The organism is Streptomyces sp. NPDC085524 (genome assembly GCF_044541755.1).
GTDB lineage: Bacteria > Actinomycetota > Actinomycetes > Streptomycetales > Streptomycetaceae > Streptomyces.
In genome coordinates this window covers 57,672-111,762 of record NZ_JBITTH010000012.1, presented here as the reverse complement: position 1 = coordinate 111,762, position 54,091 = coordinate 57,672, and the positions used below count along the sequence as shown (strand labels likewise).

The window sequence follows — 54,091 nt, the reverse complement described above, 5'->3', positions numbered from 1 at the left end:
CTCGTCCTCGACCAGTTCGACACGGCCGAGGCACCCGCCATCACCGAGGGCGTGGACTTCGTACTGCGGCACGCCGCCGAAGGCCTGCGCATCGTCCTCACCAGCCGCACGGACCCCCTGCTGCCGCTGCACCGCTACCGCGCGGCCGGCGAGATCACGGAGATCCGGTACGAGGACCTGCGGTTCACCGACGAGGACGCCGAGGCGCTGCTGCGCGAACACCGGCTGGAGATCTCGGAGGCGGGGATCCGGCTGCTGATGGAGCGGACCGAGGGCTGGGCGGCCGGAGTGCGCCTGTGCGCCCTCGCGATGCAGAGCAGCGCCGACCCCGAGGCGTTCCTGCGCCAGTTCGCCGCCGACCGCACCACCATCGCCGACTACCTCCTCAGAGAGGTGCTCGACGCGCAGCCGGGGCCCGCACAGGACCTGCTGCTGCGCGCCTGCGTCACGGACCGGATCCACCCCGACCTCGCGGACACGCTGACCGGCCGGGACGACGCCGCCCGCACCCTCGCCGGGCTGGCCCGCGACAACGCGTTCCTCGAACAGGTCGAGACCTCGGCCTGGTACCGGCTGCACCCCCTGTTCGCCGAAGTCCTCCGCGCCCACCTGCGGGAGCGCCGGCCGGGCCTCGAGCCCCGGCTGCGCGGGCGGGCGGCGCGCTGGTTCGCCCGGACCGGGCGCCTCCCGGAGGCCGTGGCCCAGGCCGCCGCCTGCGGGGACTGGCAGTTCGCGTCGGGGCAGCTCATCGACAGCCTCGCCGTCGGACGGCTCTTCACCGGCCTGGAGGCCGACCAGCTGGGCCGGGCCTTCGCCGGAATGCCGGCCGGTACGCCGGGCGCGGCGCCCGCACTGGTCGCGGCGGCCTGCCGCCTCCCCGACCAGGACCTTTCCGGCTGCGAGGCCGGGCTGCGGCGCGCGGACTCGTACCTCACCGAGGAGTCCGGTACGCAGGCCAGGCTCAGCCGCGCCTTCGTCGGTGTGCTCGCGGGCCGGCTGGCCGACGACCCGGCGGCCACCGAACGGGCGGCGGCCGACGCCGACCGCCTGCTCCGCGAACTGCCCGGGCCGCTGCTCGCGGAGCACCCCGAGATCCGGGCCCTGATGCTCGCGGGTCTGGGCGCGGCCGAGCTCGGTGCGGGGCGCCTCGACCGGGCCGAGACCGCCCTCACCGCCGCCGTCGAGGCCTGCGGGGCGCCGGGGACGGAGTACCCGCTCTGCGACGCGCTCGGTTCGCTGGCCCTGACCGAGCTGATGGGCGGCCGGCTGCGGCAGGCGGCCGCGCACGCGCACGCGGCGCTCGCCGTCGCCGAGCAGTCCGCACTCCCGCCCGAGCGGCGCCCCGGGGTCGCCCACCTCGTCCTGGCCGGAGTCGCGGCCGAGCACGACGACCTCGCGGCCGCCCGCGGCCACCTCGACCTGGCGACCGCCGCCGGCGGCCCCCGTCCGGAGCGTGCGGCCGCGGTGGAAGCCGCCGTCATCGGCGCCCGGATCGCCGTGTCCGAGGGCGACGGGCAGGCCGCGATCGGCACCCTCCACGCGGTGGGGACGGCCGGGGCCCCGCTGCCGCCGCAGGACTGGGCGCTGGCGGAGCTGGCCGCTGCCGAGGCGGGCGTACACCTGGCCCACGGTGACGCGGCCGCCGCGCTCGAGGCCCTGGACGGCGTGGACGGCGCGGCCGCCGGCCGGCCCGAGCACGCGGTGGCCCGCGCCCGGGCGCTGCTCGCAGCCGGGCGCGGCGACCGCGCCTCGGAAGCGCTGGCGGCCCTCCCGGCGGACGACGGGCTCAGCACACCGGTACGGGCGAGGGCCTGTCTGCTCCGTGCGGAGGTTGCCGCCGCGGCCGGAGCGCACGAGGAGGCGCGGCGGCGACTGGGCGAGGCCCTGGGGCTGGCCCGCCCGGAGGAGCTGCGGCGGATCTTCGCCGAGGGCGGGCCCTGGGTGCGCCGGGCCCTGCACCAGGACCCGGAGCTGGCGCGGCGCCACGGCTGGCTGCTCGCCGGGAGCCCGGCGCACGCGGGCACGTCCCCGGCCGGCGGGCAGCCGGCCCTGCTGGAGCCGCTGAGCCCGCGGGAGATCGAGGTGCTGCGGCAGGCCTCCCGGATGCTGTCGACGGTGGAGATCGCGGCCGAGCTGTACGTGTCGGCGAACACCGTCAAGACCCACCTGAAGAGCATCTACCGCAAGCTCTCCGTCACCCGGCGCAGCGAGGCCGTCCACCGCGCCCAGGACCTCGGGGTGCTGTGAGCGCTTCTCGCCCGTGGCGGGCGATGCCATGCCGCCCGGCGGAGGCAGAGGATGGCAGGTGAGGCCGTTGTGGAGCCGGGCGTCAGCCGTTCGAGAGAAGTGGGTGTGCCCCATGCGCTACGAATTCCGCATCTCGGGCGTGGTGCCGGAGACACTCGCCGCGAACTTCCCCGAACTCGACAGGATTCCCGTCCGGGAACAGACGCTGTTCCTCGGCACCGTTGCGGACGAGGCCCACCTGTACGGGCTCCTCACCCGCTTCCAGGCACTGGGTCTGCGGGTGCTCGAAATGCGCCAGCTGCCTGTCTGAACCGAAGACCACCCGCTCCGGGTGATCACCCGGAGCGGTCCGTCGGGCGATCGTTTGGCAGGAGAAAACGGTCCGGCGCACTACCGCCAACTGTGAGGTGAGTTCCATGGGTCAGCCCACTCCGACCGGGGGGAACTGGAACACCGGCCCTGCGCCGGGCAGCATGCCGTACACCGGAGATCCGGTGGACGGCGCCGGGAGGGGAGGCACGGTATTCGCCGCGGTGCTCCTCCTGGTCACCGGATGCCTCGCGATCCTGCAGGGCATCGGCGCCATCGCCAACGACGACGTGTACGCCCGCATCGGCAACTACGTCTTCGAATTCGACCTGACGGCATGGGGATGGATCCACCTGATCATCGGAATCCTCCTCGTCCTCACCGGTCTGGGCCTGTTCGCCGGCTCGAACGTGGCCAGGGGCGCGGGCATCGGCCTCGCGGGCCTGAGCGTGATCGCCAACTTCATGTGGCTGCCGTACCAGCCCTGGTGGTCCCTCATCATCATCGCGGTCGACGTGTTCATCATCTGGGCCCTGTGCACGAGCTGGACGCACGCGACCGAGTGAGCACCCGTCCCCGTACGTCGGCGGTCCGGCCCGCAGCGGCCGGACCGCCGGCGTATCCGCTCGCGGTGTTCAGCGCGTGTCGAGCACGTCGGCCACGGGGCGCCTCGGCGTCGTGGGGCCGACGGGGCCGTAGCCGAGCCGGATCACCATCTGGACGTGGCTCATCCCCGCCAGGGGGTCGCGCATCGTCGGACGGAGCTCCGGCCACTCCAGGGGCTGCGAGGTCATGGAGGTGACCAGCCCGTCCGCCGTGGCCTGGAGCAGGACCCGCTGCATGGCCTGGCCCGCCAGCAGCCAGTCCCGGGGGGTGTCGCCCGCCGTCCCCAGCAGCGCGATCTGGGGCCGGCGCTCGAAGACCGCCCACCCCCGGCGCGGCACGGGCCGCGCGCGGCCGAAGTCGCGCACGGTGGCCCCCGGGCCGGACCGCACGGGACCGAAGGCCTCCGCCGGGATGCCGTCCGGCCGGGCCTCCTCGCCGGGTGCGCCCGTACCCGTCCACGCGGTGGTCTCCGCCCGCAGTGCGGGATCCGCGTCCTCGCGGTGCTCCGCATCGTGGACGAGGCCCAGCAGCGTCTCGGTGTGCCAGGCGTCGGGCACGGCCAGGCGGCACCCCTCCAGGAGCGCGGCGGCCCGCAGGGCGTCCAGCAGCGGACCCGGGACCTCCTCCTCCGTGAAGGGGAAGCGGCTGGTGTGACGGCGCCGCAGAGCGGGGTGCAGGGGGGAGAGGTCGGCGTCGGCGGACGTGGGCGTCCGGAGGGCCACCGACGCCAGGAACCAGGGATCGCCGCTGTCCGGCAGCAGGTCCACGACGGGCCCCCAGCCCGCGTGGACGGCGGACACGCGCAGGTTGAACAGCGCGGCGGCGCAGCTCAGGTGGAGGGCCCGGCGATCGGGGTCGGCCTGCGGCATGGTCCGCTCCGGATCCCCGTGCACCTCGACGATGCCCGTGTCCGGCCGGAAGACGAATCTCCACGGCTGGGCGTTGTGCATGGAGGGCGCCGTGATCGCGTCCTCGACGAGGGCGACGACGGCGGGGGCGTCCAGGAGCGGAGCGGTCATGGAATTCACCTTTCACCTGCTTGCGAGGCCGTCCTCGGCCGTGGGCGGTCACGGCGGCCCGTGCCGCGGCGCCGGAGCGGGACCGGCAGCACGGCGTCGGCCCGTGCCCCCGCCGGGACGGCGCGGAGCCCCGGCCCCGGCGCCCGCCCGGGCACCCCGTACGGCCTCGTGGCCTCCTGCTGCGCCGGACCTGCGGGTCCTCGCGATCGGTTCACGTTCACCACTTCTCGTGCCAATTGTCTCAGGCGGGGACCATTCGGCCCCGGAGACCGGCCCGTCCGATCGCCGGAGGAGACGGAGGAGGACACGCCGCTGCCCGCCGCTGCCCGAGGGGCCGGACCGGGGTGACGTACGGTGACCGGGCCGGCTCCGCCTGTGGCAGCGGGCCCTGGACGAGGAGTGGCCATGGGACGGACCGAGGACTCCGGACCTGCGGCTCCCCGGCACCGCGAGGGTCCCGCCCGCCGCCGGGTGCTCGGGCTCGCGGCCGGTCTCGTCGCATCGGCGCCGCTGCCCGCGGCCGCCGCGCCCGCACACCTCCCGTCAGCCGCAGGGCAGGGGCCCGCGGCCGTGGCGCCCGCGGCCGCGCCGTCCGGCCTCGACGTGGCGGCCGAGAACCGCCGCCCCGGCGATCCGGACTGGAGGATCACCCGCGCAGGCCGGGCCCGCGCGATCGAGGGCTTCGCCGAGGCCGCCTCCGTGCTCCCGGGCGAGCCCCTCGGCCTGAGGGTGTCGACGACCGCGCCCTCCTACACCGTCTCCGCCTACCGCATGGGCTGGTACGGCGGTGCCCGCGCCCGCCTGGTGTGGCGCTCGCCCGCGCTGCCCGGGGTCCTCCAGCCCGCGCGGCAGGTCGATCCGGCCACGAGGACCGCCCGCGCCGAGTGGCGGCGGACCGCCGAGGCAGACACCACCGGCTGGCCGGAGGGCAACTACCTGCTGCGACTGGACACCGTGGGCGGTGAACGGGCGCAGCGGTACGTCCCCGTGACCGTGCGCTCCGCCTCGGCGGCCGGCCGGATGGTCTTCGCCAACGCGGTCGGCACCTGGCAGGCGTACAACCGCTGGGGCGGTGCGGACCTGTACCAGGGCGCCACCGGCAAGCGGGGCTCGCGCTCCCTCGCCGTCACCTTCGACCGGCCCTACACGAACGCCCGCGGCGCGGGCCAGTTCCTCACGTACGAGGCGCCGCTCCTCGCCCTCGCGGAGCGCATCGGGGCGCCGCTGGCCTACGCCACCGGAATCGACGTGGCCCGCGACCCGGCCCTGCTGCGCGGGGCCGCGGCCCTCCTTTCGCCCGGCCACGACGAGTACTGGAGCCCCGAGCAGCGCCGCAACGTGACCGCGGCCCGCGACGAGGGCATGAACCTGGCCGTGTTCGGGGCGAACTGCTGCTACCGGCGCGTCCGCTTCCAGGAGACCGCGGTCGGGGCCGACCGGACCCTCGTCTGCTACAAGGACGACTACGCGGCGGACCCCGGATTCCGGCGCGGCCTGCCGCCCACGAACGACTACCGGGGCCGGCCGTCCCCCGACCCCGAGAGCAGCCTGCTGGGCGTCATCTACAGCGGCTACCCGGTCGATGCGCCCCTCGTCGTGACCCGGCCCGGGCACTGGCTGCTGGCGGGCACCGGGGCCGGTGCGGGGGAGTCCTTCCCCCACCTCGTGGGAGTCGAGTACGACCGGATCGACCTCAGGTACCCCACGCCCCGGCCGGTCGAGATCCTCGCCCACTCGCCGGTCGTGCTGAAGGGCCGGCACACGTACGCGGACGCCGTGTACGCCTCGCTGCCGTCCGGCGCGGGCCTCTTCGCGACCGGCACGATGCGCTGGGTGGAAGCCCTGGAGGCGGGCACGGCGGGCGTCAAGGTGAAGCACGGACTGGACGCCCGGACCGGGAGGTTCACGCGCACCGTCACCGAGAACGTGCTGCGCGCCTTCGCCGCCGGTCCCGCGGGACGTGCGCGGCCCGCACGGGACGACGTGTCCCTCCACTACCGCCCGGACGGTGCCCCGACAGGACCAGCCTCCGGCGTGTAACCGGAGCGCAGTGTTCCGGAGTCGCTACCGTCGGCCTCCGACCATCCGGCCGGCGACACGTCGACGCGTCGGCCCCGGCTGCCTTGGAGTGTCCGATGCTCCGTCTTGCCACCGCCCTGACCCTCCTCACCACACTGGTCTCCGGTGCTGCCTGGGCCGGCCCGCCGGCCGCTGGCCCCGCCGCCGGCCGGGGGACGAACATCCTCGTCGTCGGCATCGACAGCCGGGAGGGGCTGTCCAAGGCGGAGAAGGACCGGCTGCACGTCGGCGGCGCCGGGTGCAACTGCACCGACGTCATGATGCTCGTGCACCTGTCGCAGGACGGCCGCCGGGCGAGCGTGGTGTCCATCCCCCGTGACTCGTACGTCGAGTACGCGGACGGATCCGGAGTCCGCGGCAAGATCAACGGTGCGTACAAACGAGGCGGCGGGCCCCTCACGGTCAAGACCGTCGAGCAGGTCACCGGCCTGCACGTCGACCACTACCTCGAGACCGGCTTCTCCGGCTTCGAACAGGCGATCAACGGCCTGGGCGGAGCGACCCTGTGCACCGACAAGCACCTCCAGGACGAGAACTCCGGACTCGACCTGACCCCGGGCATCCACAACGCCAACGGCCGGATCGCCCTGCGCTACGTCCGGGCCCGGCACACCGAGCACCCCGGCGACCTCGGCCGGGTCCGGCGCCAGCAGCGCGCGGTCTCCGACCTGCTGAGCCGCCTCACCGTCGAAGGAGCGCTTGCCGACCCGGTGGCGGCGGCCGACACCGCACGGACCCTGCTCAGGTCCGTGCGCACCGACGCGGGCACGGACGTCGCGGACCTGGTCCGCATCGGTATGGCGCTCGGCAGGCTGAGCCCGGAACGGACCGAGTTCGCCACGGTCCCGATCAGGCTCTTCGACAACCGGGTTCCCGGCGTGGGATCCACCCTCGTCTGGGACGAGGAGCGCTCCCGCGCCCTGTGGGACGCGCTGGCGGCGGACCGGCGGATCAAGGGCGACACCCGGATCCAGCCCGCCCCCGAGACCCCGGCGCGCACCAACCCGGCCGGCATCAAGGTCCGTGTGGACGAGGCCGGTGTGGCCGCGGCGCTGGCCGCCGCCGGATTCGCCGTCACCGACACCTCGGCGACGGCCCCCGCGCGCCGCCCGGCCGGCCCCCCGGTGATCCGCTACGCCCCCGGGCGGGAGGACGACGCGGCGACCCTGGCGGCGGCCATGCCCGGAGCCCGGCGCCAGGTCGTCCCCGGCCAGGACGGGTACTTCGACGTGGCCGTCGGCACCCGGACCGTGGGCGTCAAGAAGGTGACGTACGACCGGAACACCCTCGACGGCGCCCCGATCACGGGCGACCACCTCGGCTGCCTGGGCTCCCGCGCCCGGCGGGCCGGGACGAGCCCGGCCGGCGACTGAGCCGGAGCGGCGTCCGAGCCCTGCCGTCGTCCGAGCCCTGCCGTCGTCCGAGCCCTGCCGGCGACAGGGCCCCGCCGTCGACCGGGCCGGGCCGTCGACCGGGCCCGGGCGGCGTCGATTCCCGGCCCGATACACCCGATCGGACGCCATACTCGGGCCGGCCCTCGCCTTCCCCGCCGCCGGGCCGACAGCATGGGGGCGGCGGATCCGGCATCCGCCGGGCCGTGCAGGGTCCGGCGGCGCGGGACGGGACGAAGGAGCGGGCATGCGGGGCGGAACGGTGGCAGTGGTCGGCGGGAGCATCGCGGGCTGCGCGTTCGCCTCGGCGGCCGCGCGGGCCGGTGCGGAGCGGGTGGTGGTCTTCGAGCGCACCGGCGGGCGGATGGCCGACCGGGGAGTGGGACTGTGCGTCCACGACGAACGGGCCGCCGAACTCGCCGCCATGGGCACACTGCCCCCCGGGATCGCCACCCACCGGCTGACCCGCCGCCGGTGGGTGGTGCGGGACGGGGCGGCGCCCGCCGGGAAGCTGTTCTGGGAGCAGCCGTTCCCCTTCCACTCGTACCACTGGGGCCTGCTGTGGCGCGGACTGCGCGAGGCGACGCCCGCCTCCGTGGTCTACCGGCAGGGCGTCACGGTGACCGGCGTCGCCGGGGGCGGCGCCGGGAACGGCGGGCAGGCGGAGGTGGTGCTCGCGGACGCCGGCGCCGCCGCAGGGGCTCCCGAACGCCACGACCTGGTCGTCGGCGCCGACGGCTACCGCTCGGTGGTCCGCGACGCGGTCTGCCCCGGATCCCGGCCGCACTACGCCGGATACGTCTGCTGGCGCGGGAACTTCGACGCCCGGCTGCTGGACGGACTCGGCGCCGGCGTCTGGCCCTCCGACGCCGTGACCACCGTGTGTTTCCCCGGCGGGAGCTGCGTCGTCTACCGCATCCCCGGCCCGGACGGCACCCGCGTGAACTGGGTCCTCTACGCGAAGCCCCCGCAGTCCGGGAACCTGCGCCTCGACGACCCGACGAGCTTCCCGCCGGGCCGCCTGACGGCGGAACTCGCCGACGGTCTGGCCGAGTTGCTCGACCGCGAGTTCCCTCCGTACTGGGCCCGCCTGCTCGCGCTCACCCCGCCCGAGGACACCTTCGTCCAGCCGATCTACGACCTGGAGACCGCCCGGACCACCTCGGGGCGCCTCCTCCTCGCCGGTGACGCCGCCACCGTGGTGCGGCCGCACAACACCAGCGGAGCGGCCAAGGCCCTCCAGGACGCGGCCGTCTTCGAATCCGCCTGGCGCACCGCCGCCTCGTGGGACGAACTGCTGCACGCCTACCAGGAGGCGCGGGGCGCGGCCGGGCGCGAGCTGGTGGCCCTGGCCCGCCGCCTCGGCCGCGCCCAGGTGGAGCAGACCCCCGACTGGGCCGCGCTGAGCGGGCGGGAGGCCGAATCCTGGTGGCAGGGCCAGCTCGCGGGCGCCGCGGGCATCGGCGGTCAGGCCATGCCGCCGGCCCCGTAGGGCTGTCGGCCGCACGAGCCCGGCCCGGCTCCGTCCGGTCCCGCCGTGTTCTGCCATGTCCTGTCCGCCGGTTCAGGCCGGGTCCCTCCCGACCGGCCCGCCGTACGGCAGGACTGGTGCGGTGAGCATCCACGTCCTCGCCGACTGGGCGGCTTTCCCGGACTCCGTACCCGCCGCGGACGGCGCCGCCCCGCGACGGGCCCTGCCCGCGGCGGCCGTCAGGGACGCCGACCCGGCCGCGAGCCCGCCGGAGCTGGGCACCGTCGCGGGCGACACGGTCTTCGTGTCCGCCCGCGACGGAGCCGCGCTCGAACGGTTCTGCGCCGAGAAGCGGATACCGGTGCGCCGCCGCCCCGACACCCGGGGCGACCTGCTCGAACCCTTCCTCGACACCCGGTTCGACGCCCGGCACCGGGCGCAGACCCTGGACCGGCTGGCGCGCAACGGGGTCGGGCACGCCGAAGCGGTCCGGATCCGCGAGCGGGTCGGCCCCCTGATGTCCGCCTACAACGGCGTGCACCGGGACTGGTGCCACCTCGGCCTCGCCGACCTCCTCGACGCGGCCGCCTCCGCTCTCGTGCCCGCCGAACTGCGCATCCCGCCGCAGGACCGGGAAGCCTTCCGCGCCCGGGCCATGGAGATCGCCGACCGGCCGCGTCCACAGGACGCAGGTCAGTGCTGAGGGAGATGGGCCTTGGCGTCCTCGTACGTGCCGTGGCCGGCGGCCGCGGCGGGTGCGTAGAACAGGTTCAGCACACCGGTGCGGAAGGTCTCGCACGAGAGCAGCGTCAGCGGGACGGCGGCGTCGCCGTCCTCGAAGAGCCGCAGGCCCTTGCGGACGGCGATCGGGTGCACCAGCAGGTTGAGCTCGTCCAGCTGCCCCGCGGCCATCAGCTGACGGACGACGGAGACCGAGCCGCTGGTCCAGATGCGACCCGTGCCCGGTCCGTTCTTCAGGGCCGCCACGGTCCCGGCGAGGTCGCCCTCGACGCGCTCGGTGTTGCGCCAGGCCGGTTCGAGAGGCCGGTTCGACACCACGATCTTCCTCGCGTCGCCGAGGACCTTGGCGAAGGGGGCGTCCTCGCCCCCGGCGGCCTCCCGCCCGGGCCAGGCCCCGGCGAAGCTGTCATAGGTCCTGCGGCCGAGGAGCAGGGTGTCGGCCGAGCCGAGGGTGGCGTCCACGGCCGCCCCCATCTCCTCGTTGAAGTACGGGAAGTGCCACTCGTCGGGCGCCTCCACGACGCCGTCGAGCGAGATGAAAAACTGCGCCGCGATCTTCCGCATGCCGGCCCGTCCTCCACAGAAGCCGTCGTGTTCCCTGACGCTCCCAGTAGACGCCGCCGCCGCCCGAAGCGGTCGGCGGCGCGTCCGGACGGCCGTCGGCGGGTCCGCGCGGCGGCGCCCCGTCAGCCGATCGGCTGACGGGCCTCCGCGCGCACCTTGGCGGTGGTCTCGGCCATCTTGGCGAGGTCGACCTTCCCGGGAGCCTGCTGCGAGGTCTCCGGCGTGACGACCGCGACCGAGGCCCCCGTGTTCCCGTCCGCCCAGGCGCACATCGGCAGGGTGACGGTGGCGCCGTTCTGCTTCGAGGTCAGCACCTCGCAGGACACGGTGATGTCGGAGCCGGGAGGAGTGATGTCCCGGGCGGGGACGGCGACGGTCGCGCCGTCGGCGTCCGCGGCACCGGCCAGCATCTTCCGGCGGGCCCCCGCGGGATCCTTGAACTGGCCGTACATCCCCGAGAGGACGAGGACGCCCGCGCCGTTCGCCGAACTCGCGGTGTACTGGCCGACCACCGGCTGAGGATTGCGGATCTTCGGGTCGTAGGAGTTCTTGATCGCCTTCCCGCCCTCGCTCTCCGACAGGTCCTGGGCCAGCTCGAACTCGCCCGCCAGCAGGGTCTTCGGCACCGTCAGCCGGTACTCGGCCGCGGGGAAACCGGATCCGCCCGCCAGCACTCCCGCCTGCGAGAGCCGGTTCACCGCGAACCCGAGGACGCCGAGCCCGACCAGTGAGCCCACGACGATCCAGACCACCGTGCCGGTCCGGTTCCTGCGCGGCGGCGGCCCCACCGGCGGCTGCCCCCAGGCGCCTTGGCCGGCGTAGGGCTGCTGCGGGAACGGCTGCGGCGGCTGGTGCCCGGGGTACTGCTGGGGGAACGGCTGCTGCGGGTACTGCCCTCCGCCGTACGGATTCGGCTGCTGCGGGGGCCCGTACGGGCCGGGGGACTGCGGGGGCGGCGGGGGCATGCTCATGACCGAACGCTACTTCAGCCCGGAGCGGGGCCGCCGCCCCGGCCCCGTCACCGCCCCGGTCGGACGGCCCGGATCACCGCCCGGACAGCACCACGTTGCCCGTGATCGCGCCGTCCGTGCCGGACACCGTGACGGCGTGCCGGACGCCGTCCGGACCGAGCACCACGGCCCGCCACGCGCTGCCGCCGCCCTCCTGGCCGACCACCCGGATGCCCTCGACCTTGCCGCCGGTCACCGCCGCAGCGGCCTTCTCCGCCGCCTCGCCGACGGCCAGGGACGGCAGCGGTGCGGGGGCCGCCTTCTCGAAGCCCCCGGGGCCGCCCGGCAGCGCCTCGCGGTGCTTGCCCATGCCCTCGGGCCGCCCGGGCTTGCCCATCCCCTCGGGACCGGCCTTGTGCAGGCCCTCCGGACCGCCCTCACGGACCGCGACCCGGACCGGGTGGCCCTCCCGGTGGTGGCCGGACACGGCCAGCGCCGTCACCGCGGCCGCACCGCCGCCGACGAGCACCACGGCCGCGCCGAGCGCCGCCCAGCGGGCACCACGGCCCTGCGGCACGAGGCGTGCGGGACCGGCGGGCTTCGCGGGGTCCGCGGCCGGCTGCTCGGACTGCGCAGTCTGCTCGGGCTGCGGCTGCTGCTCCGGCGGCGGGGGGAAAGACTCAGACATACGGGTGCTCCTCATGACCCCGGGCACTCCGCCCGGCTGCTCGCCCAGAGCATGCGCAGGGAAACCTGAAGCCCACCTGAAGCCGCCTGAAGACCCCTTCAGCCTCGTGCCCGCGCGGCCTGAGACCCTGGGCGCCATGCGCGTACTGGTGGTGGAAGACGAACGGCGGCTCGCCGTGGCCCTGCAGCGGGGGCTGCAGGCCGAGGGATTCACGGTGGACCTGGCCCACGACGGCCCGCAGGGACTGTGGATGGCCACCGAGCACGACTACGACGTCATCGTGCTCGACATCATGCTGCCCGGACTCAACGGCTACCGGGTCTGCGCCCGGCTGCGCGCCGCCGGAAACGAGTCGGGCATCCTCATGCTCACCGCCAAGGACGGGGAGTACGACGAAGCGGAGGCCCTGGACACGGGCGCCGACGACTTCCTCTCGAAGCCGTTCTCCTACCTCGTCCTCGTCGCCCGCCTCCGCGCGCTCGGCCGCCGCACCGGCCGCCGCAGCCCGCAGACCATGCGCTTCGGCGACCTGCTGCTCGACCCCGCCCGCCACCTCTGATCCCGCGGCGACACCCGGATCCGGCTGACGGCGCGGGAGTTCGCCGTGCTCGAATACCTCGCCCGGCGCCCCGGCGAGGTGGTACCGAAGCGGGAGATACTCGAACAGGTCTGGGACAGCGCCTTCGACGGCGATCCCAACGTCGTCGAGGTCCACATCAGCGCCGTACGCCGCAAGATAGACGCCCCGTTCGGCCGGGCCGCCCTGGAGACCGTACGGGGCGCGGGCTACCGGCTGGCGGCCGACGGTGGCTGAGCCCGCGGCCCCGCGCCGCCGCTTCCCCCGCCTCCGCGCCCTCCCCGGGCTGCGCCGCCTGTGGCCCACGACCGTCCGGGCCCGGGCCACCGCGGGCGCCGTCGCCGTCGTCGCCCTCGCCCTCGGCCTGGCCTCGTACGTACTCCTCGGGCTGCTCGAGGCCAACCTGGTCCGGGGCGCCGAGGAGGACGCGCTCCGGCAGGCCCAGACCGTGGCCCGGCTCGCGGCCGCCGGGAACCTCGACCGGGTGCGGCCGCTCGTCCACGGCGTCGACTTCGTCCAGGTCGTCGGGGCCGACGGCCGCGTCGTCCTGGCCACCCCGAACCTGGCCGGAGTACCGCCGATCGGTCCCGCCGGACCCCCGGTGTCCGGCCGCCGCATCCGCGCCTGGAAGGGCCGCCCGCTCGGCGTCGAGCACCGCCAGCAGGTCGTCCAGGTCACCACGGACACCCCCGACGGCATCCTCACCGTCTACGCGGGCGCCTCCCTGCGCGATGTGGACGCCGCCGACGACACCACCACGGCCGCGCTCGCCTTCGGCGTACCGCTGCTCCTGCTCACCGTCGGCCTCGTCACCTGGCGGGTCACCGGCCGCGCCCTCGGCCCGGTCGAGGCGATCCGCGCCGAAGTGGCCGCGATCACCGACCGCGACCTGCACCGCCGGGTGCCGGTGCCGGACACCCGCGACGAGGTCGCCCGCCTCGCGCAGACCATGAACACCACCCTGGACCGGCTGGAGGCCTCGGGCGTCCGCCAGCGCCAGTTCATCGCCGACGCCTCCCACGAACTGCGCAGCCCCATCACCGTGCTGCGCACCCAGCTGGAAGTGGCCCTCGCCGTCCGGGACCCGGAGCTGTGGCCCGAGCTGATCGGCGGCGCGCTCGAGGACACCGAGCGCCTCCAGCAACTCGCCGCCGACCTGCTCCTGCTCGCCCGGATCGACGCGGCCCAGCCCGTGGCGGCCGTCCCGCTCGACCTGACCGAACTGGTCCGGGCCGCCGTCGACGCACGGCTGGGCGACCGCGTCCCCGTGCGGACGGAGCCGGCGCCCCCGCTCGTGGTGACCGGCAGCGAACTGTGGCTCACCCGGGTGGTCACCAACCTCCTCGACAACGCCCAGCGCTTCGCGGACCGCGAGGTCCGGCTCGCCCTGCGCACCGAGGGCCGCACCGCCGTCCTGGAGGTCACCGACGACGGCCCCGGCATCCCGCCGGAGGACCGGGAACGGGTCTTCGAACGGTTCACCCGCCTCGACGACGCCCGCAGCCGCGACCACGGCGGCGCCGGCCTGGGCCTCGCCATCGCCCGCGACCTGACCGCCCATCACGGCGGCACGCTCACCGCCGGGGACTCCCCGCGCGGGGCCCGTTTCGTCGTCCGCCTGCCGTCGGCACCGGCGGCGCTCAGCGCTGCGAGAGCTCCGAAGGGGCCTCCTGCACGATCCAGCCGTTCCCGTCCGGATCCGCGAAGGTGATGAACGAGTTCCAGGTGTCGCCCTTCCCGTCCTCCCATCCGGTCTCACCGATGTGCCGGACGGGCGAGACGTCCACGCCGCGGGCCACCAGCTCGTCGCGCGCCGCCTCGATGTCCGTGACGCAGAGCTGGAGGCCCCGCAAGGTCCCCGGTGCCATCGGCTGCGTTCCGGGAATCGGCGGCATGCCCCGTTCCAGCGTGATGGAGCACCGGGAGCCGGGCGGGGTCAGCTGGAGGATGCGCACCCCGGGGGCGACCTCGTCGTCCAGGTCGACCGTGAAGCCCACCTTGTCGGCGTAGAACTCCTTCGCCCGGTCCAGGTCGGTGACGGGCACCATGACGACTTCGAGAGTCCAGTCCACGCAGAGCCTCCTCAGATGCACCGGCCGGTCCGGCTGGTCCCACCGTCGCCCACGGGACCGCCCCCGCGCACGCCGAAATCGCGACTGCGCCCTAACGGACGACGAACACCGCGCCCGGCGCCGCGTACTCCACGGGCCCCCGGTACCGCGCGGCGGCGCGCGACACCGCCTGCTCCGGGGTGAGGGAGGGCCCGACGTGCGTGACGACCAGCCGTCCGGCCCGGGCCGCGCGCGCCGTCTCCCCGGCGTCCTCGGGCGTGTGGTGCACCTGCTCGCCGGAGGCCGGTGCCCCGGGGCTGTCGGCCTCGCACAGCAGTACGTCGCACCCCTCGGCCAGCGCCGTCAGCGCGGCGCACGGGGCGGTGTCCCCCGAGTACACCAGGGACGCGCCCGCACCTTCGATCCGTACGGCGAAGGCGGGCAGACCGTGCGCCACCGACCGGCTGGTCAGCGTGAGCGCGCCGACCTGCGCGCGGTGGCCGTCGTACAGCTCGTGGACGGCGAAGGCGGACTCGACGGGGCTGCGGGTCGCGGTGTTGGTGAGGAAGTCCGCCAGCCGGCCGGCGATGCCCGGCGGCCCGTACAGCGGGACCGGGGCGGGGAGCCGCACGTCCGCGTAGAGCGCGCCGTAGTAGGCGGTGAGCAGGTCCGCGGTGTGGTCCGCGTGCAAGTGCGAGATCCATATCGCGTCGAGCTCGTCCAGGCCCACGTACCTCCGCAGCTGCGCCAGGGTCCCCGTGCCCGCGTCCACCCATACGCGCGTGCCGCCGGCGGACACCAGGTAGCCGGAGCAGGGGTTGTCCACGTCGGGATAGGGCGTCGCGGAACCGAGAACCGTCAGACGAAGAAGATCGCTGGTCATCCCGGGAGTCTAGGAGGGCCGCCCGACGGGACGCGCGCGGTGGGCCGACCGGAAATACGATGAGTGGCGGGCCCTTCGTACACCGGAAGCAGAGGCGAATGGATTCACCTGCACCTCGGAGCGGTCCATGAGCCCGCGGCGGACACCGCGGGCGACCAGCGCCGAGCTGCTGAGCACCCTGCGGCGGCTCGCGGCCCAGACCCGGGAAGGGGTCGAGCTCCAGCAGGCCCGCGTGGAGCTGGCCGAGGCGCTCCAGCGCGAGCTGCTGCCTGCCTCGCTGCCCGTCGTGCCGGGTCTGCGTGCCGCGGCCCGGTACGCGCCCGCCCGGCACGGCCTGGACATCGGCGGCGACTGGTACGACGGCTTCCGGCTCTCCGAGGGCTCCCTCGCCTTCTCCATCGGCGACGTACAGGGCCACGACGTGGAGGCGGCGGCCTTCATGGGGCAGGTCCGGATCGGCCTGCGCGCCGTGGCCTCGGTGGTCGACGATCCCGGCGAAGTGCTGACCAGGGCGAACGAGGTGCTGCTCGCCATGGGCCGGGAACTGTTCGCCACCTGCACCCTGCTCCGCTTCGACCCGGAGACCTGGGAGATCGAAAGCGCCCGGGCCGGTCACGTACCCGCCGTCTGGGCCACCGTCGACGGCCGGTGCGGGATAGCCGAGGACGCCGGAGGTCCGCCGCTGGGCATGCTGCCCGGCGGCGGATACGCGGTCACCAGGCGCCGGATCGCCACCGCCGGGTCGATCGTCCTGCTCACCGACGGCGTGGTCGAAGGACCGGCGTTCCCGATCGACGAGGGGCTGCAGCGCGTGGTGCGCGTGGTCAGGGAGGGGGCGGGCTCCGATCCCGAGGAGCTGGCGGCCGAGGTGATGAAGGTGGCCGACTCCACCGGCCACGCCGACGACGCAGCGGTGCTCGTCCTCAGCCATGACGGGCCCGGAAGTGCAACGACGGGCGAGGACGGGGCCTGAACGGGCGAGGACGGGGGCCTACGGGCCGCACGCGCCGCCCGGCCGGGACGGGCCGTGGACCCCGATCGCGCGTGTCACGGGCCGCCGGACCCGGCGGCTGTTGTCTGATGCTGTGGTGCGCACCGAGCGATGGCGACATTTCCCCGCAGTCATCCTTCCGATCCTCGCCGTCGCCGTCGCCTACTACGCCGGCGGCCGTCTGGGCCTGCGTCACCGCGTGGTCGTCGAGGGAGCGATGGTCACGCCGCTGTGGCCGCCCACCGGCATCGCCGTGGCCTGCCTGCTCTGGATGGGCCTGCGGATCTGGCCGGGGATCGCGCTCGGCACGTACCTCGCGATCGAGCAGATCACCACGTTCGACCCGGCCGGCCTGGTCATCGTCGCCGGGAACACCCTCGCCCCGGTGTGCGCGTACATGCTGCTCCGCATGGCCGGCTTCCGCATCGAGCTGGACCGGCTGCGCGACGGGCTGGCGCTGGTCTTCCTGGGCGGCCTCGTCCCCATGCTGATCAGCGCGAGCACCGGGACCTGGACCCTGGTGCTCAGCGGGGACCTGCCGTTCGCCGAGTTCTGGCCGACGTGGTGGGCCTGGTGGGCGGGGGACGCGATGGGGGTGCTGATCGTGACCCCGGTGCTGCTCGTCCTGCCCACCATCAGGTGGCCGGCCGACGCCTACCGGGTGGCCGAGGCGGTGGCGCTGCTGGCCGCGGCGGTGGGCGTCACCCTCGCGGCCACCCTGACTTCTCTGTCCATGCTGTTCCTGGTGTTCCCGCTGCTCATCTGGGCGGCGGTGCGTTTCCAGCTGGCCGGGGCCGCGCCGTGCGCCCTGATCATCTCGGTCCTGGCGATCTCGGCCGCCATCGACCGCGAGGGCCCGTTCGCCGGCCGCACCCTCTTCGAGATCATGGTCAACCTGCAGGCCCTCAACGGAGCCGCGGCCCTGACGGGCCTGCTGCTGTCGGCGCTCGTCACCGAGCAGAACAACATCCGCCTCAAGATCGAACAGGTCTGTGAGGACCTCGCCGAACTCGTGGACCAGCTCAGCCGCGGCAAACCCGACCGGTGATACTTGCGCTTGCCGCCCGCCCCCGGAGGAGTGATGAGCACACCGAAGCGCCCGTCGCCGAGCCCTGTGGTGCGCGCCGAGCGCGTCCTGACGTACGCCATGGGGCTGGTGATCGAACGCGATCGAGCGGAGGCGGCCGCCACGGTCGCCGAAGGCGAGGAGGTCATGGCCGCCGTCGGCCGCGCCCCCGTGGGAAGGATCGGCCACAAGACCGAGCAGGTGTGGAGCCAGGCGGTCGCTCTGCTGGGATTCCGGGCCTCCGCCTGGTTCCTGATCGCCGCGGCCGTGCTCGTCGCAGGCCTGCTCCTGCCCCGTTCCGCGCCGGCCGGCCACCTCGTGGCCGCCGTGGCGGCGCTGCCCGCCGCCCTGTTCGCCTCCCGTGAGGCCGGCCACGAGATCGCCAGGTCGGCCCTGCGCCGGCGGCGGCTGACCGGGCGGGCCCACCGCTGGCTGACCCGGGTCCAGAGCGACGCCTTCGTGGTCCTGCTGGCCGTCCCCATGTACGGGATCTGGGTGCTGGTGATCCAGCCCTGGGCCCTGGCCCCGGGGGTCACCCGGTGAAGACCCCCGCGCGGGCCGCCGCGACGGCCGCCCGGGCCGCCCGCTCCGCCGTGTCCTCGTCCAGCGGGGCTCCCGAGGTCAGGAAGCGGTAGTAGAGGGGGGCCGATACGGCGCGGACCACCTCGGCGGCGTCGGTGCCCTCCGGCAGTTCGCCCCTGGCGACGGCCTCCACGACGCACGGCGCCCACTCGGCGACGCGGACCTCGTAGAAGCGGTGCAGCGCCTGCGCGGTCTTCGCGTCGCTCGTGGCGGCGGCGATCACGGCCTTGAAGAGCGCCCCCTGACGGGGGTCGGCCAGGGTGCGGCGGACGAGGGCGGCGTTGGCCCGCATGTCCTCCAGCAGCGAGCCGGTCTCGGCGCGCGGCAGGGACTGTTCGGCCATGTCCGCCAGCAGATCCGCGACGAGGCCGGTGACGGTTCCCCAGCGGCGGTACACGGTCGTCTTCCCCACCTCGGCGCGGCGGGCGATCTCCGCCAGGTCCAGCCCGTGGAAGCCCTGCTCGGCGAGGGTGTCCCCGGCCGCCTCCAGCACCGCGGCCCGGACCCGGGCCGTACGGCCCCCGGGGCGCACGCTTCCCGGCTCGGCTCCCTCACTGGATGGCATAACGGGTCTCCGGTTTCATTAGTGGCGATCTCCTGTTAGGTTGAAGCCACCTTAACGGGTCCAAGGTTCCATTACTGCTCGCTGGAGGGATCCACCATGGAATACAGGCAGCTCGGCACGTCCGGCCTCAAGGTCCCCGCCCTCAGCTTCGGCGCCGGCACCTTCGGCGGTCGGGGGCCGCTGTTCGGAGCCTGGGGCACGACGGACGCGCAGGAGGCGCGGCGGCTGGTGGACATCTGCCTGGAGGCGGGCATCACGATGTTCGACACCGCCGACGTGTACTCGGCGGGCGCCTCCGAGGAGGTCCTGGGGCAGGCGGTCAAGGGCCGCCGGGACGAGGTGCTGCTCTCCACCAAGGCCGGCCTGCCGACCGGTGACGGACCGGGCGACGCCGGAACCTCCCGCTCGCGCCTGATCAGGGCGACGGAGGACGCGCTGCGCCGGCTCGGCACCGACCACATCGACCTCTTCCAGCTGCACGCCTTCGACGCCGCCACCCCCGTCGAGGAGGTGCTGTCCACGCTCGACCAGCTGGTGCGGGCCGGCAAGATCCGCTACGTCGGCGTCTCCAACTTCGCGGGCTGGCAGCTGATGAAGTCCCTGGCCGCCTCCGAGAAGCACGGTTTCCCGCGCTACGCGGCCCACCAGGTCCACTACTCCCTCGTCGGCCGGGACTACGAGTGGGAGCTGATGCCGCTCGGCAACGACCAGGGCGTCGGCGCCGTGGTCTGGAGCCCGCTCGGCTGGGGCCGCCTGACCGGCAAGCTGCGCCGCGGCCGGCCGCTGCCCCCGCAGAGCCGCCTGCACGAGACGGCCGACTACGGCCCGCCGGTCGAGGACGGATACCTCTACGACGTGGTCGACGCCCTCGACGAGGTCGCGCGGGAGACGGGCCGGAGCATCCCCCAGGTGGCCATCAACTGGCTGCTGGGGCGCCCCACCGTGTCCTCCGTCATCGTCGGCGCCCGCAACGAGGCCCAGCTGCGGCAGAACATCGGCGCGATCGGCTGGACGCTGTCGCCCGAGCAGACGGCCCGCCTCGACGCGGCGAGCCACAGGCCGGCCCCGTACCCCTACTTCCCGTACGAACGCCAGGAGGGCTTCGCCCGCGTCAACCCGCCGCTGGTCCGCCCGGCGCCGGACGTGCCCTAAGCATCGGGACGGCGGGGTCGGCGGACCCCGTCCACGTTCCACTCCTCGGGCAGTCCCGCGCCGCAGAAGACGCAGAAGTAGTCCCCGTCCCGCACGATGCCGAGCTCGCCGCATCCGGGGCAGCGCCGGAAGACCACCTCGTGCGTGAAGCCGCCCGGATGCGCGATGCCCGCCGCGTCCAGGGCCTCCGCGACGGCCGCCCACGAGGTGGTGTCCGGGCAGTATCCGGTCGACTGGTTGCTGACCTCGGCGACCACCCACCGGCCGGACTCCCTCCGGAAGCCCATCTCCCCGGCCGCGAGGACGGTTCCGCCGCCGGCGCACACCACGTGCTCGCTCCGACGCGCCGCGAGCCGCAGCACTCCCGCCGGGTCCACGACGAAGGTGAAGGGCTCGGCCGTCTCCTCCCGCGGCAGGGCGCACAGCCGGCCCTCGAGGTCCGCGGCCGAGCGGATGCCCGTCCCCACGGCCTCCGGCCGGACCAGGCTCCGCAGCTCGGCCGGCCCCACGTAGCGGTACTCCAGCCCCCTCGCCGCATCCGACACGCGGGACCTCCTCGCTCCTCACCCGGTCTTGTCTTCCAGGCAACTTATCCGGGGGCGACGTGTCTGACACCGGAAGGGAAATCCGAGGCGGCACCGCTCCCCGGGCCGCGACGTACGCAACGTCCAGGCGGTCGGCCGTCGAGGGGGACGGCTCAGCCGAGCGTGTACGTGAACGTGTACGCGACGGACTGCTCGCCGTGCAGGTAGCTGAACCCGCCGGATCCCGAAAGGCCGTCCAGTTCGCCGGTGCCGGAGCCGGGGACCACCTCGAAGCGGCAGCGCGTGCCCGAGGAGTCGAAGTCGCCCCGCTCCTCCAGGACGAAGGTCCCCTTGCGCCCGTCGACGGTGCCGGACAGGAGCTCCATGCCGGTGTACGTGCCGGTCGTCTCCCCGGTGTAACCGATCGTGTAGGCGCACCGGGTGCCGGGAGCCTCGATCGTGCCGGAGAAGGAGTTGGTCACCGTCGCGCGGGCGAGCCGCGGTGCGGTGTCGGCCGGGCCGACGGGCTGCTCCTCCCAGTCGGCGAAGGTGAAGCTGCCGCCGGTCTGCGCGGGGGTGGGCGTGGGCATGGTGGTCCTCCAGGCGCTGTGCGTCGTCGGCCGGCGGGCGTTCGTGCCCCCGGCGTGGGAACAGCCTGTCCGGGATACCTGACACCTTCTGTCAGGTATCCCGGACAATGGCCTCCATGCGCGCAGACCGGCTCCTCTCCCTGCTCCTGCTGCTCCAGAACCGCGGCCGGATGACGGCCCCCGAACTCGCCGCCGAACTGGAGGTGTCGGTCCGTACGGTCTACCGGGACGTCGAGGCCCTCGGCGCCTCCGGGGTCCCCGTGCACGCCGACCGGGGCCCGGCGGGCGGGTTCCGGCTGATGGACGGCTACCGCACCCGCCTCACCGGCCTGACCGACGCCCAGGCCGGCTCGCTGTTCCTCGCCGGAGTGCCCGGCCCCGCGCGGGAACTCGGCCTCGGCTCCGACCTGGCCGCCGCGCAGCTCAAGCTCCAGGCGTCCCTGCCCGCCGAACTCGCCTCCCGGGCCCGGCAGATCCAGGCCCGCTTCCACCTCGACGCCCCGGCCTGGTTCCGCGACGCCGACCCCGTACCGCACCTCGCGCAGATCGCGCAGGCGGTGTGGGACCAGCGGATCCTGCGCACGCACTACCGGCGCTGGGGCGGGGAGGTCCGCCGCGAGCTGAGCCCGCTCGGCCTCGTGGTCAAGGGCGGCATCTGGTACCTGGTGGCCAGGGCGGACGAGGAGGCGGTGCGGACCTACCGCGTGGGGCGGTTCCTGTCCGTGGAGACCCTGGACGAGGGATTCGAGCGGCCCGCCGGCTTCGACCTCGCCGCGTACTGGCAGGAGAGCTCCCGCCGCCTGGAGAACTCGCTGCTGCGGCAGACCGCCGTCCTGCGGCTCTCCCCGCGCGCCCGCAGACTGCTGCCCATGCACTTCGGCGCGGCCGGCGTACGCGCCCTCGCGGACGCGGAGGAGGCAGGCCCGGACGCCGTCGACGCGGAGGGCTGGCTCCACGTCCGCCTGCCCGTGGAGACGCACGCCGTCGCGGTCGGCGACCTGCTGCGCCTCGGCCCCGAAGCGGAGGTCCTCGGCCCGCCCGAACTCCGCCGGGCGGTCGCCGAAGCGGTGGCGGCACTGGCCGAACGGTACGCCGCGGGGTAGGCCTTGCCGGAATTCGCTTCGTGCCGTGCGGCCGGCGTCCTACGGTGGCCGGGTGACGACTCGGATGATCATTCTCAACGGTGGTTCCAGCTCGGGGAAGTCCGGCATCGTGCGCTGCCTGCAGGCCGTGCTGCCCGATCCGTGGCCGGCGTTCGGCTGCGACTCCTTCGTCGACGCGCTGCCCGCGCGGATGCGGGCGTCGGACGGGGGGATCACCTTCGCCGCCGACGGCGGGGTGAGCGTCGGCGCGGAGTTCCGGGCGCTGGAGCAGGCCTGGACGGAAGGCATCGTGGCGATGGCCCGGGCCGGAGCCAGGGTCATCGTCGACGAGGTCTTCCTCGGCGGGGCGGCCTCCCAGCAGCGTTGGCTGAAGGCGCTCGGGGGGCTGGACGCGCTGTGGGTCGGCGTCAGGTGCGAGAGCGCGGTCGCCGAGGGCCGTGAGACCGCCCGGGGCGACCGGGTCCGGGGGATGGCCGCGGCGCAGGCGGACCTGGTCCACGAGGGCGTGTCGTACGACCTGGAGGTGGACACGACGCACACCGAGTCGCTCGCCTGCGCGCGGGCCATCGCCGCCCGAGTCCGCTGACCGTTCCGACGCGCCGGGAGGCGCCGCCCGGCGGATGGACGGCGGATGGCCTGGGGTGACCCGCGGAATCCCTTGAGTCCTGTGGGAGTTCGGCGCCCCGCGGGGCCACCGCCACGCCGGCCACCCGCCCCTGCCTGGTGGCCGATGGCGGGTCCGCGCGCTAACGTCCCTCCATGGTTGACATGAGCATGCTCTACAGGATCCTGCGGAGAATCCGCCGGCTCTCCGTCGTGTGCCTCCTCCCGCTGGCCCTCCTGGCCGCGCCGGGCGCCGCCACCGCGTCCGCCGCCACCGCGCCGGGCGCCGCCACCGCGTCCACCGCCGCCACCACGGCGGCGCACGCCGCACCGGCGTCCGCAGCCGCCGACGCCCGCTGGGGCGACCGCCGCCTCGACGAGGTCGCCTTCCTGACCACCCACAACGCCTTCACCAACTACGAGTACTCGCGCTGGAGTTCGGTGAACCAGTCCGAGTCGGTGCGCGCCCAGCTCGACAACGGCGTCCGGGGCCTGAGCCTGGACACGCACTGGTACGAGCGCAGCACCTGGCTCTGCGTGATCAGCTTCGGCAGCGACTGCTACCCCAGCGACGTGTACCTGTGCCACGGCGACTGCAAGACCTTCGCCGGTGCCACCTACGCCCTGCCGAGGCAGTCCTTCCAGGGCACCATGCAGACCGTGGTGGACTTCCTCGACACCCATCCCCAGGAGGTCGTGACCGTCTTCCTGGAGGACTACGTCAGCGCCGACCAGCTGGGGCAGTCCCTCGGCCGGGTCAGGGGGCTGCCGGAGCTGCTGTTCCGGCCCGACGACTGGAGCGTGCGGCAGCACGGCTGGCCGAAGGTGGCCGACCTCGTCACGGCCGGGAAGCGCCTGCTCGTCTTCTCCGACCGGTCCGACCGCGAGCACCTGGGCGTCATGTACGACAGGTCCTGGACGGTGAGCAACTACTGGAGCCTCGGCGACATGGGCAACGACCTCGCGTGCGTCACCCGCTGGCCCGACGTGCCGCTGGACCGCCAGGAGCCGGGATTCCGGCGGCTGTTCACGATGAGCCACCACCGCAACGTGCCCACCGTCCTGACGGCCTCCCTCGACAACGGCGCCAAGCTCCGCAACCGCATCGCCGAGCAGTGCCGCACCGCCACCGGGGGGCGCGACCCGAACTACGTCTCCGTCGACTTCCACCGGCTGTCGGACGGCAGCGGCCACACCCCCGCATCGATCGTCGCGGAGCTCAACGCGAGGCGCTGAGAGCGCCCGTCCGGCATCCGGTCACCCGGCCGCCTTCAGGCGGCGGCCGATCTCCTCGCTCACACGGCGCTGGAGGTCGGCCAGCTGCCCGTTGTCGTACCCCGCGAGGTCGCCCGGATCACCCGGGCCCTTCGAGGCCGCCTCCTGCTGTTTCTGCTGCTCCCGGCGCTTGAGCTCCTGCTCCTCGGGCGAGCCCGGCGCCGCGTACGCGCACCGGATGAGCGCTCCGTCGGCGGCCTTCAGACAGGTCGCCTCCCGGCCGCCGACCTGCCCCTTCCCCTCCACCCGGTAGCGGATGTTCTGCTCGCTGCCCACGGTGGCCGTCCACGTGCTGCCGCCGGTGGGCACGACCTCGAACACCTGGTCGTCGTTGTAGCAGCAGACGTCCCGGTACTCGGCCTTGATCAGGGCCACGAGCGCCTTCGGGGACGACCACGCCGGATCGAGGCGGTGCACGGTCATCGGCGCGAGCCCTCCGCCCGAGTGGCGGGTGGGTATCGTCGACACGGCCACGACCGAACTGGCCTCCCCCTGCGGTGTGAGCGGGGTGACGTACGCGCTGCGCCCGGCCTCGTCGCGGTACCGCAGGGTGAACTCGGACTCGTTCCCCTCGTTGGCGCCGTCCTCCGAGGCGTCCCAGCCGCTGCGCTCGAACCACCAGTCTCCGAAGCCGCCCACGGCGGCCGTCGCCTCGCGCTGGCGGGCCGCGATGCTGATCGGATACGAGGGACCCGGAACGGCGGAGGTGTCGGTGGTGATCGTGAGCTTCCCGGTCCGCCCGTCGTAGAGCGCGACACCCGCGGGGCGTTCGGTCACGACGAAGAACCCGGTCTGGCGCTTGAGCGGGACGACCACGGTCGGCGTGCCGCCCGAACAGGTCACGTAGGCGTCGTCGGCCTCGAAGCGGACCCAGCGCTTCTGGGCCGAGATCTTCCTGCCGAGGTTGTGCGAGAACCAGCCGCCGATCCGGGCGTCCGCCACGGACACGTCGAAGGGGCAGCGGTCCTGGCTGCGGCTCTCGCCGCCGAGGGGCACGTCCTGCACGAGGCCCACCTCGTACCCGGACAGCCAGCCGCGTCGCTCCACCAGGGTGCCGAACCGGTCCGAGTCGGGCAGGTAGGTGATGTCGGCGATGTCACCCGTGACATCGCCCAGATGCGGGGCGGCCTGCGCCTTGCCGACGACATAGGGTGCCCGGGCCGTCAGGCCGGGCACGGGATCGGTCACGATCTGCGCCGTGGCCATGTACGCACGGTCCTGGAGGTACGCCCCGTACACCAGCCAGCCGACGGCGAGGGCCAGCCCCACGAGGGCCCCCAGGCATCCGAAGGCGGCCGCCGAGTCCCCGGCGCCCACGAGGTGCCCGGCACGCCGTCGCCGCCACCGCACGACCAGCCACACCGCCACGGTCCCCGCCGCGGCGAGCAGGGGCAGGGCGAACCAGGCGAAGAGCTTCCGCAGCTCCCAGACGGCGATCGTCGTGTAGTACGACGCCCACCAGAACACGAACCCCGCCACCACGACGGCGATCCCCACACGCAGTACCCGGCCCATCAGCGCCCCCGCCCCTCGGCCCCACCCCGGCTCACCGATTCTGTACCCCGGGATCATGCCGTGTCACGAGGTGGCGCGGTCCGGCGCGGGCGAGCGGGCGGGCGAGGGGTCCGTCCGGCCCGCCCCTACGGGGTGGTGCGGGCCGGGAAGGCGAACGCGTAGCCCTGCGCCCTGAGCCAGGGCAGGTACTCCTTGAGCGCGGCGACGGTTTCGCTGCGGTCCCCGCCCCCGTCGTGGAAGAGCACGGTCGGCCGCAGCGGAAGCTGCTCCTCCACGGCTGCGACGATGGCCGGCAGGCCCGGCCGGCTCCAGTCCTTGGGGTCCACGCTCCAGCCCAGGGGCCGCATGCCGCTCGCCGCGGCGATCGCGCGGCTCGCGGGGGTGAAGGCACCGCCCGGCGCGCGGTAGTAGGTGACGGGGACACCCGGCACGGCCTTCTCGATCATGGCCTTGCCGTCGAGTATCTGCTGCTTCTGGTACGCGACGGGCTTGTGGTCCATCGTGACGTCATGGTCGACGGAGTGGTCGCACAGCCGGTGCCCGTCGGCGGCGACCGAGCGGACCAGGTCCGGGTACTTCTGCGCCTTGGTGCCGATCATGCAGAAGGTGGCCTTGACGTGGTTCTCCCGCAGCACCTGGAGGACCTGAGGGGTCCAGCGGGGGTCCGGACCGTCGTCGATGGTGATGGCCACGCCGCGGCCAGGTCCCTGCGCCAGTCGCGAGATCGCGGGCGGGATCGCGGCGGCCTCCCGGGCGGAGCCGGGGGAGTGCGCGGCGGAGCTGCCGCCCGACGGGCCGCCGGTGGCGGCGAGGGCCGGTGCGGCGGCTGCTGCCACGAGGCCGAGGACGGCGGCCGCCACGGCGGAGCCGGCCCGCCGACGGCGTGCGGAAATGCTGGTGATGCCCATGGAGGCGGTCTTCCTTTGCGCTCGCCCCCCGGCCTGCGTTGCCGGTCCAGAGTAGGCCAGGTGACGGGGGTGCCTCTTCATCCGATCGGCCCATGGGGCGGGCGCGGGGGAGGAGACGGCCCGGCGCCGCGCCGGCCGCGTCCCGGAGCCGGCCGGCGCGCGGGCCGGCTCCGGGCCTGCCGAGATGGCCTAGCGGGTCGGGTAGTCCGTGTAACCGCGGGCGTCTCCCCCGAAGAAGGTGGACGGGTCCGGTGTGTTGTACGGGCCTTCGGTGCGCAGCCGCTCGGGCAGGTCGGGGTTGGCCAGGAAGAGGGCGCCGAAGGCGAGGACGTCGGCGGTGCCGTCCTCGACCAGCGTGAGGGCGCGGTGGTCGGTGGGGCCTTCGGTCGCCGGATTGAGCACGAGCGGGCCGGAGAACTGCTTGCGCAGGGCGAGCGTGGCCTCCCGTGCCGCGGGTCCGTACTCCAGGACGTGGAGGTAGGCGAGGCCGAGTCCGTCGATCTCCTTGACCAGCGCCTCGTACGCGGGCTGCGGGTCGGGCTCCGAGATGCCGTTGTACGGGTTCCCGGGCGAGACGCGCAGAGCGGTGCGCTCGGCGCCGATCGCGGCGGCCACCGCCTTGACCGCCTCCACCGCGAAGCGGATCCGGTTCTCCACCGGGCCGCCCCACTCGTCGGTGCGCAGGTTCGAGCCGGGGGCGAGGAACTGGTGGATCAGATAGCCGTTGGCCCCGTGCAGCTCCACCCCGTCGAATCCGGCCTCCACCGCGTTGCGGGCCGCCTCCGCGAAGTCGGCGATGGTCTGCCGTACCTCGGCTCCGGTCAGCTCGTGAGGGGTCACGAAGTCCTTCATCCCGTCCCCGGTGAAGAGCTGTCCCTCGGCGGCCACCGCCGACGGGGCCACGGGGACGAGGCCGTCGGGAAGCAGCGAAGGGTGGCCGATGCGCCCGGAGTGCATCAGCTGGGCGAAGATCCTGCCGCCCGCCGCGTGCACGGAGTCGGTCACCTCGCGCCAGGACGCGACCTGCTCGGCGCTGTGCAGGCCGGGGGTGAAGGGGTAGCCCTGTCCGACGACGGAGGGCTGGATCCCCTCGCTGATGATCAGACCGGCGGACGCGCGCTGGGTGTAGTACTCGGCGACGAGGCCGGTTGCGACGCCGCCCTCACCCGCGCGGCTGCGGGTCATGGGTGCGAGGGCGATCCGGTTGGCGAGGGTGGCGCCGGCGAGGTGGACCGAGTCGAAGGCGGTGGTCATTTCTGCCTCACAAAGAGATCGTGGGTCGTGATCATTGGTCGGCCAAGTATTGGCTGCGAGAGGCAGCGTACCCCATTACTTGGCCGACCAAGGTAAAATGTGGGCGACGGGTAGAATCCGCCCCGGGAACTGCCGATCGACCAGGAGGAGCGCGCCGTGACCGCGGAATCAGCGCAGGAATCGCGCCCCGCCTCGACGTGCGCGGTGCCCGGCGCCGTACTGGACGGGCCGGTGAGCCACGCGATCAGCAGGGTGGCCCGGCTCCACCGGATCGCGGCGGGGCGACTCCTGCGGGACCTGGGTCTGCACCCGGGGCAGGAGTTCCTGATGATGCACCTCTGGGACAGCGGGGCCGTGCGCCAGTCCGAGCTGATCAAGGCGCTCGGCCTCGACCCTTCGACGGTGACCAAGATGCTCCAGCGCCTGGAGCAGGCCGGCCACGTGCGGCGCAGTCCCGACCCCCTGGACCGGCGGGCCTCTCTGGTCGAGGCGACGGAGGCCAGCTGCGGACTGCTGATCGAGGTGCGCCGGGCCTGGGGCGAGCTGGAGCGCCAGACCCTGGACGGCCTGGACACCGCCGAACGCGCCGAACTGGCCCGACTCCTGGGCAAGGTCGAAACCGGCCTGTGCGCGGAGGTCACCCGCGGCGGCACGGAGTGCGACGCCGGGGCCGGGTACAAGGGGCCGGTCGACGCTTGCGGTTGACGGCCTGATCGGCAGGCCTCCCGGGCCCGTTCGTCTCCGTGTGCGGCCGGGCGGCCTGGAGGGCGGACCTCCAGCTCGACGGTGAACGGCTGACCGCTGCCCTGCGCAGTGCCTCCTGGGCGGACCGGCCGGTCATCGCATCCCGGGACCGGCGCCGGGCCTGGACCGGCACGGCAGCATGATCCGCCGCTGACGGCGGGGACTCCTCGTCGGACCCTTCTTGCGCGAACGGGGCCGCACCCATGGTGGGTGCGGCCCCTCGGCGTATGGTGCCGCGCCCCGATTCCCTGGCTCCCTCCAGCGACTCGGCGAACAGGTGGCCATCGCTCCGGTTCGCGATTGCACCCGTAAGTGATGTGTATGTGTGGGTGGTTCGAAGAGTGTGGTCATTCCGAGGGGCTGGCGGGGAGGACTCTTTGAGAAAGCTTGTCGAACAACTCCCGGCGCATGGGGCGCCCTTGAATCAACTCCCGTAATCGGTCAGGGTTTCGAGTGCCCCTCCGGAGATCTTCCGGATCCCGGCGGGCTGCGCAGGATTGCTTTGACGCCCCACACGTCAACACGAGGAGCACTCTCTCCATGTCAACTCACAGGCACGCACGCACCCGTTCGCGCGGCTTCCAGGTCCTTGCAGTGGCCACCGGAGTCGCCACTGCAACCGGTGTCTGCATGCTGTTGTCCCCCCTCGCGGGCGCGAACACCCCGCCCGAGGGAACGGTGTACGGGCTGGGCGCACCCGGAGCGCTCAGCGGCAGCTACATCGTCATACTCGACAAGACCGCGGACAAACCGGCGCTGGCCAAGAAGTACGGCGGCGAACTGAAGCGCACCTACGCGTCCGCCGTCGACGGCTTCTCCGTGGCAGGGCTTTCGGAGACCGGGGCCAAGCGCCTCGCCGCGGACCCGGCCGTGGGCAAGGTCGTCCAGAACAAGAAGTTCTCCATCAGCACCACCCAGGACAACCCCCCGTCGTGGGGCCTCGACCGCATCGACCAGACGCAGACCGCGGCGGACAAGAAGTACACGTACCCCGACTCGGGCGGCGAGGGCGTCACCGCCTACGTCATCGACACCGGGGTACGGATCAGCCACAAGGACTTCGGCGGCCGGGCCGCGTACGGCTTCGACGCCGTGGACAACGACCAGAGCGCCGACGACGGAAACGGGCACGGCACGCACGTCGCCGGGACCATAGCCGGCACCTCCCACGGGGTGGCCAAGAAGTCCGAGATCGTCGCCGTCCGCGTCCTCGACGACAACGGCTCGGGTACCACCGAGCAGGTCGTGGCGGGCATCGACTGGGTGACGCAGCATCACACCGGGCCCTCCGTGGCCAACATGAGCCTCGGCGGCGGCGCCGACGAGGCTCTCGACGAAGCGGTCCGCCGGTCGATAGCCGCCGGTGTCACCTTCGCCGTGGCGGCGGGCAACGAGTCCGCCGACGCCGGGCAGGGCTCTCCCTCGCGGGTCCCCGAGGCCATCACCGTGGCCTCCAGTACGGCCGACGACGCCCAGTCCTCGTTCTCGAACTTCGGCCCGGTCGTGGACCTCTACGCACCCGGTTCCGACATCACCTCCGACTGGAACGACAGCGACACCGGTACGAAGACCATCTCCGGCACCTCGATGGCGACCCCGCACGTGGTGGGTGCGGCCGCCCTCTACCTCGCCGGACACAAGGACGCGTCCCCCTCGCAGGTCGCGCAGGCACTGACCGCAGGGGCGACCCCGGGGAAGATCACCAACCCGAGCGGCGGAACCCCGAACAAGCTGCTGAAGGTGTCCGCACAGTAGGTGCGGCAGCCCGTGAACGCGCCGGGGCCGGCACATCCGAGGGGGGATGCGCCGGCCCCGGCGTCATGCTCACGAGACGGCGTACCACTGGCTGGCCCAGCCCGTGTTGATGGTGCTGGTGGACTGTTCCGCGAGGTTGACCGTGCGCGGCAGCGAGGTCTGACCGGTCAGCACGGTGCTGTAGCGCAGCAGCGGCGGGGCCAGGCCCGCGTTGACCGAGATGCCTGCGCCCGTGGCCTTGAGGGTGAGCCCGTTGGTGGCCCAGTTGCCGTTGAGCAGCAGGGCGATGAAGTACGTGCCGGGGGCGGCCGTGAACGGCTTGGTGAGGGCGAACGGCTTGGCGATCGCGTCGGTCATCAGCTGGGGCGAGACGTCCTCGGTGGTCCCGACCAGAGCGCCGTTGGCGTCGTACACCCCGAGGTAGCAGTTCGCGAGCTGGGCGTTCGGGTCGATGCCGGCCAGGCCCAGCCAGATGTTCGACCAGGTGATCTGCTCGCGCAGGACGATCCGTACCAGGGTGACCCGCCCGCCGACGCCCGCGGCCGACTGGGCGGTGACGTGCCCCGCGTCGTTGGGGTCGCCCGTCCACGCCAGCAGGTTCTGGTCCTGGGGCCTGGGCCCGTCGAAACCGGCCCCGCCGCCCGGGGCGGGCGCGGACGCGGGAGCCGAGGAGGCCGCCGCCCCGCGCTGTGCCCCGCCGGGAGCGGTGCACCCGCCCAGGATCAGCATCGTTGCGAGCGCGGCAACGAGGCCGGTCGTGGCAGTGGTGGTGCGGGTGCGCATGGTCCCCCCATGAGGTGCGGATGTGCCGACGGGACATCGTCACACGAACGGCCGGTGTGATCGTCGCCGGGCGGATCCCGAAGATCTTCGAGCGGGACCGATGAGTTCCGGTGGCGGCGTCGGTCCATCCCTGTGACGAGCGACGAACGACGTTCGCGGACCCACCGAGGAGACCGACATGGCCGACATCACCGACATCGAGACCGAGACCCGGACCCTGGACGCCGTCGGGGCCGGGATCACCTACGACGTCCGCAGCCCCGCGGGCGCCGCCGGACCGGCCGGCGTCCCCGCGCTGCTGCTGGTCGGCTCGCCGATGGACGCGACCGGGTTCGCCACCCTGGCCTCCTACTTCACCGACCGCACGGTGGTCACCTACGACCCGCGGGGAGTGGGCCGCAGCCCCCGCACCGACGGCGCGCCGGAGAACACGCCCGAGGAGCACGCCGACGACCTGCGACGCGTGATCGAGGCCCTCGGCACCGGGCCGGTGGACGTCTTCGCGAGCAGCGGCGGCGCCGTCAACGCGCTCGCCCTCGTCGAGCGGCACGGGCCCCTGGTGCGCACGCTCGTCGCGCACGAACCGCCCCTGGCGCAGGTGCTCCCGGACCGCGAGGTGGTGCTGGAGGTCTGCGCGGACATCCACGCGACCTACCTGCGCGAGGGCACGGGGCCCGCGATGGTCAAGTTCTTCTCCGTGGTGGCCCGCAAGGGGCCCTTCCCTGCGGACTGGGCCGACGAGCCGCTCCCGTCGCCCGCCCAGTTCGGGCTGCCGACCGAGGACGACGGCACGCGGGACGACGCCCTCCTGGGACAGAACATGCGGACCTGCACCGGCCACCGGCCCGACTTCGGCGCGCTGCGCGCCGCGCCGACACGCATCGTCATCGCGGCCGGCAAGGAATCCGAGGGGGAGTTCCCCGCCCGCGCCGCGGCGGAGACCGCCGCCTCGCTCGGCACCGTGCTGAGCGTGTTCCCCAGCCACCACGGTGGATTCCTGGGCGGCGAGTACGGCCGGGAGGGCGCCCCCGAGGAGTTCGCGCAGGCCCTGCGGGAGGCACTCCGTACCGGCGAATGATCCGTCCGCCGGGCGTCGGCCGTGCCTCCGGCGGAACCGATCAGGATTGGAGAAGCCCCGGTCACGGGGGCGCGGCTAGCGTGAGGGACATGGACAACACAGACATCACCGTTCACTGGACCTTCCTCCCGCACACCGACCCCGATGCCTCCCTGGCCTTCTACCGAGACATCCTGGGCTTCGAGGTCCGCAATGACGTCGGGCAGGGTGCGATGCGCTGGATCACGGTCGGCCCCGCCGGCCGGCCCGGCACCTCGATCGTGCTGGAGCCGCCGGCCGCCGACCCCGGGATCACCGAGGACGAGCGCCGTACCGTCGCCGAGATGATGGCCAAGGGGACCTACGCCCGCATCGTCCTCGGCACCACCGACCTCGACGGCACCTTCGAGCGGCTGAAGGCCGGGGGAGCGGAGTTCGTGCAGGAGCCCGCCGAGCAGCCCTACGGCGCACGCGACTGTGCCTTCCGCGATCCCGCAGGCAACTTGATCCGGATCAACGAGCTGAGCTGAGCCCGGAGCTGATTAGATCGAACAGATCATCCTCAACCGATCGTTCGCCACTGATCCTTCGCAACAGGTCCGGCACGGCAGAGTCCAGCGCAGAGACGGAGACACGATGAGCAAGGCCACGAGGACGGACAGGCAGCCGCCCGCGCCGCACGTTGCCGACAGCCACGACTTGATCCGCGTGCACGGTGCGCGCGAGAACAACCTCAAGGACGTCAGCATCGAGATCCCGAAGCGGCGGCTGACGGTGTTCACCGGCGTGTCCGGCTCGGGCAAGAGCTCGCTGGTGTTCGACACGATCGCCGCGGAGTCGCAGCGGCTGATCAACGAGACCTACAGCGCCTTCGTACAGGGCTTCATGCCCACCCTGGCCCGGCCCGAGGTCGACGTCCTCGACGGACTGACCACCGTGATCACCGTCGACCAGCAGCGGATGGGCGCCGACCCGCGTTCCACGGTCGGCACCGCCACCGACGCCAACGCGATGCTGCGCATCCTCTTCAGCCGCCTCGGGCAGCCGCACATCGGCTCGCCGAAGGCGTTCTCCTTCAACGTCGCATCGATCAGCGGGGCCGGCGCCGTCACCGTCGAGCGCGCCGGGCAGAAGGTGAAGGAGCGCCGCAGCTTCAGCATCACCGGCGGCATGTGCCCGCGCTGCGAAGGCCGGGGCTCGGTCACCGATCTCGACCTCACCCAGCTCTACGACGACTCCAAGTCGCTCGCGGAAGGCGCGATCACCGTCCCCGGCTACACGGGAGGCGGCTGGAACTCCCGGCTCTACAGCGAATCCGGCTTCTTCGACCCGGACAAGCCGATCCGCAAGTTCACCAAGAAGGAGCTGGCCGACTTCCTGCACCGCGAGCCGACCAGGATGAAGATCGCGGGCATCAACATGACCTACGAAGGTCTGATCCCGCGGATCCAGAAGTCGATGCTCGCCAAGGACAAGGAGGGCATGCAGCCGCACATCCGGGCGTTCGTCGACCGGGCGGTCACCTTCACCACCTGCCCCGCGTGCGAAGGCACCCGGCTCAGCGAGGGCGCCCGCTCCTCGAAGATCCAGGGGATCAGCATCGCCGACGCCTGCGCGATGCAGATCAGCGACCTGGCCGAATGGGTCCGCGGGGTCGAGGCCCCCTCGGTGGCGCCGCTGCTCGACGCCCTGCGGCACACCCTCGACTCGTTCACCGAGATCGGCCTGGGCTACCTCGCCCTCGACCGGCCGGCGGGCACGTTGTCGGGCGGCGAGGCGCAGCGCGTCAAGATGATCCGCCACCTCGGCTCCTCCCTCACCGACGTCACCTACGTGTTCGACGAGCCCACCACCGGCCTGCACCCGCACGACATCCAGCGGATGAACGACCTGCTGCTGCGCCTGCGGGACAAGGGCAACACCGTGCTCGTCGTGGAGCACAAGCCGCAGACGATCGCGATCGCCGACCACGTCGTCGACCTCGGCCCCGGCGCGGGTCAGGCGGGCGGCGCCGTCTGCTTCGAGGGCACCGTCGACGGGCTGCGCGCCGGTGACACCATCACCGGCCGCCACCTCGACGACCGGGCCGCCGTGAAGGAGAAGACGCGGACGGCCACCGGGACCCTGGAGATCCGCGGAGCGACGGCGCACAACCTGCGCGACGTCGACGTGGACGTCCCGCTCGGTGTGCTCTGCGTCGTCACGGGCGTTGCCGGCTCCGGCAAGAGCTCGCTCGTGCACGGCTCGCTGCCCCATCTTTCGGGGGCCGCCGGCGAAGGCGTGGTGTCGATCGACCAGGCCCCGATCCGCGGTTCGCGGCGGAGCAACCCGGCGACGTACACCGGACTCCTCGACCCGATCCGCAAGGCCTTCGCCAAGGCCAACGGCGTCAAGCCCGCCTTGTTCAGCGCCAACTCCGAGGGTGCCTGCCCCAATTGCAACGGCGCCGGGGTCGTCTACACCGACCTCGCGATCATGGCGGGCGTCGCCACCACCTGCGAGGAGTGCGAGGGCAAGAGGTTCGACGCCTCGGTGCTGGAGTACCACCTCGGCGGTCGGGACATCAGCGAGGTGCTCGCGATGCCGGTGGCCGAGGCCGTGGCCTTCTTCGGCGACGGCGAGGCGCGCACGCCGGCCGCCCACAAGATCCTCGAGCGGCTCGCCGACGTCGGGCTCGGCTACCTCAGCCTGGGCCAGCCGCTGACCACCCTGTCCGGCGGCGAGCGGCAGCGGCTCAAGCTGGCCACGCACATGGGCGACAAGGGAGGGGTCTACGTCCTGGACGAGCCGACCACGGGCCTCCACCTCGCCGACGTGGAGCAGCTGCTCGGCCTGCTCGACCGGCTGGTCGACGCCGGCAAGTCGGTGATCGTCGTGGAGCACCACCCGGCGGTCATGGCGCACGCCGACTGGATCATCGACCTCGGCCCCGGCGCCGGGCACGACGGCGGGCGGATCGTCTTCGAGGGCACCCCCGCCGACCTGGTCGCCGCCCGCTCCACCCTGACGGGCGAGCACCTGGCCGCGTACGTGGGAGGCTGAGGCCGCGGGTGCGCCGGTGCGGCTACCGGCGCAGATCGAGCGAAAGGTGCGCGGACAGCGAACCCAGGAACTCGGCTGCGTCGAAGGCCGCTCCGGCGGACACGACCCCGGCGGTCGTCGTGGTCCGCCCCGTCAGGACGCGGTGGACCGCCTCCACCGCGAGCGGCGCGCTGACGGCATAGATGTCCTGGCCGCTCGCCACGGCGCGCCGCTCCTCTCCGCCGGAGCGCACGAGGACGTCGACGAGGAAGGACTGCGCGGACCGGCCGCGCTCGTCGACCGCGGTCGGCGCCGGGGTGTCCGGCGCCGCCAGCTCGCCCGCCGCCTCGACCGTCATGTAGGTGCGCACCTCGGGAACGTCCAGGTGGCTGGGGACGGTGACGACGTCGGCCATGGTGAACCCGCCGATCACCTCACGGGCGCCCATCGGTTCGGGGAAGGCCCACTTCAGGGTCGGCAGCGCGTCGTCGTGGTACTCCAGCCGGCCGTGGCTGTAGCGGACGCGCCGGCCGTCGCGGCGCTCCCCGGAGACCTTGCCGGCGGCGCGGGTGCCGGCGGTCGGGTGCCAGCTGTTCAGCCCGTACGCGACGTGCACCTCGTCGGCCCGCGTCCAGTCGCCCATCGCCGCGGTGACCAGCAGGTCGCCGAGGCCGCCGAAGAAGGCCATCGCCGGGATCACCACCGTGCCGGCGGCCCGGGCGGGTTCCGTGAACTGCCCGAAGGTGTCGGCATTGGCCTCGATCTCGGCCGCCACGTCCACGTACGGGATCCCGGCGCGCAGGGCCGCCCCGATCACGGGGGCGCCGGTCGTGGCGAAGGGGCCGGCGGTGTTGATCACGGCGGCCGTTCCGGCCAGGGCCCGGTCGAGGGAGGCGGCGTCGTCGACCGAGGCCGGCCGGACCTCGAGCCCCGGGTGGGCGGCCGCGAGGGCCCGCAGCTTGTCCGCGTCGCGTCCGGACAGGACCGGGAGGAAGCCGCGCTCCAGCAACTCCGCCACCACGAAACGGCCGGTGTGCCCGTACGCGCCGAACACCGCAACCCTCTGACCTGCACTCATCAGCTTCTCCTGCGCTCTCGAACGTTCAACTACGAACAGCATGCGGGAGGTTGGCCACCGGCACGAGTGTCCGGAACGACATGGCCCGTACAATTCCGGACATGAAAACTGTCGCGCTGGCCGTCACCGACGGGATGCTGCACTTTGAACTGTCCCTGGCCTGCGAGGTCTTCGGCGCCGACCTGTCCCACGTGGCCGACCCCTGGTACGGCTTCTCCCTCTGCGGCCCGGGCGCCGTGCAGGTCGGCAGGTTCCGTATGGAGCCCGACAGCGGGCTCGACGGCCTCGCCTCCGCCGACCTGGTCATCGTCCCCGGCTGGGCCGACATCGACGTGGACCCGCCCACCGACCTGGTGGACGCGGTCCGTGCGGCCCACGAGGCGGGCGCGCGGGTGGCCTCCCTGTGCACGGGCGCCTTCGTCCTGGCCGCCGCGGGCCTGCTCGACGGCCGGCGCGCGACCACGCACTGGGCGCACACCCGCGCCCTGGCCGACCGCCATCCGCGGGTGGAGGTCGACCCGGACGTCCTCTACGTGGACAACGGCAGCGTGCTCACCTCCGCGGGCAAGGCCGCCGCCATGGACCTGTGCCTGCACCTGGTCCGCCTCGACCACGGCTCGGCGGTCGCCAACACCGTCGCCCGCCGCCTCGTCGTGCCCCCGCACCGGGCCGGCGGCCAGGCCCAGTTCGTCCCCGCACCGGTGCCCGCCCAGGACGACCATCCCCTCGCCCGGCTGTTCCCCTGGGCGATCGAACGCCTCGACCGGGCCCTGACCGTGGAGGACCTGGCCCGGCGCGCGAACATGAGCTCGCGCCACCTGAGCCGCCACTTCAGATCGGCCACCGGCACCACCCCGCTGCAGTGGCTGCTGACGCAGCGGATCCGGCGCGCCCAGGAGCTGCTGGAGACCACCGGCGACAGCATCGACGCCATCGCGGAAGCCACCGGGATGGGCACCGCCGCATCGCTGCGCCGCCACTTCAACCGCACCATCGGCGTGCCCCCGGACACCTACCGCCGCACCTTCCGCAGCGCACGGGCCGCCGGCGCCTGACGCACCGTCCCGAGGGCGCCGCCGCCGGGCCGGCTGCGGCGACGACTTATGGTGTGGGACATGAGCGGCCCCACCACGCCCCCGGAGCCCGGCGGCGTCCCGACTCCCCCTCCGGTACCCTCGCCGGCGCCCCCCTTCGACCCCGAACTGGCCGTCGTGCTGGCGGCCTTGGGTGAGGGGGCGAGGGAGCCGATCACCCCGGACAACCTCGGGGCCAGGCAGGAACGGGACGCCTCCGCCAGACCCAGGCCGACCGCCGAGGACCTGCGCGCCGACGGCCGTTTCGAGGTCACGGAGTTCCGGGTGCCCGGGCCGCCGCACGGGCCCGACGTCACCCTCGTGGGCGTGCGGCCGGCCGGACTCGCCGGGCCGCTGCCCCTGCTGTACTACATGCACGGCGGCGCCATGATCATGGGCAATGCGTGGTCCGTGCTGCCGCGGATCCTGCGCGAATGGGCCCTCCCGCTGGGCCTGGCCGTCCTCTCGGTCGAGTACCGGCTCGCGCCGCGCACCGAGTACCCCGGACCGCTGGAGGACTGCCATGCCGGGCTCGTCTGGGCGGCCGGACACGCGGCCGAACTGGGCATCGACCCCGACCGCATCGTGATCGGGGGCAAGAGCGCGGGCGGCGGTCTCGCCGCGGCGCTCGCCCTGCTGGCCCGCGACCGCGGCGGCCCCGCGGCCCTCGGGCAGCTGCTGCTCTCCCCGATGCTCGACGACCGCGGCCGTACGTTCTCCAGCCACCAGATGTCCGGCCTCGGAATGTGGGACCTCACCTCGCACGACACCGCCTGGAAGGCGCTGCTGGGCGACCGCCACGGCGCTGCGGACCTGTCGCCCTACGCGGCCCCCGCCCGGGCCACCGACCTCTCCCGGCTTCCTCCCGCCTACATCGACACCGGGTCGGCCGAGATGTTCCGGGACGAGAACGTGGCGTACGCGAACGCGATCTGGCAGGCCGGCGGCCAGGCCGAACTGCACGTGTGGCCCGGTGCCTGCCACGGCTTCGACGGCTTGGCGCCGCACGCGGTCCTGACCCGGGACGCGCGCGCGGCCAGGACCCGGTGGCTCCGGCGGCTCCTGGCGCAGCCGGGAGACGGCCCGGCCGTATGAGCCTTCGTGCGCAGCCGGCCCACCGGCCGTCGCCGGGGTGACCTGGTGGCCGAACTGTGCCGCGCCGAGCCCCCTGGCCATCCCCGGGTCCTGATGCGGTTCGGCCTGGGCTGAGGGTCAGGCGGAGGTGCTCAGGTCGCCGGTCTGCGCGGCCTCCGTGGCGTGCGAGGCGGCGTCCGTGGCCTCCGTGGTCCGCCCGGCGCCCGTGGCCTTCTCGGCCTCCGGGGTCCCCACGGCCTCCGGGGTCTCCACGGCCCGCGCGGTCTGCGCCTCCTCCGACGCCTCCGCGGGCGGCGCCTTCGCGGGGCCGGCGACGGGCCCTTCCAGCGCCGACGCCATCGCCCGCTGGCGGCGGATGCGGCGGCCGCGCACGGCGGCGTACAGGGCGGCGGTCATGATGCCGGCGGCGCACCAGGCGCCGAGGACCACGGAGATCGTGGTGAGCACGGCCACGAGGGCTCCTCGGGGTGTGAGTGGGCTGAAACGCGGGACGGAATCGGCAGCGGTGTCGGCCGCTGTGCAGGGAGAACGAGCGGCAGGGCGTTCGCGGTTCGGCGGGGAACCCCTGGAGCGGGAGTGAACCCGGTATGTCGCACGCCGGGTTCCTGCCGCTGACGCCCCACTCGCGCCGGGGAATGCCGTACGACTGCGTCATGGCTCACGACGGACCGCCTTCGGGCAACGACCGTGACCAGTACCGCCACTCCGGGCGAGGCGGTGCTTGCTCACCGTGACCGACGTGTACCCCGGGGGCGGGCACTTCACGCCCGGACCGGCCGCCGCGTCCGTGCGGGCCGCTCCCTTCCGGCCGCGGCCCGGACTGGTGTGTTTCGGCCCGTTTCCCCCGGAGGGGTGGCAGGGTGGAGGCATGTGCGGTCGATATGCCTCCTCCCGGGCCCCGGAGGACCTCGCGGGCCTCTTCGACGCCGAGCGGGATCCCGCCGCCGCGGAACTCGGGCCCTCGTGGAACGTGGCCCCGACGGATGACGTGTGGGCCGTCCTCGAGCGGGCCGACCGCACCACCGGGGAGGTGGCCCGGCGGCTGCGGCCGGTGCGGTGGGGGCTGGTCCCCTCCTGGGCGAAGGACCCCGCGGTCGGCTCGCGGATGATCAACGCGCGGGTGGAGACGGTGCACGAGAAGCCAGCGTACCGGCGCGCGTTCACCCGGCGCCGGTGCCTGCTGCCCGCCGACGGCTTCTACGAATGGGTCGCCGTGCCCGCCACCGGCGCGGCCAAGGCGTACAAGCAGCCGTACTTCATCCGCCCCGACGACGCGGGGGTGATGGCCATGGCGGGGCTGTACGAGTTCTGGCGCGACCCGGCCGTGAAGGACGACGACGACCCGGCGGCCTGGCTGACCACGGCCACCATCATCACCACCGAGGCCACCGACGCGGCCGGCCGCGTCCACCCCCGCATGCCGCTGGCGCTCGACCCGGGGGACTACGACACCTGGCTCGATCCCGCCCACCAGGACACGGCGGACCTCCGCGCGCTCCTCCACACCCCGGCCGGAGGCCGTCTCGCCGTCACTGCGGTCTCGACGGCGGTCAACAGCGTCCGCAACAACGGCCCCCAGCTCCTGGAGCCCGCCGCCCCCTGACCCCGCTCGCCGGCCCCGCCCGCCGTCAGCCGACCCGCCGGGCCAGCACCTGCCCCGGCCAGGCCCCGTCGAGGAAGGGATCGGTGCGGGTGAAGCCGTTGCGCTCGTCGTACGCGACCAGCTCGCCCCCGCCGCCCGCCCAGCAGTCGACCCGCAGCAGCCCCACCCCGGCGCGCCGGGTCTCGTCGACGGCGTGGGCGAGCAGCGCCGCCCCGACGCCCAGACCGGTGTACCGCCGGTCGGAGACCAGCAGCCGGACGTACCGCTCGGGTTCCCCGGCCGGCGCGATCGGCAGCTGCGGGCTGGGCCCGTCATCCAGGACGAGGGCTCCGACGGGGACTGCGTCCAGCTCCGCGACGTACGGGGTGTTCTCGGTCGTGTACCGCTCGACCCGCGCCGCGGCGCCGGGCTTCTGCGCATACGGTGTGGTGCCCCATTGCTCCGTGTTGCCCCGGCCGTTCATCCAGGCCACGGCCGCGTCGAGCATGCCGAGAACGGCCGGTGCGTCGGCCGGGCCGCCCGGTCTGATCCGTATGCGATGGCCTTCGCGACTGCGGTGTGTGGTGTCGTCGTTCACGTCGGCAGGGTACGCAGACGCCGGGCGGCGGTTCGCGCCCGGTGCGGGACCGGCCGCATGGTCCCCGAAGGCTCCGGGAGATGATGACGGGACGCACGAGGGGGAGGGGACGCGGCGGACGTGAACGACGACAGGCTGCGCAATGAGGAGAGCTACGAGGCGCTGCTGGCCCTGATGGGGCTCGAGCCCCTGGGCACGTGGTGGGTTCCGGGGATCCGGAAGGCCGCCACGGCGGGACGGCTGCTGGCCGCGGCGGACACCGACGGCGAACCGGCCGTCGGCCCGGCCGAGGCGGCCGGACTCGTGCTCGGCGGCGGCCGCGAGTGCCTGCTCGCGTTCGCCGGGCCCCACGCCCCGCGCGGTCGCACGGGCGGTGGGTGGCGGCGGGTCCGGATCCTCGCGGACGACCCGGTCCAGGCCCTCACCGGGCTGCTCGACGGGGCGGACCCCGACCCGCGCGGGCTGCTGCTCGCAGCCCTGGACGGCGAGACCTTCGCAGGCACGGTGCCCGGCGCGGCCGCAGCCCCACGACTGCTCGCCCTGACCGGGGTCGGCGCGAGGATCGACGCGGCGGCCGAGGCCGCGGCCGCGGAGAGCGCCGAGGAGGCCGCGGCGGTCTGGGCCGGGTTCCTGGCCGCACCCGACCCGGGGCCGGCCGTCCTCGAAGCCTGGGCCGACGGCCTCGTCGGGAACCCGCACACCCCGGAGGACATCCGGCTCGAAGTGATCCGCCGCTCCCCGAAGCAGCTGGTGCGCCTCCCGCCGGACGAGCTCGTGCAGGTCGCTCTGACGCACCCGGACCCGAAGGTCAGGCTCCACGCCGTCGAGCTGTGGGCGCCCCTGACCCCGGCCCACTGGACCCGGCTGTTCCGCACGGCCGGCACCGAACGGGAACGGTGGATCCTCGCCCTGCTCGCCGCCGAACAACGGGCCGTCCTGGAGGAGGAGGCGTACGCCCTGCTGGTGGCCGATCCGTCCACCCGCGTCCGGGCCGAGGCCGCCACGCTGACCGGCCTGCCCCCGCGGCACGCCGTCGCCCTGACGGAGGACCCCAACCCCGGAGTCCGGGCGTCGGCCTGCTGGTCGGCCTGGCCGGCCCTCCCGGCCGGGCGGCGTGGGGCCCTGCTCGCCGACGAGGCCGCCGGCGTACGAAAGCAGGCGCTGCTGCGGCACCACCAGGACGAGCCGCTCCCGCGGGGGGTCTACGTACGCGAGGAGCTGGGGGAGTACGCCGTGGAGCACTGCCGGCTCGCCCCCGACCTCGTCGAACACCTCCTCGCGACCGGGGACGCGCGCCGGCGCACGGCGCTCGCCGCCAACCCCCGCCTCGACGCGCGGTCGGTGGCCCGGCTGGCCCGGGACACCGACCACGGAGTCCGGCACGCGGTCTCCGTCCGCCCGGATCTCACCGAGGAGCAGCGGGCCGCGATCCCCCTGGACATCGGTCCCGGCGACCACTCCGACACCCTGCCCTGGGTCACGGACCTGCACGACGACCCGGAGGCCATGCGGCGCCTCGCCTCCTCCTCCCACGCCCTCGTGCGCCGGAGCGTGGCCCGGGCCCGGCGGCTCCCGCCGGACGTGGTCCGGCGCCTGGCCTGGGACCCGGACCGGATCGTGCAGCTGTTCCTCGCCGAGTCCTGCGACGACGCCCCCGCCGAGATGCTGCTGCGGGTGTGGACCTGGTGGACGGGGAGCCTGTCCAAGCCGGGGCGCCCCCGCACGCACCCCAACTTCCCCCGAGAAGGCCTGCTCCGGTACGCGGACGACCCCCACGGCCGGATGCGCCGGCTCGCCCTGGACGACCCGCTCGCACCCGCCGGACTCGTCGCCCGGTTCGCCGCGGACCGTGACCCGGAGGTGCGCCGCCGGGCCGCCGAGGACCCTCGCCTGCCCGTCGCCGATGCGGTCCGCATGACCGAGGACCCGGACGACTCCATACGCGGGATCGTCCTGCAGCTGCGGTACCTTCCGGCGAGCGTGCTCGTGGCGCGGCTGCGCGACCCCGACACGGCCCGGGCCGCCTCCTGCAATCCGGGCATCCCCTCGCACGTGATCCGCAGCATGGCGGCGCGGGCCATGCGCGACCCGGACGGGACGGACTAGAGCTGCGGGAGGTCCTTGACGAAGACGATCCCGTCGCTGCCCGCCAAATGCGCGGGGTCGAAGGGGGCGTAGCCGAACCACGGGGAGACGCGGGCGGCGGGCCGTGCGTCCCCGAGGACGGCGGACAGCCTGCGGGCGTCGACGACGCACCGGTCCGCCGGGAGCGCGTACAAGAGCCCTTCGAGGGTGTCCGGGGGCGGTGCGTCCACTCCCCGGTGCCGGATCGTGCCGAGGGCCGTGGCCACGAAGGCGTACTCGTCCCCGAGATGCGCGTGCGCGACGGCCCCGGCGCTCCACCACTCCAGCGGGATCTCGCCCAGCCGCATGCTGCTCTTCTCCCGCTGGAGATGGGAGTTGTGGGCATGGACGAGTACCGGGCCCCGGGCGGCGAGGGCGAGGAGGTTGCCGGCCATCATCCGACCCCGCAGGCCGACGAGCCGCCCCAGGCGGGCCGGTGAGGCGTCGGCCATCCAATGGTGGTAGCGCAGCAGGCCGGTTGCGGTGCGCCCGTACAGGCACGCCCGGTCCCAGTCGTCCCGCGACGCCGCCAGCAGGTGCGGCGTCTGCTCGTCGAGCAGCGCCACCAGATCGTCGGCGAGCAGCCGCAGCTCCGCCGCCTCGGGCGACTGCCCGGCGGACCGGGCCGGGTCCATCATCGCCGCGGGCTCGGTCCACCGGCCGTCGGGGCCGAGCAGGCGGTCGAGGGTGTCCGCGGTGCAGGGGAGCAGCCCCGGCTCGACCCGGGCGGCGAGGTAGCCGTGGAGTGCGGTGAGGGCCTGCCGGGGACTCGCCGCGCCGGTCATCTCCAGCGGGCCGTCGACACCGGCGAAGCGGACCCGCTCGGAGGCGGAGCGGCCCTCGTTGTGGGCGCGCATCCAGCGCACCAGCTCGCGGTTGGCCGGGGAGGTGCCCCAGCCGTGGCTGATCCCGCGCTCCACGACCTCGTCGAGGGTGCCCGTGCCCGAGGTGACGTAGTCGTCCACGGCGAGGCCCGTCATGCAGTCGCTCTCGATCGCGATCGTCCGGTAGCCCTCCTCCTCGACGAGCTGCCGGAAGAGCGCGTTGCGCAGCTCGAGGAGGGTGTCCTCACCGTGCGTGGGCTCGCCGAGGGCGAGCACCCGGGGCCGGGCCGGGAGGAGCCCCGTGACGGAGCCGGCATCGAAGGGATGGACGGTGTCCTGGATGTCTTTGACCATGCCTTCAACGCTATCGTTGAACCTTCGGTTGAAACTTTTCACGTGCAGTGCACGACATCCTCGGGATTCATGGTGTCAAACCTTCAAAGCGGTGAACGGCTCCGGCCGGTCGATCTGGCGCGTCGGCACGGCCTGTCCACGCAGGCCGTCAGGAATTACGAAGAGGCCGGCATCCTCCCGGCCGCCGATCGCACCCCGAACGGCTACCGCACCTACACGCCGTTGCACGCACGGGCCCTGGACGCGTTCCTCGCCCTGGTCCCCGGCCACGGCCACCGCACGGCGACGTCGGTCCTGCAGGCCGTGAACCGGGGAGAGGCCGACGAGGCGCTCCGCCTCATCGACGAGAGCCACGCCCAGCTGCTCGACGACCGGCGGACCCTCCAGGCCGTGGAGCGGGCCCTGCGCGACCTGCCGCCCTCCACCGGGTCCGGACCCGGCACGGCGGTGGGCGGGCGCGGAGGCACCTTCGTCGGGCCGCTGGCGGCAGAGCTCGGGATCCGGCCCGCCACACTGCGCACATGGGAGCGCGCCGGGCTGGTGCACCCGCGGCGCGACCCGCTCACCGGCTACCGCGTGTACGACGAGGCCGACGTACGGGACGCCAGGCTGGCCCACCAGCTCAGGCGGGGCGGCCACCTGCTGGAGCAGATCGCCCCGCTGATCGCCCAGGTGCGGTCGGCGGGCGGGCTGGAGCCGTTGGAGGCCGTACTGGCGGGCTGGCGCGACCGGCTGTCCGCGCGCGGGCGGGCGATGCTGACCGGCGCCGCGGAGCTGGAGACGTACCTCCGCGAGCGGGACTGAGGCCGCAAAAAGACGAAGGCAAGGAGTTTCCCACTCCTTGCCACTATCAACCTATAGCGCACCGGGGGGCTTGTGGCAAGGCCCCCTTCGTGTCGCAGAATCGTCGGCCTCAACCGGAAACCTGCGGAAATGTGGTCTTGATGATTGACGTGATCGTTGTGGGCGCAGGCCCCACCGGCCTGATGCTCGCCGCCGAACTGCGGCTGCACGGCGTGCAGGTGGTCGTGCTGGAAAGGGACGCGGAGCCGACCCGGATCGTCCGCGCCCTCGGTCTGCACGCCCGCAGCATCGAGGTGATGGACCAGCGCGGTCTGCTGGACCGGTTCCTCGCGCTCGGCACGCAGTACCCCGTCGGAGGGTTCTTCGCCGGCATCCCCAAATCCGCGCCGGCCCACCTGGACACGGCGCACCCGTACACCCTCGGCATTCCGCAGCCCGTCACCGACCGCCTGCTGACCGAGCACGCCACCGGACTCGGGGCCGAGATCCGCCGCGGCAGCGAACTCGTCGCCGTGAGCCAGGACGAGCACGAAGTCACCGTGGAGCTGGCCGACGGCACACGGCTGCGCTCGCGCTACCTCGTCGGCTGCGACGGCGGCCGCAGCACGGTGCGCAAGCTGCTCGGCATCGGCTTCCCCGGCGAGCCCAGCCGGGTCGACACACTGCTGGCCGAGGTGGAGTTGACCGCATCGCCGGAGGAACTCGCCGCAGTGATGGCGGAAGTCCGCAAGACCCAGCTGCGGTTCGGAGCCATGCCCCTGGGCGACGGGCTGTACCGCGTCGTCGCGCCCGCCGAAGGGGTGGCGGAAGACCGTACCGTTCCGCCGACCCTGGACGAGCTGAAGCAGCAGCTGCGGGCCACCGGAGGGACCGACTTCGGTGTGCATTCGCCGCGCTGGCTGTCCCGCTTCGGCGACGCGACCCGGCTGGCCGAGCGCTACCGGTCCGGCCGGGTGCTGCTCGCCGGAGACGCGGCGCACATCCACTCACCGGCCGGCGGGCAGGGCCTCAACCTCGGTGTCCAGGACGCCTTCAACCTCGGATGGAAACTGGCCGCCGAGGTCGCCGGGTGGGCGCCGGACGGGCTGCTGGACAGCTACCACGCCGAACGGCACCCGGTGGGCGCGGCCGTCCTGGACAACACCCGCGCGCAATGGGAGCTGATGTCCCTCGAACCGGGACCGCAGGCCGTACGCCGGCTGCTCACGGAACTGATCGAATTCGAGGACGTGAACCGCTACCTGACGGAGAAGATCATCGCGGTCGGCGTCCGCTACGACTTCGGCGAGGGGCATGAACTGCTCGGGCGGCGGATGCGGGACGTCGAGCTGAAGCAGGGGCGCCTGTACGGCCTGATGCACGAAGGCCGCGGGCTGCTGCTCGACCGGACGGGCCGGCTCTCGGTGGAGGGGTGGTCCGACCGGGTCGACCACGTCGTCGACGGCAGCGAGGAACTGGACGTGCCCGCGGTGCTGTTGCGGCCCGACGGGCACGTGGCGTGGGCCGGTGAGGACCAGCAGGACCTGCTCGACCACCTGCCGAAGTGGTTCGGATCCGCCGCGTCCTGAGCGCACAGCGCTGGTTCTCCCCTCCACCGGAAGGTTCCGGGTTATGGGGAATTCCGCCATCGTGCCTCCCGCCACACCTTCCTAGGCTCGCCGGAGTCCGATTCCGCGAGGGCCAGGAAAGGGAGCGGTGGATGAGTGTGGACAAGGTGGTCGGGGACTCCGCCGAAGCGGTCGCCGACGTGGCGGAAGGCGCCTCCCTCGCGGTCGGGGGGTTCGGCCTGTGCGGGATTCCCGGGGTGCTGATCGAGGCCCTGCGGCAGCGCGGAACCGGCGGCCTGCACGTGGTCTCCAACAACTGCGGTGTGGACGACCGGGGTCTCGGGCTCCTGCTGAGGGACGGCCGGATCGCCCGGATGACCAGCTCGTACGTCGGCGAGAACAAGGAGTTCGCCCGGCAGTACCTCAGCGGCGAGCTGGAGGTGGAGCTGGTCCCGCAGGGGACCCTCGCGGAGCGGCTGCGGGCGGGCGGCGCCGGGATGCCCGCCTTCTACACGCCGGCCGGAGCCGGCACGCAGATCGCGGACGGCGGGCTGCCCTGGCGGTACCGCCCGGACGGCACGGTCGCCGTGGCCTCGCCGCCGAAGGAGACCCGGACGTTCGGTGGCCGCGAGTACCTCCTGGAGGAAGCCGTCACCACCGACTTCGCCCTCGTCCGGGCGGCCGTCGGCGACCGGCACGGCAACCTGGTCTTCCACGCCTCCGCACGCAACTTCAACCCCCTCGCCGCGATGGCCGGCCGCGTCACCGTCGCCGAGGTGGAGGAGCTCGTCGAACCGGGGGAGATCCCGCCCGACCGGGTCCACCTGCCCGGCATCTTCGTCCAGCGGGTCGTGCGCGTGGTCCCCGGCGATCCCGCGGCGGCCAAGCGCATCGAGCGGCGCACGACCCGTCCGCGACTCCAGGAGGCGTACTGATGGCCCTGACACGGGAGCAGATGGCGGCGAGGGCCGCCCGGGAACTGACCGCCGGCTCGTACGTCAACCTCGGCATCGGGCTGCCCACCCTGATCCCCGACCACCTGCCCGACGGCATCGAGGTGGTCCTCCACTCGGAGAACGGGATCCTCGGCGTCGGCCCCTACCCGGACGAGGAGCAGGTCGATCCTGATCTGATCAACGCGGGCAAGGAGACCGTGACCACCGTCCCCGGCGCCGCGTACTTCGATTCCGCTCTCTCCTTCGGCATGATCCGCGGCGGGCACATCGACGTGGCGGTGCTGGGCGCCATGCAGGTCTCCGCCTCCGGTGACCTCGCCAACTGGATGGTCCCGGGGAAGACGGTCAAGGGGATGGGCGGCGCCATGGACCTGGTGCACGGCGCCCGGCGGGTGATCGTGCTGATGGAGCACACGGCGCGGGACGGCTCCCACAAACTCGTGCCGCACTGCACCCTGCCGCTGACGGGCCGGGGCGTGGTGGACCGGGTCGTCACGGATCTCGCGGTGGTCGACGTCTCCGGTGACGGCCTGCTGCTGCGCGAACTCGCCCCCGGGGTGGGCGTGGACGAGGTCAGGGCCGCCACCGGCGCGGAACTGGCCGTCGCACGCGACCTGTCGGTCCGCACCTGACGCGGTCCGGGCCCACGGTGCGTTAGCAGGGCGGCCGTGGCCGGTCAACGGGGCACGGACCACAGCCGTTTCGGCGGGCTGTGGTGCGCAGCACCGTTCTGGGCCGGGGACCCCGGCTCCTACGGTTACCCGCACCCCAGCCCGTCCGGCCCCTGGCCGGTCAGCCGTACAGGAGCCGCCATGCCGCCCAGCGAAGCACCCCCTCGGCCGCCGTCCACCGGCCCGGCCCGTTCCGCGCGTACGGGGGGAAGCCGGCGCCGTGCGCTCGGCCGGACGGCCGCGGTCGCGGCCCTGCTGGCGGGGGCGGCGCTGTTCTCGCCCGCTCCCGCCGCACGGGCCGCCGTACCCCTCCAGAAGATCGGCGACTTCGGCACCAACCCCGGCGCACTGAACATGTACGTGTACCGGCCCGCCGCAATGCCGGCCGCACCGGCCGTGGTGGTGGCGCTGCACGGCTGCACCCAGAGCGCCCAGGTCTACGCCGACAACTCGGGGCTGACGGAATTCGCCGACCGGTACGGATTCCTGCTGGTCTTCCCCGAGACGACGGCCGCGAACAACAGCAGCCAGTGCTTCAACTGGTTCGAGCCCGGCGACACCGGGCGGGGCCGGGGCGAGGCCGCCTCGATCCGCCAGATGGTCACCCGGGCCGGGGCCGCCTACGGCGCCGACCCCGCACGCGTGTACATCACGGGGCTCTCGGCCGGCGGGGCCATGACCTCGGTGATGCTGGTCGCCTACCCCGAGGTGTTCGCGGCGGGCGCGGTCATCGCCGGAGTCCCCTACGCCTGCGCCGACTCCGTGGTCACGGCCTATTCCTGTATGAGCCCGGGCACCGACCGGGCGCCTTCGGCATGGGCCGGGAGCGTCCGCGACGCGAACCCCGGCTACGGCGGGCCCTGGCCGAGGGTCGCCATCTGGCACGGCGACGGCGACACCAAGGTCGTCCCGAGGAACGCGGACGAACTGCGCGACCAGTGGACGGCCGTCCACGGCCTGGACCAGAGCCCGGACCGCACCTCCACGATCGGGCCGGACAGCACCCGCAGGGAGCAGTACCTGGCGGCGGACGGCAGCGTCGCCGTCGAGGTGGACCGGGTCCCCTCCATCGCGCACGGGACCCCGGTGGACCCGGGCACCGGACCGCAGCAGTGCGGCTCGACGGGAACGGCCCACTTCATCCGCTCGATCTGCTCCAGCTACTGGATCACCGGCTTCTTCGGCCTGGACGGCTCCGCTCCCGCCCCGGGCGGCCCGCCCGCCCCCACGGGCCTCGCCGCCACCGCGGCCACCGACACCACCGTCACCCTCGGGTGGAACGCCGTCGGCGGGGCCGCCTCGTACGCCGTGTACCGCGACGGCGCCCGCATCGCGACCCCGGACGGATCCCCGTTCACCGACACCGGACTGGGCCCCGGCACCGGCCACTCCTACGCCGTGGCCGCCCGGGACGGCGCCGGGGTGGAGGGCCCGCGCTCGTCCGAGGTGCACGCCACCACCACGGGCGCCGCCCCCAAGTGCTGGACCGCGAACAACTACCAGCACGTCCAGGCCGGCCGCGCCACGACCTCCGGAGGCCACGTCTACGCCCAGGGCTCCCACCAGGACATGGGCCTCTACAACACCTTCGTCGTGCACACGCTGAAGGAGTCACCGGCCGGGCACTACGTCGTCGCCGACGGCACCTGCCCCTGACCCCTCCCCACGCGGCGCCGCCGCACCCGCCCGCCCCCCAGCCGCGCGTACGGCCCCGTACGCCCTTCCCCCGGAGGTATCCGTGCTCCTGCCCCGCACCACCACCCTGCGGAGGTCCGTCGCCGCCGCGGCGGCGCTTGTCACCCTCGCCGCCGTCCCCGCGGCCGCCGCCCAGGACCGCGGCGGCACCGGGGACGGTGCGGCGGCCGCCTGCGCGCGGCTCCAGTGGCTGAAGGTGCCCGGCGCCGAGCGCCAGGACAAGGCCTGCCTCGCCGAACTCACCACGGCCGGGACCGTTGCCTCCGGCCACACCGACCCGGCCGACTGGGCCGGACTGACCCCCGCAGGGATCTCCGTACCGAGCGGCGTCCCCGGAATCCAGATCGACGGCTACTTCCCGGACACCTCGACGACCAACACCAACCACGGCTGGCAGCACGACGCCCAGTTCGTCATCCGCCTGCCCGACCGGTGGAACGGCGGCCTGGTGGTGGCCGGTTCACCGGGTGTCCGGGAGCAGTACGCCAACGACCGGGCCATCGGGGACTGGGTGCTGGCCCGCGGGTACGCCTTCGCCTCGACCGACAAGGGCAACACCGGGGCCGCGTTCCACCGCGACGGCCGCGCACCCGGCGACGCGATCGCCGAATGGAACCGCCGCGTCACCCAGCTCACCCGCGCCGCCCGGGCCGTCGTCGCCCAGCGCTACGCGCGGCCCCCCGCACGCACGCTGGCCACCGGCATGTCCAACGGCGGATACCTGGTCCGCTGGCAGCTCGAGAACCATCCCGAACTCTACGACGGCGGTGTCGACTGGGAAGGCACGCTCTGGCGCGAGGAGGGGCCGAACCTGCTCGGCTTCCTGCCGCCCGCCCTCGCCGCGTACCCCGCCTACGCGGACGGCGGCGAGGGGGCCGGGGAGGCCCACCGGCGGATGACCGCCGCGGGCTTCCCCGCCGGCTCGGAGTTCCTGTGGCCCTTCCACCACCAGTACTACTGGGACCTCACCCAGCGCATCTACCGGGAGGAACTCGACCCGGACTACGACGGCGCGCTCGAGGCCGGCCTGCCCTTCTGCACGCCCGGAACCCCCGCCTGCGACGCGGACTACGACTACGCCTCCCGGGCCGGCGGAGTCCGGGAAGCGGTCTCGAAGATCGCCCTGACCGGCCGGATCGGCAAACCCCTCGTCACGGTGCACGGAACCCTCGACGTGCTCCTGCCCATCGGCCAGGACTCCGACGTCTACGCCCGGATGGTCGCCGACGCCGGCCGCGGCCGGCTCTTCCGCTACTACAGGGTCGAGGGCGGCACCCACGTCGACTCGCTGTTCGACGCCTTCCCCGACAGGCTCCGGCCCATCCTCCCGTGCCACCGCGCCGCCTTCACGGCCCTGGAGGACTGGATCGGCCGGGGCGTGCAGCCGCCGCCGGGCCACACGCTCCCCCGCCCCGCCTCCGCCGGCCCCGGGGAACTGCTGACGAGCTGTCCGCTCACCCCCTGAAGGCCACTGGTGGGCTCCACCACCTCGCCGGTCACGACTGTGGAGGGCAGACACATGGGAGCGCCGCCCGCAGGTCGCGCATGATTCCCGGCATGACTAGCGGAATCACACCCCCGTCCGGCGCAGCCGCAGACGTCGACCTCTCGGGCCGCACCGCCATGGTGACGGGCGCCGGCAGCGGGATCGGCCGGGCCTGCGCCCGGGCGCTCGCCGCCGCCGGCGCGCTCGTCCACGTGGTCGACCTCGACGCCGGGGCGGCGGAGTCGGTCGCCGGTTCCGTCGGGGGGCGCGCCCACGTGGTCGACCTCGCCGAGGGCGGGCTCGTGGCCGAACTCCCCACCGACATCGACATCCTGGTCAACAACGCGGGACTCCAGCACGTCGCACCCCTCGACGAGTTCCCCGTGGACCGGTTCGAGCTCCTCCAACGGGTCATGGTCCAGGCCCCGTTCCTGCTGATCCGCCGGAGCCTGCCGCACATGTACGCTCGCGGCTGGGGCCGCATCGTCAACATCTCCAGCGTGCACGGCCTGCGCGCCAGCGCCTTCAAGGCCGGATACGTCACCGCCAAGCACGCGGTCGAGGGGCTGAGCAAGGTCGCGGCCCTCGAAGGCGCCCCGCACGGCGTCACCAGCAACTGCGTGAACCCCGGTTACGTCCGCACACCTCTGGTGGAACGGCAGATCGCCGCCCAGGCCGCGGCCCACGGCATCGAACCGGAGCAGGTGGTCGGGGAGGTCATGCTCAGCCGCTCCTCGATCAAGCGGCTGATCGAACCGGAGGAGGTCGCCGACGTCGCCGTATGGCTCTGCGGCCCGCACACCGGCTACATTACCGGGACCTCCATCCCCGTCGACGGGGGCTGGAGCGCCGCCTGACCGCGGCGAACGTCAGAGGCCGTTCGCGTCACCGCCCTCGCGGCGCCGGCGGCGGCGTGCGCCGAGGGCACCCGCCAGGCCGATCAAGCCACCCGTGATGGCGCCGGACACGAGGATGCGCAGGAAGTTCTCCATCGGACGGTTTCCCCTCTGAGTCGGATTCACCGGGGACACTAGCGACGCGCGGACGGCCTGGCTTGGACAAATCTGCTCTCGCCCCTCACAGGGCGAGGGCTCCCTCCGCCAGCCGGGCGGTGGCCAGCCGGCCGGGGGTGGTGCCGGCCAGGGCGCGGAACTCGCGGTTGAGGTGGGCCTGGTCGTAGAAGCCGCACGCGGCGGTCACGTCGGTGGGGTTCAGGCCCTCCCGGGTGAGCAGTCCGACCGCCCGGTGGAAGCGCAGCACCCGCGCGGACATCTTCGGTGTCAGACCGACCTGTTCGGTGAAGCGGCGGACCAAGTGCCCCTGGCTCCAGCCCACTTCCGCCGCGATCCGGCCGACCGGGACCGCGCCGCCGGCCCGGGACAGCAGCCGCCAGGCCTGGCTCACCTCGGGCGCGGGACGCGGACCCTGCGCGAGCCGGGCAGACAAGGCGGTGTCGAGCAGGTCGAACCGGGCCGACCAGTCGGCGGTGGCAGTCAACTGCTCGACCAGCAGCGCGGATCCGGGGCCGAAGACGTCGCGCAGCTCGACCACCCGGTTGGTCAGCTCGCCCATCGGTACGGCGAACAGCCGATAGGCGCCCAGCGGGGTCAGCTCGAGCCGGATCGCCTCCTGTCCGCCGGGATGTTCACACACCCGGGACCCGTCCTCGAGGCCCGCGACCAGCGAGCCGGTCACCCGGCTGTCCGGGCCCGCCTCGCCCAGCCGCCGGATCCCGGCGAACGGCTCGCCCAGGCTGATCACCACGACCGCGCGGCCCGTGGGCACCAGCCGCACCCGGTAGGGCGAGGCCGCCGCCTCCCAGTAGCCGGCGTAACTGTGCAGGACCGGGCGCAGCTGGGAAGGCCAGGGCCGGGTGACCCGCCACCGGTCGCCCACCCGGGTCACTTCGAGTCCCCGCCCGGCCATCACGCCCGTCCTTGCGGCCACCGGCATGTCCCGCCCCCTCTCGCACCCGGCTCCTGCGACACGTCCCGGACCAGTATCGGCGTGCCGCGTCCTGCCGGTCTCAGCGCCAGGAGGGATGGCCTTCGCCGGAGGAACCGGTGGTGAGCTTGCGCTCGTCGGTCCCGTCCGCACGTACGGCCCAGATCACGGGCTTCTCGTACGGACCCCGGACGAAGGCCACCCAGGTGCCGTCCGCGGACCACGTGGGGTCCATCTCGTGGGCGTCGGTGGCCACCAGGTCGCGATCGCCGGTGCCGTCGGCGCCGACGAGCCGGATGTCGCCCTGGGTGCCCTTGCCGTACGTCCCCGCGGTGTACGCGAAGGTCTTGCCGTCCGGGGACCACACCGGGTCGAGCGCCGGATGCGGCAGCCGGGTCACCTGCTCCGGGGCGCGGTCCGGGGAGGCGGGGTCGACCAGGTGGACCTGCCAGTTCTCGGGCTCCGTCTGCAGACAGACCGCGATGTGCTTGCCGTCCGGCGACCACGCGGGGTCCTCGACCTGGCCGGTGCCGAAGGTGAGCTGCCGGGCCGAGCCGTCGGCGACGTCGACCGCGAACAGCTGCTGCACGCCGTCCTTCTTGCGCAGTACGGCGAGCCGGCTGCCGTCCGGAGACCAGGACACCCTGCCCCCGGCGATGGGGGCGACACGACGCGGGTTCGATCCGTCCGCGTCGGCGGTCCAGACGGCCGTGCCCTCGGCGGTCGTGCGGGTGAACGCGAACGACTTGCGGTCGGGGGACCACTGGGGCAGTACGTCGCACGCGCTGCCCGTGACGAGCCGGACGGGTGCGTCCGCGGTGGGGTCCCGGCGGGCGATGACGCCGTGACAGGTCCCGGGCCAGCCCGGAGCGGTGTCCTGCCGGATGAGCAGCGGGCCGGTCGGGAACGGAGCGGGGGAAGGGGCGGCGGCCGAGCCGGTGGGAGCGATGGCCCCGGACTTGCCGCTGTCGCCGGGGGAGCCCTTCCAGGGCTGCCACACGAACAGCCCGGCGGCCGCGAGGGAGACCACGAGCGCCGCAGCGATGACCGCGCGGCGCCGCCGGGACCGCTCCTCGGCCGGCTCCTGCACCTGCGTGGGCGCGGGGGTGAGCACCGCTGCGGGGCCCGTCACGGTCGGCAGTTGCGGCTGGGGTTGTGGCTGCGGTTGCGGCCGGGGCCGTTCCGTACGGGGCTCC

Annotated in this window: 51 protein-coding genes and 1 pseudogene (2 of these 52 only partly in view); 32 read left to right on the top strand and 20 right to left on the bottom strand. The window is 73.8% G+C overall.

The genetic code is table 11. The features are described from left to right. From ACIGFK_RS20250 to ACIGFK_RS20240, 3 genes are all read left to right on the top strand, one after another. Positions 1–2,247, top strand: the 3' portion of a protein-coding gene (locus ACIGFK_RS20250; protein ID WP_400052968.1) for a LuxR C-terminal-related transcriptional regulator. It extends 369 nt beyond the left edge of the window; the window shows 2,247 of its 2,616 coding nt (coding positions 370–2,616); its start codon lies off the left edge, out of view; the stop codon is at positions 2,245–2,247. Positions 2,248–2,359: 112 nt separating this feature from the next. Then, on the top strand, positions 2,360–2,557 hold the full coding sequence (locus ACIGFK_RS20245; protein WP_376661536.1) for a hypothetical protein: 198 nt from the start codon (positions 2,360–2,362) through the stop codon (positions 2,555–2,557). Between the two features lie 106 nt (positions 2,558–2,663). Further along, positions 2,664–3,122, top strand: a complete 459-nt coding sequence (locus tag ACIGFK_RS20240; protein ID WP_376661537.1) for a hypothetical protein — start codon at positions 2,664–2,666, stop codon at positions 3,120–3,122. Positions 3,123–3,191: 69 nt separating this feature from the next. On the opposite strand, the gene ACIGFK_RS20235 is transcribed toward ACIGFK_RS20240, so the two are convergent. After that, entirely contained in the window at positions 3,192–4,181 is a 990-nt protein-coding gene (locus ACIGFK_RS20235) for an Acg family FMN-binding oxidoreductase (RefSeq protein ID WP_376656029.1), read from the bottom strand. Positions 4,182–4,586: 405 nt separating this feature from the next. Between ACIGFK_RS20235 and ACIGFK_RS20230 the strand changes: the two genes are divergently transcribed. From ACIGFK_RS20230 to ACIGFK_RS20215, 4 genes are all read left to right on the top strand, one after another. After that, positions 4,587–6,221, top strand: a complete 1,635-nt coding sequence (locus ACIGFK_RS20230) for a N,N-dimethylformamidase beta subunit family domain-containing protein (RefSeq protein ID WP_376656030.1) — start codon at positions 4,587–4,589, stop codon at positions 6,219–6,221. 95 nt (positions 6,222–6,316) lie between these two features. Then, positions 6,317–7,633, top strand: coding sequence for an LCP family protein (locus ACIGFK_RS20225; RefSeq protein WP_376656031.1), 1,317 nt, complete (start codon positions 6,317–6,319; stop codon positions 7,631–7,633). 265 nt (positions 7,634–7,898) lie between these two features. After that, complete coding sequence (locus ACIGFK_RS20220) at positions 7,899–9,143, top strand: FAD-dependent monooxygenase (RefSeq protein WP_400052965.1); 1,245 nt, start codon at positions 7,899–7,901, stop codon at positions 9,141–9,143. Positions 9,144–9,264: 121 nt separating this feature from the next. Beyond that, positions 9,265–9,825: a hypothetical protein gene (locus ACIGFK_RS20215; RefSeq protein ID WP_400052963.1), complete on the top strand. Its 561-nt coding sequence runs from the start codon at positions 9,265–9,267 to the stop codon at positions 9,823–9,825. On the opposite strand, the gene ACIGFK_RS20210 is transcribed toward ACIGFK_RS20215, so the two are convergent. The 3 genes from ACIGFK_RS20210 to ACIGFK_RS20200 form a co-directional block, all read right to left on the bottom strand. Further along, positions 9,816–10,427 carry a dihydrofolate reductase family protein gene (locus ACIGFK_RS20210; RefSeq protein WP_386465592.1) on the bottom strand — a complete coding sequence of 204 codons (612 nt, stop codon included), beginning with the start codon at positions 10,425–10,427 and terminating at the stop codon, positions 9,816–9,818. The two genes, ACIGFK_RS20215 and ACIGFK_RS20210, sit on opposite strands and share 10 nt — an antisense overlap. A gap of 122 nt (positions 10,428–10,549) precedes the next feature. Next, on the bottom strand, positions 10,550–11,398 hold the full coding sequence (locus ACIGFK_RS20205; protein WP_376656035.1) for a hypothetical protein: 849 nt from the start codon (positions 11,396–11,398) through the stop codon (positions 10,550–10,552). A gap of 73 nt (positions 11,399–11,471) precedes the next feature. Continuing rightward, complete coding sequence (locus ACIGFK_RS20200) at positions 11,472–12,065, bottom strand: hypothetical protein (protein WP_400052960.1); 594 nt, start codon at positions 12,063–12,065, stop codon at positions 11,472–11,474. Positions 12,066–12,201: 136 nt separating this feature from the next. Here ACIGFK_RS20200 and ACIGFK_RS20195 point away from each other — a divergent pair. Further along, positions 12,202–12,879: pseudogene (locus tag ACIGFK_RS20195) on the top strand (response regulator transcription factor). A gap of 58 nt (positions 12,880–12,937) precedes the next feature. Continuing rightward, complete coding sequence (locus ACIGFK_RS20190; RefSeq protein ID WP_400053067.1) at positions 12,938–14,353, top strand: sensor histidine kinase; 1,416 nt, start codon at positions 12,938–12,940, stop codon at positions 14,351–14,353. Here the strand turns inward: ACIGFK_RS20190 and ACIGFK_RS20185 are convergent. Both ACIGFK_RS20185 and ACIGFK_RS20180 read right to left on the bottom strand, forming a co-directional pair. Beyond that, positions 14,283–14,714 (bottom strand): VOC family protein, encoded by a 432-nt coding sequence (locus ACIGFK_RS20185; protein WP_376656038.1) that lies wholly within the window; start codon positions 14,712–14,714, stop codon positions 14,283–14,285. The genes ACIGFK_RS20190 and ACIGFK_RS20185 overlap by 71 nt on opposite strands. Positions 14,715–14,805: 91 nt before the next feature. Next, positions 14,806–15,576 carry an MBL fold metallo-hydrolase gene (locus ACIGFK_RS20180; RefSeq protein WP_376656039.1) on the bottom strand — a complete coding sequence of 257 codons (771 nt, stop codon included), beginning with the start codon at positions 15,574–15,576 and terminating at the stop codon, positions 14,806–14,808. Positions 15,577–15,703: 127 nt separating this feature from the next. Between ACIGFK_RS20180 and ACIGFK_RS20175 the strand changes: the two genes are divergently transcribed. The 3 genes from ACIGFK_RS20175 to ACIGFK_RS20165 all read left to right on the top strand — a co-directional run bounded on the left by ACIGFK_RS20175 (position 15,704) and on the right by ACIGFK_RS20165 (position 18,176). Then, on the top strand, positions 15,704–16,549 hold the full coding sequence (locus ACIGFK_RS20175) for a PP2C family protein-serine/threonine phosphatase (RefSeq protein WP_376656040.1): 846 nt from the start codon (positions 15,704–15,706) through the stop codon (positions 16,547–16,549). A gap of 112 nt (positions 16,550–16,661) precedes the next feature. Next, positions 16,662–17,615, top strand: a complete 954-nt coding sequence (locus ACIGFK_RS20170) for an MASE1 domain-containing protein (protein WP_386465576.1) — start codon at positions 16,662–16,664, stop codon at positions 17,613–17,615. Positions 17,616–17,648: 33 nt separating this feature from the next. Further along, the gene (locus ACIGFK_RS20165; protein WP_376656042.1) at positions 17,649–18,176 is read left to right on the top strand and encodes a hypothetical protein; all 528 of its coding nucleotides are present in this window, start codon (positions 17,649–17,651) and stop codon (positions 18,174–18,176) included. Here ACIGFK_RS20165 and ACIGFK_RS20160 read toward each other — a convergent pair. Further along, entirely contained in the window at positions 18,166–18,780 is a 615-nt protein-coding gene (locus tag ACIGFK_RS20160; RefSeq protein ID WP_376656043.1) for a TetR/AcrR family transcriptional regulator, read from the bottom strand. The genes ACIGFK_RS20165 and ACIGFK_RS20160 overlap by 11 nt on opposite strands. 96 nt (positions 18,781–18,876) lie before the next feature. Between ACIGFK_RS20160 and ACIGFK_RS20155 the strand changes: the two genes are divergently transcribed. Continuing rightward, positions 18,877–19,932: an aldo/keto reductase gene (locus tag ACIGFK_RS20155; protein ID WP_376656044.1), complete on the top strand. Its 1,056-nt coding sequence runs from the start codon at positions 18,877–18,879 to the stop codon at positions 19,930–19,932. Here ACIGFK_RS20155 and ACIGFK_RS20150 read toward each other — a convergent pair. Next, positions 19,929–20,477 carry a hypothetical protein gene (locus ACIGFK_RS20150; RefSeq protein ID WP_400052956.1) on the bottom strand — a complete coding sequence of 183 codons (549 nt, stop codon included), beginning with the start codon at positions 20,475–20,477 and terminating at the stop codon, positions 19,929–19,931. The genes ACIGFK_RS20155 and ACIGFK_RS20150 overlap by 4 nt on opposite strands. A gap of 152 nt (positions 20,478–20,629) precedes the next feature. Further along, the gene (locus ACIGFK_RS20145; RefSeq protein WP_400052955.1) at positions 20,630–21,046 is read right to left on the bottom strand and encodes a DUF3224 domain-containing protein; all 417 of its coding nucleotides are present in this window, start codon (positions 21,044–21,046) and stop codon (positions 20,630–20,632) included. Between the two features lie 116 nt (positions 21,047–21,162). Here ACIGFK_RS20145 and ACIGFK_RS20140 point away from each other — a divergent pair, with 116 nt between their 5' ends. The 3 genes from ACIGFK_RS20140 (at position 21,163) to ACIGFK_RS20130 (ending at position 23,988) form a co-directional block, all read left to right on the top strand. Beyond that, positions 21,163–22,149 carry a helix-turn-helix transcriptional regulator gene (locus tag ACIGFK_RS20140; RefSeq protein ID WP_400052952.1) on the top strand — a complete coding sequence of 329 codons (987 nt, stop codon included), beginning with the start codon at positions 21,163–21,165 and terminating at the stop codon, positions 22,147–22,149. Positions 22,150–22,201: 52 nt separating this feature from the next. Further along, the gene (gene cpt / locus ACIGFK_RS20135) at positions 22,202–22,735 is read left to right on the top strand and encodes a chloramphenicol phosphotransferase CPT (protein WP_376656048.1); all 534 of its coding nucleotides are present in this window, start codon (positions 22,202–22,204) and stop codon (positions 22,733–22,735) included. A gap of 173 nt (positions 22,736–22,908) precedes the next feature. Next, positions 22,909–23,988, top strand: coding sequence for a PI-PLC domain-containing protein (locus ACIGFK_RS20130; RefSeq protein WP_400052950.1), 1,080 nt, complete (start codon positions 22,909–22,911; stop codon positions 23,986–23,988). Positions 23,989–24,009: 21 nt separating this feature from the next. Here the strand turns inward: ACIGFK_RS20130 and ACIGFK_RS20125 are convergent, their stop codons facing one another. The 3 genes from ACIGFK_RS20125 to ACIGFK_RS20115 form a co-directional block, all read right to left on the bottom strand. After that, complete coding sequence (locus ACIGFK_RS20125; RefSeq protein WP_376656050.1) at positions 24,010–25,542, bottom strand: hypothetical protein; 1,533 nt, start codon at positions 25,540–25,542, stop codon at positions 24,010–24,012. Between the two features lie 125 nt (positions 25,543–25,667). After that, positions 25,668–26,450, bottom strand: coding sequence for a polysaccharide deacetylase family protein (locus ACIGFK_RS20120; RefSeq protein WP_376656051.1), 783 nt, complete (start codon positions 26,448–26,450; stop codon positions 25,668–25,670). Positions 26,451–26,639: 189 nt separating this feature from the next. Next, positions 26,640–27,704 (bottom strand): alkene reductase, encoded by a 1,065-nt coding sequence (locus ACIGFK_RS20115; protein WP_400052949.1) that lies wholly within the window; start codon positions 27,702–27,704, stop codon positions 26,640–26,642. A 156-nt stretch (positions 27,705–27,860) separates the two neighbouring features. On the opposite strand from ACIGFK_RS20115, the gene ACIGFK_RS20110 reads away from it, so the two are divergent. Further along, positions 27,861–28,409, top strand: a complete 549-nt coding sequence (locus tag ACIGFK_RS20110; RefSeq protein ID WP_376656053.1) for a MarR family winged helix-turn-helix transcriptional regulator — start codon at positions 27,861–27,863, stop codon at positions 28,407–28,409. Positions 28,410–28,988: 579 nt separating this feature from the next. Continuing rightward, positions 28,989–30,203, top strand: coding sequence for a S8 family peptidase (locus ACIGFK_RS20105; RefSeq protein ID WP_400052947.1), 1,215 nt, complete (start codon positions 28,989–28,991; stop codon positions 30,201–30,203). 69 nt (positions 30,204–30,272) lie between these two features. On the opposite strand, the gene ACIGFK_RS20100 is transcribed toward ACIGFK_RS20105, so the two are convergent. Then, complete coding sequence (locus ACIGFK_RS20100; protein ID WP_386465545.1) at positions 30,273–30,986, bottom strand: hypothetical protein; 714 nt, start codon at positions 30,984–30,986, stop codon at positions 30,273–30,275. Positions 30,987–31,164: 178 nt separating this feature from the next. Here ACIGFK_RS20100 and ACIGFK_RS20095 point away from each other — a divergent pair, with 178 nt between their 5' ends. The 3 genes from ACIGFK_RS20095 (at position 31,165) to ACIGFK_RS20085 (ending at position 35,085) form a co-directional block, all read left to right on the top strand. Next, a complete protein-coding gene (locus ACIGFK_RS20095; RefSeq protein WP_386465542.1) occupies positions 31,165–32,064 on the top strand; it encodes an alpha/beta fold hydrolase in 900 nt (299 codons plus the stop codon). 89 nt (positions 32,065–32,153) lie between these two features. Beyond that, the gene (locus ACIGFK_RS20090; RefSeq protein WP_386465539.1) at positions 32,154–32,573 is read left to right on the top strand and encodes a VOC family protein; all 420 of its coding nucleotides are present in this window, start codon (positions 32,154–32,156) and stop codon (positions 32,571–32,573) included. Positions 32,574–32,679: 106 nt separating this feature from the next. Beyond that, positions 32,680–35,085 (top strand): ATP-binding cassette domain-containing protein, encoded by a 2,406-nt coding sequence (locus tag ACIGFK_RS20085; RefSeq protein ID WP_386465537.1) that lies wholly within the window; start codon positions 32,680–32,682, stop codon positions 35,083–35,085. A 22-nt stretch (positions 35,086–35,107) separates the two neighbouring features. Here ACIGFK_RS20085 and ACIGFK_RS20080 read toward each other — a convergent pair whose 3' ends face one another. Continuing rightward, positions 35,108–36,142: a saccharopine dehydrogenase family protein gene (locus tag ACIGFK_RS20080; protein ID WP_376656061.1), complete on the bottom strand. Its 1,035-nt coding sequence runs from the start codon at positions 36,140–36,142 to the stop codon at positions 35,108–35,110. 101 nt (positions 36,143–36,243) lie between these two features. On the opposite strand from ACIGFK_RS20080, the gene ACIGFK_RS20075 reads away from it, so the two are divergent. Together ACIGFK_RS20075 and ACIGFK_RS20070 are read left to right on the top strand one after the other, a co-directional pair. After that, on the top strand, positions 36,244–37,197 hold the full coding sequence (locus tag ACIGFK_RS20075) for a helix-turn-helix domain-containing protein (protein ID WP_400052943.1): 954 nt from the start codon (positions 36,244–36,246) through the stop codon (positions 37,195–37,197). A 60-nt stretch (positions 37,198–37,257) separates the two neighbouring features. Then, positions 37,258–38,310 carry an alpha/beta hydrolase gene (locus ACIGFK_RS20070; protein ID WP_400052941.1) on the top strand — a complete coding sequence of 351 codons (1,053 nt, stop codon included), beginning with the start codon at positions 37,258–37,260 and terminating at the stop codon, positions 38,308–38,310. Between the two features lie 117 nt (positions 38,311–38,427). Here the strand turns inward: ACIGFK_RS20070 and ACIGFK_RS20065 are convergent, their stop codons facing one another. Then, positions 38,428–38,763 carry a hypothetical protein gene (locus ACIGFK_RS20065; protein ID WP_400052939.1) on the bottom strand — a complete coding sequence of 112 codons (336 nt, stop codon included), beginning with the start codon at positions 38,761–38,763 and terminating at the stop codon, positions 38,428–38,430. A gap of 415 nt (positions 38,764–39,178) precedes the next feature. Between ACIGFK_RS20065 and ACIGFK_RS20060 the strand changes: the two genes are divergently transcribed. After that, positions 39,179–39,913, top strand: coding sequence for an SOS response-associated peptidase (locus ACIGFK_RS20060; RefSeq protein ID WP_376656065.1), 735 nt, complete (start codon positions 39,179–39,181; stop codon positions 39,911–39,913). A 25-nt stretch (positions 39,914–39,938) separates the two neighbouring features. Here ACIGFK_RS20060 and ACIGFK_RS20055 read toward each other — a convergent pair whose 3' ends face one another. Next, positions 39,939–40,400, bottom strand: coding sequence for a GNAT family N-acetyltransferase (locus ACIGFK_RS20055; protein ID WP_400053065.1), 462 nt, complete (start codon positions 40,398–40,400; stop codon positions 39,939–39,941). Positions 40,401–40,610: 210 nt separating this feature from the next. Here ACIGFK_RS20055 and ACIGFK_RS20050 point away from each other — a divergent pair, with 210 nt between their 5' ends. Then, on the top strand, positions 40,611–42,596 hold the full coding sequence (locus ACIGFK_RS20050) for a PE-PGRS family protein (RefSeq protein WP_400052937.1): 1,986 nt from the start codon (positions 40,611–40,613) through the stop codon (positions 42,594–42,596). Here the strand turns inward: ACIGFK_RS20050 and ACIGFK_RS20045 are convergent. Next, positions 42,593–43,792, bottom strand: coding sequence for an erythromycin esterase family protein (locus tag ACIGFK_RS20045; protein WP_400052935.1), 1,200 nt, complete (start codon positions 43,790–43,792; stop codon positions 42,593–42,595). The genes ACIGFK_RS20050 and ACIGFK_RS20045 overlap by 4 nt on opposite strands. 69 nt (positions 43,793–43,861) lie before the next feature. Between ACIGFK_RS20045 and ACIGFK_RS20040 the strand changes: the two genes are divergently transcribed. The 7 genes from ACIGFK_RS20040 to ACIGFK_RS20010 all read left to right on the top strand — a co-directional run bounded on the left by ACIGFK_RS20040 (position 43,862) and on the right by ACIGFK_RS20010 (position 51,808). Continuing rightward, positions 43,862–44,596, top strand: a complete 735-nt coding sequence (locus ACIGFK_RS20040; protein WP_376656068.1) for a TioE family transcriptional regulator — start codon at positions 43,862–43,864, stop codon at positions 44,594–44,596. Positions 44,597–44,736: 140 nt separating this feature from the next. Then, entirely contained in the window at positions 44,737–46,164 is a 1,428-nt protein-coding gene (gene rox, locus ACIGFK_RS20035) for a rifampin monooxygenase (RefSeq protein WP_386465525.1), read from the top strand. A 131-nt stretch (positions 46,165–46,295) separates the two neighbouring features. Continuing rightward, on the top strand, positions 46,296–47,078 hold the full coding sequence (locus ACIGFK_RS20030; RefSeq protein ID WP_376656070.1) for a CoA transferase subunit A: 783 nt from the start codon (positions 46,296–46,298) through the stop codon (positions 47,076–47,078). Beyond that, positions 47,078–47,731, top strand: coding sequence for a CoA transferase subunit B (locus ACIGFK_RS20025; RefSeq protein WP_386465519.1), 654 nt, complete (start codon positions 47,078–47,080; stop codon positions 47,729–47,731). The genes ACIGFK_RS20030 and ACIGFK_RS20025 overlap by 1 nt, the downstream gene beginning before the upstream one ends. 180 nt (positions 47,732–47,911) lie before the next feature. Further along, the gene (locus ACIGFK_RS20020) at positions 47,912–49,426 is read left to right on the top strand and encodes a PHB depolymerase family esterase (RefSeq protein ID WP_400052932.1); all 1,515 of its coding nucleotides are present in this window, start codon (positions 47,912–47,914) and stop codon (positions 49,424–49,426) included. A gap of 82 nt (positions 49,427–49,508) precedes the next feature. Next, entirely contained in the window at positions 49,509–50,930 is a 1,422-nt protein-coding gene (locus ACIGFK_RS20015) for a tannase/feruloyl esterase family alpha/beta hydrolase (RefSeq protein ID WP_400052930.1), read from the top strand. 92 nt (positions 50,931–51,022) lie between these two features. Beyond that, positions 51,023–51,808, top strand: a complete 786-nt coding sequence (locus tag ACIGFK_RS20010) for a 3-hydroxybutyrate dehydrogenase (protein WP_376656074.1) — start codon at positions 51,023–51,025, stop codon at positions 51,806–51,808. A 12-nt stretch (positions 51,809–51,820) separates the two neighbouring features. Here ACIGFK_RS20010 and ACIGFK_RS20005 read toward each other — a convergent pair whose 3' ends face one another. From ACIGFK_RS20005 to ACIGFK_RS19995, 3 genes are all read right to left on the bottom strand, one after another. Next, complete coding sequence (locus tag ACIGFK_RS20005; RefSeq protein WP_376656075.1) at positions 51,821–51,943, bottom strand: hypothetical protein; 123 nt, start codon at positions 51,941–51,943, stop codon at positions 51,821–51,823. Positions 51,944–52,028: 85 nt separating this feature from the next. Further along, on the bottom strand, positions 52,029–52,904 hold the full coding sequence (locus ACIGFK_RS20000; RefSeq protein WP_400052928.1) for a helix-turn-helix domain-containing protein: 876 nt from the start codon (positions 52,902–52,904) through the stop codon (positions 52,029–52,031). Between the two features lie 73 nt (positions 52,905–52,977). Further along, positions 52,978–54,091, bottom strand: the 3' portion of a protein-coding gene (locus ACIGFK_RS19995; RefSeq protein ID WP_400052926.1) for a protein kinase. Its footprint extends 1,160 nt past the window's final position; only the last 1,114 of its 2,274 coding nucleotides appear in the window; its start codon lies beyond the right edge, outside the window — the gene reads right to left on this strand; it ends in the stop codon at positions 52,978–52,980.

What these genes read in the sequence shown, in the direction of transcription:
- ACIGFK_RS20075 (WP_400052943.1), top strand. Translation starts at nt 36,244, where the DNA reads ATGAAAACTGTCGCGCTGGCCGTCACCGACGGGATGCTGCACTTTGAA.
- ACIGFK_RS20090 (WP_386465539.1), top strand. Translation starts at nt 32,154, where the DNA reads ATGGACAACACAGACATCACCGTTCACTGGACCTTCCTCCCGCACACC.
- ACIGFK_RS20030 (WP_376656070.1), top strand. Translation starts at nt 46,296, where the DNA reads ATGAGTGTGGACAAGGTGGTCGGGGACTCCGCCGAAGCGGTCGCCGAC.
- ACIGFK_RS20025 (WP_386465519.1), top strand. Translation starts at nt 47,078, where the DNA reads ATGGCCCTGACACGGGAGCAGATGGCGGCGAGGGCCGCCCGGGAACTG.
- ACIGFK_RS20140 (WP_400052952.1), top strand. Translation starts at nt 21,163, where the DNA reads ATGCGCGCAGACCGGCTCCTCTCCCTGCTCCTGCTGCTCCAGAACCGC.
- ACIGFK_RS20155 (WP_376656044.1), top strand. Translation starts at nt 18,877, where the DNA reads ATGGAATACAGGCAGCTCGGCACGTCCGGCCTCAAGGTCCCCGCCCTC.
- ACIGFK_RS20085 (WP_386465537.1), top strand. Translation starts at nt 32,680, where the DNA reads ATGAGCAAGGCCACGAGGACGGACAGGCAGCCGCCCGCGCCGCACGTT.
- ACIGFK_RS20175 (WP_376656040.1), top strand. Translation starts at nt 15,704, where the DNA reads ATGAGCCCGCGGCGGACACCGCGGGCGACCAGCGCCGAGCTGCTGAGC.
- ACIGFK_RS20060 (WP_376656065.1), top strand. Translation starts at nt 39,179, where the DNA reads ATGTGCGGTCGATATGCCTCCTCCCGGGCCCCGGAGGACCTCGCGGGC.
- ACIGFK_RS20130 (WP_400052950.1), top strand. Translation starts at nt 22,909, where the DNA reads ATGGTTGACATGAGCATGCTCTACAGGATCCTGCGGAGAATCCGCCGG.
- ACIGFK_RS20160 (WP_376656043.1), bottom strand. Translation starts at nt 18,780, where the DNA reads ATGCCATCCAGTGAGGGAGCCGAGCCGGGAAGCGTGCGCCCCGGGGGC.
- ACIGFK_RS20125 (WP_376656050.1), bottom strand. Translation starts at nt 25,542, where the DNA reads ATGGGCCGGGTACTGCGTGTGGGGATCGCCGTCGTGGTGGCGGGGTTC.
- ACIGFK_RS20000 (WP_400052928.1), bottom strand. Translation starts at nt 52,904, where the DNA reads ATGCCGGTGGCCGCAAGGACGGGCGTGATGGCCGGGCGGGGACTCGAA.
- ACIGFK_RS20070 (WP_400052941.1), top strand. Translation starts at nt 37,258, where the DNA reads ATGAGCGGCCCCACCACGCCCCCGGAGCCCGGCGGCGTCCCGACTCCC.
- ACIGFK_RS20100 (WP_386465545.1), bottom strand. Translation starts at nt 30,986, where the DNA reads ATGCGCACCCGCACCACCACTGCCACGACCGGCCTCGTTGCCGCGCTC.
- ACIGFK_RS20045 (WP_400052935.1), bottom strand. Translation starts at nt 43,792, where the DNA reads ATGGTCAAAGACATCCAGGACACCGTCCATCCCTTCGATGCCGGCTCC.
- ACIGFK_RS20230 (WP_376656030.1), top strand. Translation starts at nt 4,587, where the DNA reads ATGGGACGGACCGAGGACTCCGGACCTGCGGCTCCCCGGCACCGCGAG.
- ACIGFK_RS20010 (WP_376656074.1), top strand. Translation starts at nt 51,023, where the DNA reads ATGACTAGCGGAATCACACCCCCGTCCGGCGCAGCCGCAGACGTCGAC.
- ACIGFK_RS20200 (WP_400052960.1), bottom strand. Translation starts at nt 12,065, where the DNA reads ATGTCTGAGTCTTTCCCCCCGCCGCCGGAGCAGCAGCCGCAGCCCGAG.
- ACIGFK_RS20145 (WP_400052955.1), bottom strand. Translation starts at nt 21,046, where the DNA reads ATGCCCACGCCCACCCCCGCGCAGACCGGCGGCAGCTTCACCTTCGCC.
- ACIGFK_RS20245 (WP_376661536.1), top strand. Translation starts at nt 2,360, where the DNA reads ATGCGCTACGAATTCCGCATCTCGGGCGTGGTGCCGGAGACACTCGCC.
- ACIGFK_RS20205 (WP_376656035.1), bottom strand. Translation starts at nt 11,398, where the DNA reads ATGAGCATGCCCCCGCCGCCCCCGCAGTCCCCCGGCCCGTACGGGCCC.
- ACIGFK_RS20105 (WP_400052947.1), top strand. Translation starts at nt 28,989, where the DNA reads ATGTCAACTCACAGGCACGCACGCACCCGTTCGCGCGGCTTCCAGGTC.
- ACIGFK_RS20120 (WP_376656051.1), bottom strand. Translation starts at nt 26,450, where the DNA reads ATGGGCATCACCAGCATTTCCGCACGCCGTCGGCGGGCCGGCTCCGCC.
- ACIGFK_RS20020 (WP_400052932.1), top strand. Translation starts at nt 47,912, where the DNA reads ATGCCGCCCAGCGAAGCACCCCCTCGGCCGCCGTCCACCGGCCCGGCC.
- ACIGFK_RS20080 (WP_376656061.1), bottom strand. Translation starts at nt 36,142, where the DNA reads ATGAGTGCAGGTCAGAGGGTTGCGGTGTTCGGCGCGTACGGGCACACC.
- ACIGFK_RS20040 (WP_376656068.1), top strand. Translation starts at nt 43,862, where the DNA reads ATGGTGTCAAACCTTCAAAGCGGTGAACGGCTCCGGCCGGTCGATCTG.
- ACIGFK_RS20220 (WP_400052965.1), top strand. Translation starts at nt 7,899, where the DNA reads ATGCGGGGCGGAACGGTGGCAGTGGTCGGCGGGAGCATCGCGGGCTGC.
- rox (WP_386465525.1), top strand. Translation starts at nt 44,737, where the DNA reads ATGATTGACGTGATCGTTGTGGGCGCAGGCCCCACCGGCCTGATGCTC.
- ACIGFK_RS20210 (WP_386465592.1), bottom strand. Translation starts at nt 10,427, where the DNA reads ATGCGGAAGATCGCGGCGCAGTTTTTCATCTCGCTCGACGGCGTCGTG.
- ACIGFK_RS20240 (WP_376661537.1), top strand. Translation starts at nt 2,664, where the DNA reads ATGGGTCAGCCCACTCCGACCGGGGGGAACTGGAACACCGGCCCTGCG.
- ACIGFK_RS20115 (WP_400052949.1), bottom strand. Translation starts at nt 27,704, where the DNA reads ATGACCACCGCCTTCGACTCGGTCCACCTCGCCGGCGCCACCCTCGCC.
- ACIGFK_RS20055 (WP_400053065.1), bottom strand. Translation starts at nt 40,400, where the DNA reads ATGCTCGACGCGGCCGTGGCCTGGATGAACGGCCGGGGCAACACGGAG.
- ACIGFK_RS20095 (WP_386465542.1), top strand. Translation starts at nt 31,165, where the DNA reads ATGGCCGACATCACCGACATCGAGACCGAGACCCGGACCCTGGACGCC.
- ACIGFK_RS20235 (WP_376656029.1), bottom strand. Translation starts at nt 4,181, where the DNA reads ATGACCGCTCCGCTCCTGGACGCCCCCGCCGTCGTCGCCCTCGTCGAG.
- ACIGFK_RS20225 (WP_376656031.1), top strand. Translation starts at nt 6,317, where the DNA reads ATGCTCCGTCTTGCCACCGCCCTGACCCTCCTCACCACACTGGTCTCC.
- ACIGFK_RS20165 (WP_376656042.1), top strand. Translation starts at nt 17,649, where the DNA reads ATGAGCACACCGAAGCGCCCGTCGCCGAGCCCTGTGGTGCGCGCCGAG.
- ACIGFK_RS20005 (WP_376656075.1), bottom strand. Translation starts at nt 51,943, where the DNA reads ATGGAGAACTTCCTGCGCATCCTCGTGTCCGGCGCCATCACGGGTGGC.
- ACIGFK_RS20180 (WP_376656039.1), bottom strand. Translation starts at nt 15,576, where the DNA reads ATGACCAGCGATCTTCTTCGTCTGACGGTTCTCGGTTCCGCGACGCCC.